Source organism: Streptomyces sp. NBC_00012, from assembly GCF_045040875.1.
Lineage (GTDB): Bacteria > Actinomycetota > Actinomycetes > Streptomycetales > Streptomycetaceae > Streptomyces.
This window is the reverse complement of sequence record NZ_CP108309.1, coordinates 5,146,654-5,201,819: the sequence shown is the minus strand read 5'-3', so window position 1 is coordinate 5,201,819 and position 55,166 is coordinate 5,146,654. Positions and strand designations below refer to the sequence as shown.

Sequence of the window (55,166 nt, the reverse complement as noted above, 5' to 3'; positions counted from 1 at the left end):
CCTGTCGGCTCGACGGGACCTGACCAACCGCGCCGCGACGGCCCCGATGGGCGGTGCGGCATGACCACGAAGTCTTCCTCCCCTCGAAGCGCCCTGGCTCTCGTGTTCGCAGGAATCGCGCTGGCCGTTACCGGGTCCGTTCTGGCATTCCTCACTGACGAGCCGTCGTGGCGTCACCTGCTCACCGGTGGCGTTCTCATCCAGGTCATCGGCTGGGTTCGCTACATCTGTGACGGGCGAGGTGGTGCGTCATGAGGGCATCGTTGAAGACCGTTCTGCCGGCGGTCGCGATGACGGCGGTGTCCATGGCGCTGACTCTGGCCGTGGTGATGCTGTGGCTGGGCCCGGTGATGCCGTGGCTGGTCGCGCTGGTCGTCGGTCTCGGGATCGACGGCGGGTGGCTGGCCACCCTCGCCTACGAACGCCGACTCGCCGCGCAGGGCGACCACAGCGACCTGGTGACCAGGGTCGGCTGGGCTTTCGGCCTGGTCGCCACCGGCGTCCTGATCGCACACGCGCTGACCGCCGAGGAGTCCACCGGCGCCTGGCTGGCCGTGGCCTGGTTCCCGATCGCGGCCAAGGCGTTGTGGCTGGTCCATTCCATGTGGGAGCGGACCGCGCTCACCGCCGGTGCCCTGACTCAGATCCGGGGCATCCAGCAGTCGGCCCGCGACGAAGCGGCCGTGGCCCGTGCCCGGCTGAGGGCTCAGGCGGGCACCGAGGAGACGCGGCTGACGGCCGTGACGGAGGCCGGGGCACGCGTCGCACAGGTGCAGGCCGAGACCGCCCGGACCCTCTCCGAGGCATGGTCGACGCTGGAACAGGCGAGGGGCGGCAAGGGCACGAACAGGGCCCTGACCAGCGTGACCATGGCCGTCACACCCGATGACACCCCGGGCGTCACGCCCCGGTGGGAACTCCCGGTGTGGGGCCCCACGGAGCCGGTCCCGGTCCCCGCTCTGGAGTCCGGGCCCGCCCTCACCGATGACGCCTTGGACGTCCTGGTCGACGAGATCCGTCACAGCGAATCCCCCGCCCTGTCCTACCGCGACATGGCCGCCCGCTTCCGTGCCGCCGGCCACTCCGCATCCGAGACCCGCCTCCGGGCCGCGTGGAAGCGGGTGGCGTGATGGCGACGCTGCCGGTGTTCCGGTGGCGCCTGGCCCCGGACGGATACGCCACCCGCCGGCAGCTCCGCGCCCTCGGGCTCCGGCCCGGCGGGCAGGACGTCGCCGCCCAGCTCGAACGCCCGAGGCGGCGCAGGGAACCGCTGGTCGCCTACCTCTACCGCATCGACCACGCCGTGCCGGTCCGTCCCATGACACCGGCCCGGCGGGCGGCACTGGCCAAGGCCATGCTCGCCCGCCGTACCTGCCCCAACTGCCGCCGCGACGCCGGGTACTGCATCCCGCGCTCGCTCGGCATGTGCGTGACCTGCACCGACACCACCCACCACTGACCAGGAAGCAGGCAACCCAGTGAAGATCCGCATCGGCAACGTGACCATCAACACCACCGACAACGACCAGTCCGGCGACGACATCCGCGACGCGATCGAGAGCAACGGCGGCGCCATCAACGGCGGCCACTTCGGCGGCGAGAACCACGGCATCACCGGCGGCACCTTCCACGGCGCCATCCACATCAGCAGCGACACCGGCCAGTAGACAGCCCCACCGCGCCGCCCCTTCTGCCGCTCCCGCTCACCCCACACCCGCACCGCTCCGAGGAGACCCGCATGCCCAGCACCGACTGGAACGCAGCCGCCGCCCGCCTCGAAAGGGCCGCCGCCAAGTACGACCGCGAGGCCGCCAGGTCCACCGGCGTGTGGCGCGAGATCGCCGAGAACCAGGCCGACGACCACCGCGCCTGGGCCGCCCACTACCGGGCCAAGGCCAAGCGCCAGCACTGACCCCCACCGCCCCGGACCCGCCGTGATGGTGCCGGATCGGATCCGGCCCGGGGCACTCCCCCGCACCACTCACAAGCCGACATGCCGTCGGCAGTTCACCGCTGCCCCGACCCGAGAGGACCCAGCCATGCCGGACACCACCACCAAGCCGACCCCTAAGCCCGCGCCCGAGGACAGCACCTGGAGTCACCAGCTCGCCGGAGGTATGCCCAACCAGGGCAAGAGTGCCGCTGACGCAGCGATTCGTAAGTAGCCGCTCGTTCCCGCATCACTCTGCCCGTGGAAGGAACCGCATGGACCAGAACCTGCCCGCCCCCCGGGCGGTCACCGTCGTCCAGCTCCCGGACGGTACCTACACCTACGCCGACGCTGCCCACCTGCCCGTGCCGCAGGCGGCGCCGCAGCAGATCGTGCAGCACATCCACCAGGCCCCGCCCGACCGGACCGTCCAGCGGATCGCGCTCGGCTCCGGTGTCGGCGCCGGAGCGGTCGCGGCCGGCGTCTACTTCGGCCCCCTCCTCGTCGGCGTCCTCACCGCCATCGCCGCGAACCTCGCCATCCTCGCGTTCCTCGTGGTGGTGCTGGCCTGGGGTGTCGTGACCGTCGTGAAGTCGGTCGGCGGCACGGACGGCCAGGCCGCCTCCAAGTCGCTCGCCAAGTCCCGTCGTCGCTGACCCGAAGGAGCCCGTCATGTCGTTCAAGGCAGGTACCAAGGTGCTGATCGTCTCGTGTGAGGACGACCCGCGTGCGGTCGGCAAAACCGGCCGCATCGTCGATGAAGTACCTCCCGGCCCGCTGACCGAGGGCCGGTGGACCGTGCACAGGATCAGCATCTTCATCGCTCCCGTGCTGTGCCACACCCACGAACTGCGGCCCGCCTGACAGCTGCCTGTCCACTCGGCCTCGTGCCGGGCGGGCGGGGAGCCGGACAGTCCGGCCCACATCTGGGAGGCACCGTCATGGAGAGCTACACCCCCGCCGAGAAGCGTGAGCGTGCCCGCCTGTTCCGCAAGGGCTTCCGCCAGGCCCTCGCCGACTGCGTCGACCCGAAGGTCGAGAAGGCGATCGAGCGAATCGACCAGCGGGCCGCCGAGCGCGGCGCGCAGGAGCTGCGGGCCCTGCACCAGGTGCAGGCCGACGCCCGCCAGACCCTCGCCAACGCCAAGGCCACCGAGCGCACCGCCGCCCGCACCGACCGGGCCAGCGCCCGCCAGGCACGCAAGCAGGCCGAGGACGCCGTGCGCCGCGCCGAACGCGCCGTGGCCCGCGCCGAGCGCTGAAGAAACCACCCCCGCCCCCATTCCAGGCAGGAGCACAGTCATGACCGAACTCGCTGTTGAGGGGGCCGACATGGGCACCCTGCACCACCTCGACGACCACCGACCCACCCCCACGGGTGAGAGCACGGTCGACCTGACCAAACCCGCCGCCCCCGATGAAGCCCCCGTGGCCGCCGAGACCCCGGCGTCGCGATGGGTGCGCTCCGGCCGCGCGATCCGGCGGGCGGCCACCCACGAGCGGACCCGTACCGCCGGGCGCCTGACCGTGCGGCACGGCATGTACGTCGTGGGCGGGGGACGGATCGTGGCCCGCCGCACCTGGGAGGGCCGCACCGCCGCCCGCTACGAACGGATGCTGCGGGCCGCCGAAGCCGCGGGGAACCTGGACCTGGCCACCGAGTGGGAGGAGCGCGGGGCAAAGTTCCGTGCCGCGCGTCACCAGCGGCGCATGGACCTGCTCACCGCCCCGGTGAAGTTCGCCAAGGGCGCGGCGGCCGGGGCCGCTGTCACGGCCGGCGGGCTGCTCCTGCTCGGGATCTTCCTCGCCATTGCGAACAAGGACTTCACCGACCTCGCCACGCCGACCATGGCGTTGATCGAACTGGTGCAATGGGTCGTCCTGATCATCTCCGTGGTCTGGGGGCCGCTGGTCACCCTGGGCCCGTGGGCGGCCGTGCTGGGTCTGTGGGCGGTCGGCCGTCACCAGAAGGCCGCCCCGCAGTGGGCCCTGCCCGCCAGGGACCGCAGCGGTGCGGGGGAGCCCATCACCCCGTCGATCGTCGTGAAGGCTCTGCGCGACCTGGGGATCTCCACGCTGCGTGCCGCCGTCAAGGAGATGGGGGATGCCGGGGCGTCGATGCTCGGCCCGATCACCATCGCCGGATGCGGCGTCGAGGTCGACGTCACCCTGCCGTCCGGGGTCTCCACGAACGAGGTGCAGGGCAGGCGCCGCAAGCTCGCCGAGAACCTCGCCCGGCACGAACACGAGGTGTTCATCACGATCCCTCAGGCCGCCCGCACCGTGCGGCTGTGGATCGCCGACTCCGGCGCACTGGACGAGCCGATCGGCCCGTCCCCGCTGGTCACTGACGACACCCTGACCGCCGACTACGCCAAGGGCTGCGCCCCCTGGGGTCAGAACCTGCGCGGCGACGCAGCGGCGCTGAGCCTGTACCAGCGGCACCTGCTCATCACCGGCCTGTCCAACCAGGGCAAGACCGCAGCCTTGCGGGCCCTGGCCCTGTGGGCGGCGCTCGATCCACGGGTGGAGTTCCGGATCTCCGACCTCAAGGGCGTCGGCGACTGGGCCATGTTCGAGGGCCTGGCCACCTTCCTCAACCAGGGCCCGGCCGACGAGAACGTGATCGCGGCGACCGAGATGGTCGAGGGCTTGGTCACGGAGATGAACCGGCGGATCGAGGTCCGCCGCAACGACCCGAAGGCCGTGTTCGCGCCGCTGATCGGGATCGTGGACGAGGCCCAGGTCGCGTTCATGTGCCCGGTCAAGGACAAGAACAACATCCCCTACGGCGGGTCCAAGGCCACCAGCCGGTACTTCATGGCCGTCCGCAAGGTCCACAACCAGGGCCGCGCCGTCGACGTGCTCCTGTACGAAGGCACCCAGGACCCCACCGACCAGAACCTTCCCAAGCTGGTCCGCGAGGGGGCCCACACCCGCGCATCCCTCGTCCTGGGCACCGAGTCGCAGGCCCGCATGGCACTGGGCGACAAGGCCGTGGACGGCGGCGCCGCCCCGCACCAGCTGCGGCAGGGCCTGGACAAGGGAACCCTGGTCGTCGCGTCCGACGGCATCGACGTCCCCGCCGGCCAGGCATCCATCACCGTGCGCACGCACTACATCGACGACGACCAGGCCAAGGCCATCACCGACCGCGCCAAGGCCCTGCGCAACGGCGTCACCACCCTCCACGTCATCGAACGGGACGAGGAGCGTGACCCGCTCGCCGACATCGCCACCGTGCTCGGCAGCGACGCCCGCGTCCGCACCCAGGAAGTCATCACACGGCTCGCCGCCCTGGACGAGAACACCTACGGCGGCTGGTCGTTCATCGACCTCAAGCGCGTCCTGGACGACGCCGGCGCCGAGCCGTACAAGTCCGACGGCCGCATGGTCGTCGCCCGCGACCGCGTCGCATCCGCCCTCGCCAACCGCGACGGCGACGGTTCCGCTTCCGCCTCGGAGTAGAGGGAGGCGAACCCGCACGGGTCAGGGAGGCAGGGAGAACTCCCTAACCGCCTCCCTGGCCCGCCTCCCTGGGCCTGACCAGCACAAACGATCAGACAGGGAGGCAGGGAGGCGCGCACGTCAGCACCCCTGAAACCCCCTCCACGCGCACCCCGGCAGGGGGTGCCCCAGCCTCCCTGACCGACCCGTTGGGGGAATTCCGCATCCTGCTCGACCAGTACGGCTACTCACCGTCTCAGCGACACGATCGCCCATCAGGAGGCCCCTCGATGATCCGCCCCGCGAAGAAGTACGAGCCCGCCGCCTCCGGCCCGGGACGCCGCTACCCGGTCGGAGGCACACGCCCCAACACCGGCCCGCGAAGCGACGAGTACCCCGACCTCCACCGCAAGCCCCAGGACCCCAAGGGCTCCTGACAAGCCGAGGGCGGCCCCCATCCCACCAAGAACCGGGGCCGCCCTCATCCAGCACAACTCAAGAGAACTGGAGACACCCAGCATGACCCAACCCACCCCCATCCGGCGAGACCATCTCCGGTCCGCCCTCGACTTGGCGGCAGCGGGCGTGCCCGTCCTGCCCCTCCGGGCGGGCAAGCGCCCGGTCGGCAACTGCCCCGCCTGTACGGGAAACGCGTGCGGAGGGCGCCCGAACATGAAGGTGCCAGGCCCCTGCCAGTGCCCACACCCCTGCCACGGATGGGCCGCCGCCACCACCGACCCCGCCGTACTCCAGTCCCCCGCATGGGCATCGGCATGGCAGCAGGCGCAGGCCGTCGCCTACCACCCTGGCGGCGCCGGTCTGACGGTCGTCGACCTCGACAACGCCGACGCCATCGCCTGGGCCCGCGAGTCCCTGCCCGCCACCCGGACCGTGCCCACGACTCGCGGGGAGCACTGGCTCTACCGGGGCGCCATGCGCTCGGTGAACGGTGTCCGTGAGGGTGTCGACCTCAAGTCCACGATGGCCTACGCCCGGTGGCTCGGCCCCGGCACCGGCACCATGACCGACCTGCCCGAAGCTGTGCGCGCGCTGGCCGTGAAGAGGCCGTCCACGGTCCGTCCCGCACGGCTCGCCTTCACGGCGGCCACGCCGGTCGGAGGCGGGGAGTGCCGCCATCGCATGCCCGCCTATCTGGAGCGTGGCATCGCCATGGCAGAGCAGCGCATCACCGAGGCCCGCAGCACGGTCCACGCGACCGTCTACCAGACCTTCCTTGCTGTGCTGTCCGCCCACGGCCGGTGCGGCTGCCTCACCGACACCCACATCGAGCGGCTGTTCACCGCCGCCCAGACCAAGGGTGAAACCGCCCGGCACTGCACCGACGCGTGGACCAACGCCCTCACCCGGTTGGGAATCTGACCATGTCCGAGGACGAGAAGAACCCCGCCCGCGAGATCATCACCGACTACGCCCAGGAGCACTTCCGGTACTTCCGCACCGCCGACGGCACCGTGTACGCGCAGAAGAACGGCCACCCCGTAGCCCGCCCGATCCGCTCCCAGGGCACGACCGGCAGCCACCGGCAGGAACTCATGGTGGGCCTGTTCAAGGACGGGCGCGGCGTGTTCAACGGGACCGCGCTCAAGGAAGCGCTGGACCTGATCGAGGCTCTGGCGCTGACCGAGGCCACCCAGCCCGTGCAGATCCGCGTGGCCCCCGGATTCGACGGGGCGACATGGCTGGACCTGGGCCGCAACGACGGGCAGTCCGTACGCATCCACCCCACCGGATGGGACGTCACCGTGCCCGACCCGCGGGAGGTGTGCTGGCGGCGCACCCAGCTCACCGGGGAACTCCCGTTGCCGGCCAAGGACACCGACGGCAAAGGCATCGACCTTCTGTTCAGGCTGACGAACTTCACCAACGCGGAGACCGAGTGCCTGGCCATGGCGTGGCTGATCGGCTGTCTGGGTCCGTCGGTGCCCGTCCCCGCCCCGTTCCTCACCGGGCCGCAGGGCGCGGGAAAGTCCACGGCCGGCCGGATGCTCGTCCGGATCATCGAGGGCATGAGCGGCGACCTGCGCCGGGCGCCGAAGGACGAGGAGAACCTGATCGCGGCCGTGGCCGCGGGGTGGGTCACCGCTCTGGACAACCTGTCCCACATGACGCCGGACCTGTCCGATGCCATGTGCTGCATCGTCACCGGGGCTGAGAGCGTCAAAAGGGCCCTGTTCACCGACGGGGACGTGCACCGGGCCCGCTACCGCCGCCCCCTGCTCCTGACCGGAATCGACGTGGGAGTCATCCGGCCCGACCTCGCGGAACGGCTCCTGCCCCTGCGACTGGAGCGCCCCAGCGTGAGGCGCACCGAGGCCGAGCTGTGGGCGGAGTTCGAGGACGCTTTGCCTGTCATCCTCGGCTCGCTCCTGGACCTCACGGTCAAGGTCCGCGCCGCTGAGGCTGAGACCCCCACCGATCTGCGCATGGCCGACTTCGCTCACCTGTGCGCTCAGTTCGACGCGGCGACCAGCCTTGGAGCGCTCAACGCCTACCGGGCCAGTCTGGACGACCTGAATGACGACGTGATCGAAGGTGACCTGCTCGCGCAGACCGTCCTCGCGCACGCCGACAGCATCGAACCGGGCGGCGAGCAGCGGATGACGTCCACCGAGTGGCTGCACTGCCTCAGCCGCGTCTACAGCAGCGACGAGCTGCGGCCCCTGCCCAAGGGGTGGCCGACGACAGGCAAAGTCCTCTCCGACCGCCTCAAGCGGCTCCAGCCCACTTTGGCCGCCCGTGGGGTCCTCATCGACTCGGGCCGCACCCGGGAAGGCCGCTACCTCGAAATGACCCGCCGCTCCACCACCTCGCCCCCAGACGAGCAGACGGAAGTGTTCTGACCCGCGACCACGTTCGCCCGGACAAGCAAGAAGAGCACCAGCCGCCCGTGCCGCGTGCTCTTCTTGCTGTTCGGCGGAACGCCGCCCGATGGTCGTGCCGCGCAGTGGCCCCTCATTCACGCTCTGAGAGGCCACCGGACTACTACAGACACCCCTTCTTTTTCCTAAGTAGGGAAGCTCTGCGTCACAGCGTCACGCGGACGGGGAAAACGGCCCCTGGCCTGCGGCTACAGGCGTGACGCAGACGGCCAGGCTCTGCGTCATCCTGCGTCACCTGCGTCACGCGGTGACGCAGCCCGTGACGCACCGATGACGCAGCCCCACACCGCCGCGTCACGCAAAACCACAGGTCAGAAGCCCGCGTGACGCTGGTGACGCTGTGACGCAGAAATCCGCACCTAGGACAGGCACAGCCGTCGCCCTCCCCGAGGAGTCGCACCGTGACCCCAAAACGTGCTCCCGAGACCGACCCTCAGACGACTCTGCGCGCCGGCCTCCCCGACCGCTACCTCACCCCGGAAGACCTCATCGAGATGTTCAGCCTGCCGAGCATCGAGACGCTCTACACCTGGCGCAAGACCGGAGTCGGCCCGCCCGCCATCCGCATCGGAAAGTACCTGCGCTACGACCCCACCGCCGTCCGCGCCTGGGTCGAGAGCAACACCAAATCCGCCGCCGCCTGACACCCCACCACCCAGCAGGGGCACGACCCACCCGGTCATGCCCCTGCCGCATGCCCACAGGAGCATCCTTTGGCCGGCCACATCCAAGACCGCTGGTTCAAGACCGAGACCACAACCGACGGCAAGACCATCCGAGTGAAGACCGACCGCCACGGGCTCGGGCTCCGCTACCGCGCCCGCTACATCGGCCCCGACGGCACCGAGAAGTCGAAGTCTTTCCCGGACCGACAGAAGCGGCTCGCTGAAAACTGGCTCGCCAACATCGCCTCTGACATGTCGCGGGGCCAGTACATCGACCCCCGCGCCGGCCGAATCACCTTCCGTCAGTTCGCGGAGAAGTGGGTCGCCACCCACACCACAGAGGTGAACAGCCGTGAGGCCGCCGAGCGACGGCTGAGGCTGCACACCTACCCGTACATCGGTACCCGACCGCTCCCGTCCTTCCAGCCGGGACACATCCGCACGTGGCTGGGCGAGTTGGAGACCGCCGTGCCTGCCGCCTCGCATCGCCGGATCGTGTTCGGCACGGTCTCGGCCGCGTTCAGTGCGGCCGTGGACGACGGGCTGATCAGCAAGAACCCCTGCAAGGCGAAGTCGGTTCAGGTGCCCAAGCCGAGCCACACCCGAGTCATTCCATGGACGGCACACCAGGTCTTCGGTGTGCGCGCCGCCCTGCCCGAGTATCTGCGGGCGACCGTAGACGTGGCGAGCGGGTGCGGTCTCCGACAGGGCGAGGTATTCGGGCTCTCCGAAGACGAACTGGACTACGAGGGCGGCTGGCTCGCAGTCGGGCACCAGCTCAAGCGCATTCGCGGGAAGTTCGTCTTCGCGCTCCCGAAGGGCGGCAAGGTTCGCGACGTTCCGTTGCCCGCGGCCGTGGCTGACGCCCTCAGGGCGCACTCGAAAGAGCATCCGCCTGTCAGGGTCACCCTGCCCTGGCGGACACCCGACGGGCCCCTCGTGACGAAGTCGCTCCTCTTCACCGGCTCTGCCGGCAGTCACGCCAGGGTGAGCTACTTCAACGACTTCATGTGGAAGCCCGCCCTCGCGGCTGTGGGCATCATCCCCGAGCCCGAGGAAGGCGAACGGTACGCGTCCGCCCCCGAGCACGGGATGCATGCACTGCGGCACTTCTACGCGTCCGTTCTGCTGGACGCGGGGGAGAACATCCGAGCCCTGAGTCAGTACCTCGGTCACGCCGATCCCGGCTTCACTCTGCGCACGTACACGCACCTGATGCCGAGCAGCGAGGGACGGACCCGTAATGCCGTGGAAGCCATCTACGCGGCCTCCCAGGACCATGATCACGGCCCAGGGACGGCCCAGTAGGCCCTACGCGGCCCCGTCCGGCAGGGAAACCGCTGGTCGGGGCCGCCTGCCCTGCCGTGCGCGAGGCTTCATCTACTTCTGGCCGATCTACACGGGCACACCGATCCCCGACGGGTCGTGGCGCGACCGGATGTGGCTGGACACCTGGATCTAGTGCCGTTACGACACGCCGGGCGTATTGTCCATATATGTGCGATGTTCGGCTGGTGCGACACGCCATCGGGTCGGCGGATCGTGACCGACGTTGCTGGAGGCACGACAGGCGGTGCGGCTCGTCGGTCAGCCGGGCCGACGGGGCTGCTCGTGCGCGGAGAGGCGTCGGCCGACGGGTGGGCCGGGCGCGGTTCGGCGCGGGCTCGGCATCAGTGCGGACGCCGCCCGGAATCGCTACGGGTGCATGAGGGGATCGCGGGGCGGTTTCATCGAGGGAGGGTGAGAACGTGCAGGAGACGGCGTCCACCCCCGCAGCCGGCTCAGGCCTGGATTTGCTGGATCCCGCGCTGGTCCGGGTCATGCAGGAGACCGGTGCGTCCGTGGGCGCGGTGTACCTGCTGCCGTCGGGCGAGACGGTACTGCGGATGGCGTTGCTGGCGGGGATTCCGCCGCAGATCGTCGCCCCATGGGTGCTGGTGCCGCTGTCGGCCCCGATCCCGGTGGCCGACGCCGTATGCGAGCGGCGCGTGGTGTGGGTCGCTGGCCGAGAAGAGATGGCACGCCGCTACCCGAGGCCCGCGCTCGTGGTGCCCTACCAATTCGCGGCAGCCGCAGCCCCGATCACCACGGGCGACACCGATCGGGGCAGCCTGCTGCTGCTCTGGCCCGGCTCGCATCCGCCGCAGCTGTCCCGGCAGGAGCGTGATGCGATCGACGTCTTCTGCCGCCACACCGGCCTGCTCCTGCAGCGGGCCGCCGACAGCGGCCGCCCGGTGCTGGCCGGAGCCGAGCCGCGGGTGCTGCCGCCGTGCCGCTCCCACAATCCCCGTCCGGGCGAGGCACTGGCCGCGGTCGACTTCGCCGAGCGCCTTCCCGAGGGCTGCTGCGCGCTGGACCTGGAAGGCCGGATCTCCTTCATCACCACTGCCGCTGCACAACTGGTCGGAGCAGACATCACCGACCTGCTGGGCGCGCTCCCCTCGGAGGCGCTGCCGTGGCTGGACGACCCGGTCTTCGAAGAGTGTTACCGATCCGCGGTGGTCAGCCGCCAGCCCACGTCCTTCACCGCCAGGCGTCCGCCGGACCGGTGGCTGTCCTTCCAGCTCCACTCGAACGCCTCCGGCACCAGCGTCCGTATCACTCCTGCCCCCACAGCTTCTGCCGAGGACACTGCGGAGACGCAGTACACCGCGTCGCCGACCACGCCCAGCCGAGCAAGGGAGCTCTACCACCTGCTGCACCTGGCCGCCACGCTCACCGAAGCCGTCGGGGTGCAGGACGTGGTCGACCGGGTCCCCCGCCAGATCATGCCCGCCTTCGGTATCCAGGCCCTCGCCGTGATGACCGCGGAGGAGGGCCGCCTGCGGATCATCGGCCACCTCGGCTACACGACCGAACTCATGGACCGCTTCGACGCCGCCCCCCTGACCTCCAATACTCCCGCGGTACACGTCCTGGCCACCGGCATTCCTGCCTTCTTCGCCACCTTCGCCGATCTGCAACGCGCCTATCCCCCCGCCACCCTCCAGGACAACATGGCCGCCTGGGCATTCCTGCCGCTGACTGCCTCCGGCCGCACCGTCGGTTCGATGGTGCTCGCCTACGACCGGCCCCACCCCTTCGCCACGGAAGAACGCGCCATCCTCACGTCGATCGCCGGGCTGGTCGCCCAAGCCCTGGAACGCGCCCGCCTCTACGACGCCCAATACCAACTCGCCCACAGCCTGCAGGCCGCTCTGCTGCCCCACGCCCTGCCCCCTGTCCCCGGCCTGGACCTGGCCGCCCGCTACCTCCCGACCACCCACGGCGTGGACATCGGAGGCGACTTCTACGACCTCATCCGCCTCGACGAGACGAACGCGGCCGCCGCCATCGGCGACGTCCAGGGCCACAACGTCAATGCCGCCGCCCTCATGGGCCAGGTCCGTACCGCCGTCCACGCCACCGCCGGCGCATCCCCCGGCGAAGTCCTCGCCCGCACCAACCGCCTGCTCACCGACCTCGACCCGGGCCTGTTCACCAGCTGCCTCTACATCCACCTCGACCTGGCACACCACCGTGCCCGCCTGGCCACCGCCGGCCACCCCCCGCCGCTCCTGCGCCACCCCGACGGACACACCGAAGTCCTCGACGTGCCGCCCGGACTCGTGCTCGGCATCGATCCGACCGCCGACTACACGACCACCGAGATCCCCTTGCCGCCCGGCGCCGTGCTCGCTCTCTATACCGACGGGCTCGTCGAAACCCCCGGCGTGGACATCGAGGACGCCATCGGCCGCCTCGCCGAGCATCTCGCACGAGCCCCGGGCAGGACGGCGGAGAGCCTTGCCGACAACCTCGTCCACCACGCCACGCAGTGTGCACCCCGCAACGACGACATCGCCCTGCTCGTCATCAACGTGCCACGGGCCGGCGGATGACACGAAACAGCCCACTGCCGCATCCCGTCCGACCGGCGCGCCGTGCGCCGTGCGCCGCGCGGCGGGTGCCGGCCGCTGCCGGCCGCGCGTATCGCGTTCCGATAACGACCGTCCCCGCTGTCACCACCGTCCCGTAGGGTGCCCAGCAGCATCCCCTTGAACACGTTCAAGGGGAACTCCTGGGGAGGGGACTGCGGAATGCGCAGTGGAGCGAAGGTTGCGATAGTCGGCGGAGTGTTCGCGGTCGTGGTCGGCGGGGTCGGCTACGGGGCGTACAACGTCCTGGACGGGCTGGGCGGCGGGGGCGGCGACGGTACGGACAGCAAGTCCACCTCCGCCGAGGTGAAGACGGGCCCGGTCACCAAGGCGGAGATCGATGACGCGTCGAAGAAGTTCCTCAAGGCGTGGGCGGACGGCGACGCGGACACCGCGGCCCAGCTCACCGACAACGCGGCCGAGGCCGGACCGGCCCTCACCGGCTACCGCGAGAGCGCCCATGTCACAAAGGCGGTGATCACCCCCGGCCCGGCGGTCGGCGCGAAGGTGCCGTACACGGTGAAGGCGACCGTCTCCTTCGAGGGCAGCTCCAAGCCCTGGTCGTACTCCTCCGAGCTGACCGTGGTGCGCGGACTGACCACCGGCAGGCCGCTGGTGGACTGGGCACCCGACGTGATCCACCCGGACCTGACGGACGGCGCGTCGCTCAAGACGGGTGAGGCGGCGGCCCCGTCGATCGAGGCCGTCGATCACAACGGCAGGGCGCTCACCAAGGAGAAGTACCCCTCCTTGGGATCGATCCTGGACGCGCTGCGCGCGAAGTACGGCGAGAAGGCCGGCGGCACCGCGGGCATCGAGACCGTGATCGAGAACGCGGACACGGACGGCCCCGACAAGACCCTGCTGACCCTCACCAAGGGCAGGCCGGGCAAGCTGCGGACCACCCTGGACGCCGACGCCCAGGCCGCGGCCGAGACGGCCGTCAAGAAGTTCAGCCAGGCCTCCGTCGTCGCGGTCCAGCCCTCCACGGGCGCGATCCGCGCGGTAGCCAACAACCCGGCCACCGGGTTCAACGCGGCGATGCAGGGCAAGCAGGCGCCCGGCTCGACGATGAAGATCGTGACCGCCGCGATGCTCATCGAGAAGGGCCTCGCATCGGCCGGCCAGAAGATCGAGTGCCCGCCGACCGCGACGTACTACAGCCGCACCTTCAAGAACCTTGACGACTTCTCCATTCCCGACGGCACCCTGACGACCAGCTTCGCCCGGTCCTGCAACACGGCCTTCATCAAGCTGATCGACGACACGAAGGACGACGCGGCGCTCCCCAAGGAGGCCCGCGACGTCTTCGGGATCGGCCTGGACTGGCAGACCGGCGTCGTGTCCTTCGACGGCAGCGTGCCCGAGGAGACCCAGGGCGAGGCGGCCGCCCAGTACATCGGTCAGGGCACGGTCCAGATGAACGCCCTCAACATGGCCTCCATCACCGCCACCGCGAGGACCGGAACCTTCCGCCAGCCGGTCATCGTGGACCGCGAACTCGACGGCCGTCCGATCGCCACCGCATCCCGTTCGCTGCCCACGTACGTTTCCCAGCAGCTCACCAACATGATGCGCCAGACGGCGAGTTGGGGCACCGGCAAGGCCGCGATGGCCTCGGTCGGCGGAGACAAGGGCGCCAAGACGGGCTCGGCGGAGGTGGACGGCCAGGCCACGTCCAACAGCTGGTTCGCCGGCTTCAGCAACGACCTGGCCGCCGCCGCGGTCGTCCAGTCCGGCGGCCACGGCGGCGACGCGGCGGGCCCGGTGGTGGCGGCGGTGCTGCGGGCGGGGTCGTGAGCCGCGTTCCGTGTGGAACCACGTCGCGTGCCCCGTACTGCGTTCGCTAGCGTGCGGGGCATGAGCGCTCCTGACGCCACCACCCCCGAAGCCCACCCCCGATTCGCCGAGGCCCTGCGGGAACTGGGCCTCGATGTCGAGGTCCGCCGGTTCCCGGAGGCCACCCGTACCGCCGCCGAGGCGGCCGCCGCGATCGGCTGCGAGCTCAGCGAGATCGTCAAGTCGCTGATCTTCGAGGCCGACGGCGTCCCGGTGCTGGTCCTGATGGACGGCTCCTCGCGCGTCGATCTGGAGCTCGTACGCGCGGAACTGGGCGCCGCGAAGGTCAAGCGGGCCGGGGCCGAACTGGTCCGGGAGACGACCGGTTACGCGATCGGCGGCGTGCCGCCCTTCGGGCACCGCACGAGGACCCGGGTGCTGGCCGACCGCGGGCTGCTGGACCACGACGTGGTGTGGGCGGCGGCGGGCACCCCGCACACCGTCTTCCCGCTCGACCCCAAGTCGCTGATCGCACACGCCGGCGGCAGCGTGGTGGATGTGCGCGAGCAGTCGAAGTGACACCGCTGGTCGCCTGTGCCGTCCTGATCGCAGCGGTCACGCACGCCAGTTGGAACGCGATCGCGCACGCGATCAAGGACCAGCTCGTCTCCTTCACCCTGATCTCCGGGGGCGGGCTGCTGATCGGCGCGGCCGCCGCCTGCCTCGTCCCGTTCCCGGCTGCCGGGGCCTGGCCGTATCTCTTCGTGTCGGCCGCGCTCCATGTGGCGTACATGCTGCTGCTGATGCGTTCGTTCACGCTGGGCGACTTCGGGCAGATGTATCCGATCGCCCGGGGCACGGCCCCGCTGGTGGTGACGGTCCTCGCCGCGGTCTTCGTCGGCGAGCACCCGGACGGCTGGGCCACGGCCGGGGTCGCGGTGGCCTCGGCGGGGCTCGTCGGGCTCGCCCTCTGGGGCATCCGGGGTACCGGCAGGCGCCCGGACTGGGCGGCGCTGCTGGCCGCCCTGGCGACCGGTCTGGCCATCGCCGGGTACACCACGGTGGACGGCGTCGGAGTGCGCGCCTCCGGCACCCCGCTCGGCTACATCGCCTGGCTGATGATCCTGGAGGGCCTGGCCATCCCGGCCTACGCGCTGTACCGGCGCCGGGGCGAACTCGTGGAGCAGCTGGGGCCGTTCGCCGTACGCGGGCTGCTGGGCGCGGCCCTGTCGGTGACGGCGTACGGCCTCGTCCTGTGGGCCCAGACGCGGGCCGCCCTGGCCCCGATCGCGGCGCTGCGGGAGTCGTCGATCATCGTCGGAGCGGCCATCGGAACGCTGTTCTTCAAGGAACGGTTCGGCGCACCGCGCATCGCGGCGGCGGGGCTGATGGTCGTCGGCATCGGGCTGATGCTGCACACGAGTTGAGCCCGACGGCCCCGGGGCCGGGTTCAGGGGCGGTGCGGATCGGAGTCCGAGCCTGCTGGAAGTTCTCGCTCGCGCCTCTCCCCGCCATGGGCGTTGCGTGGTGCGGGTAGGTGCCGCTGAGAACGGAGCCGCGCCTGGGCACGTTCAACGGGGCCGCTGGGCCGACGGATCGAAGGGCCTGAGCCGGCGGGACGCGTCCCCGGGCCGCCCCGGGGGCGCCGCGCTCAGCTCGCCGGGACCGACGCGAGGCGGGCCGGCTGCTCCTCGGTTGCCGGGGTCGCCGGGGCCGCCGGGGCCGCCGGCTTGGCGGCCGGGCGCAGGAGCACGGCGCAGGCGAGGGCGGCCAGCAGGGCGAGCGAGGCCGAGACGGTCAGGCACAGCCGCATGCCGTCGAGGAAGGAGTCGCCCAGGGCGGTCAGGGCCGGTCCGGTGGCGGCGTCCAGGTCGAGCCCGGCCACGGCGCCGAGTCCCTGCTCGCGGGCGGTGTCGAGGACGCGGTCGCCGGCCTCGGCGGGCACACCCGCGTCGGCGAGGCGGCCGGGCAGCGCGTCGAGGGCCCGGGTGGTCAGCAGGGCGCCGAGCACGGCGGGGCCGAGGGCTCCACCGACCTGGCGGAAGGCGTTGTTCCCGGCGGCGGCCATCCCGGCCAGGTGGTACGGGACGGAGGACACCGCGGAGGCGGTCATCGGGGTGAGTACGGCGCCCATGCCGAGGCCCAGCAGGGCCAGCCGCCAGACGATCGAGCCGTAGGAGGTGTGGGCGTCCACGCCGGTCAGCGAGAGCATCGCGCCCGCCGCGACGACCAGGCCCGTGGTGATCAGGACCCGGGCGGAGACCCGGTGCATCAGGCGCCCGATGGGCGCGCCGACGACGAGGGACACCCCGGACACCATCACCATCCGCAGCGCCGCCTCGATCGTGGTCAGGTGCTGGACCATGCCGAAGTAGAGACTCAGCACGAAGAAGAAGCCGATCAGCCCCAGGAAACTGATCATGGCGACCAGGGCGGTGGCGGTGAAGGCCGGGCTGCGGAACAGCGCCAGGTCGAGCATCGGGCTCGCGCTGCGGCGCTCCACGACGACGAACACCACCGCGGCGACCGCGCCGAGCACCAGAGCCGTCACCACGGCGGGCTCGCCGAAGCCGTCCGCGCCGCCCTCGATGACGCCGTAGACGACCGCGGTGACCGCGACGGCCGCGCTGATCTGTCCGGGCCAGTCGAGCCGGCGGCCGTGCGGGGCGCGCGAGTCGGGCAGCAGGAACGCCGCGACGACCAGCACGATCAGGGAGACCGGTACGGGCAGGAGGAAGATCCAGCGCCACGCGACGTGCTCCAGCAGCACACCCGCTATCAGCGGGCCCACGGCGAGCGAGGCCATCAGCGACATCGCCCACAGGCCGATGAGCCTGCCCCGCTCCCGGTGGTCGGGGACCGCGTGGCTGATCAGGGCCAGCGTCGTCGGCAGCAGCGCCGCCGCCCCCAGCCCGGAGGCGGCCTGCCCGGCCCACAGGGCCTGCACCGAGTCCGAGGACAGCGAGATCGCCGCGCCCAGCGCACAGAGGGCCATGCCCGCCTGGAAGACCCGCTTACGGCCGTGGACGTCGCCCCACACCCCGGTGGTCAGGATCAGCGCGGCCATCGGCAGCACGAAGGCGTCCGAGACCCAGGACAGCTGGGACGTGGAGGCGCCCAGAGCCCGCTGGACGGCCGGCAGGCTCACCGACACGGTGGTCACGGGGAGGTAGGCGACGAAGACGCCCAGGCAGGCCATGACGAGTGTGACGCCCCGCCCTGATCTGTCCTGTGTCGTTGCGGAGTTCACGAAGAGGTTCCTTCTGCTGGGGGTGGGTGCCGCGCGGGCACCGGCTGCGATGTGGGCACCGCCGTCCGGCGCGCGCCCGCTCCCGGGCGCACCGGCGTACCACCGCGTCCCGCGCGGTCCACCGGTCGCCCGCAGAGCCGCCGACCAGCTTCGCCCCGACCGTCGCCCCATCCCCAAGGGATCCCGGCAAACGTCGCAGAACCTCCGAATGGAGTGGTGCTCATGTGACCATTCATCCATGCCTGACGATCTGGACCGCAAAATCATCCATGGATTGAACTGCTCGCCGCGGGTCTCCTTCCGCCGCCTCAGCGAGGTCGTCGGGGTGTCCGAGCAGACCGTGGCGCGCCGCTACAACGCCCTGTGCCGCAGTGGCGTGGTCCGCGTCGTCGGGCTGAGCAGCCCCGCCGCCCACGGCCGGTCCGAGTGGATCGCGCGGCTGCGCTGCCGCCCGGACGCCGTGGAGCCCCTCGCGGATTCCCTGGCCCGCAGGCCGGAAGTCGCGTACACGAGCATCGCGTCCGGGGGTTCGGAGATCATCTGCATCATCCGTTCGCCCGCCAGGACGGCCCACGACGACGTGCTGCTGCGGCAGCTCCCCCGGGCGGCCTCGGTCCTCGACCTGAACGTCGACCTCCTCGTCCATGCCTTCGGCTCCCCGGACACGGCCGGCTGGACCGGCCGGGAGGGCTCGCTCACCGACGAGCAGGTGCGGCTGCTGACCGCGGAGCGCCCCACCCCCACCGGACCCCCGCTCGCCCCGACCGAGGAGGACCGCCCGCTCCTCGAAGCGCTGGCGGAGGACGGCCGCGCCTCCCACACCCGGCTCGCGGAGGCCACCGGCTGGTCCAAGCCGCGCGTGGCCCGCCGGCTGGAGGCCCTCGAAGCGACCGGCTCGCTGGTCTACGACATCGACACCGTGCCCGAACGCCTCGGCTACGAGCTCAACGCCACCCTCTGGCTCCAGGTCGACCTGCCCCGGCTCCAGGAGATCGGCGAGGAGCTCAGCAGGCACGACGAGTGCGCCTTCGCCGCGGCCATCAGCGGCAAGCACAACATCATGGCCGTGGTCATCTGCAAGGACACCCCGGACTTCTACCGCTACCTCAGCGGCCGCTTCGCCCGTACCGAGGGCATCAGGGGTTACGAGATCAGTGTGCGCGTGCGCCGTCTCAAGCTGGCCGCATCCCGCATCCTCCACGGGCGGCTCATCCACCCCGCGCTCGCCTGACGCGGGCGCGGGGCGGACCGGGCCCGCATCGGTCAGATGTCCGAAACCGCCTGCTGGAAACCGTAGTTCGTCGCCGTCAGGCCACCGTCCACGCGCAGCGTCGTCCCGGTGATCCAGGCCGCGTCGCGCGAGGCGAGGAAGGCGACGGCGGAGGCGATGTCCTCCGGCTCGCCGACCCGGCCGAGCGGGTAGAGGCCGCTCGCCCGGGACAGTTCCGCGTCGCGGCCCGCCCAGGCGTCCGTACGGATGGTGCCGGGGGCGACCAGGTTGACGCGCACGCCGCGCGGTCCGGCGTGGCCCGCGAGGGTGCGGGTGAGGCTGGCCAGGCCCGCCTTGGCCGCGCTGTAGCCGTGGTTGCCGAATGCCTGCTCGCCGTTGACCGAACCGATGTTGACGATCGCGCCCCGGCCGGAGGCCACCAGGTGCGGGAGGGCGGCGCGGGCGCAGCGGTAGGGGCCGGTGAGGCTGACGTCCAGGTCGCGCTGCCACGCCTCGTCCGGCTCGTCCTCGAAGAGCGGGACGTCCTTGGTGCAGGCGTACGCGTTGTTCACCAGCACGTCCAGGGAGCCGAAGGCGGCCACCGCGTGGGCCACCGCCGCCTCGACGGCCGCCCGGTCGGCCACGTCGCAGGGCAGCGCCTCGGCGGCGCCGCCCGTCTCGCGTATCGCGGCGGCGGTGCGCTCCGCGCGGTCGCCGTCCAGGTCGGTGACCAGGACGCGGGCGCCCTCCGAGGCCAGCCGGCGGGCCGTGGCCGCGCCGATGCCCCGGCCCGCACCGGTGATGAGTACGCCGTATCCGTCGAACCGTGAACCAGCGGAGCGATGAGGAGTCATAGCGCCGACCGTACTGCCCTGACCAGGGCCTGGGCACGGGGATCGGCGGTTACTCCCTTCTGCAGACCGTTCGTCACATAGCCGAGGGCGATGCCGGATTCGGGGTCGGCGAAGCCGAGTGAGCCGCCCCGGCCGGGGTGCCCGAACGAGCCGGGGGCGAGCAGCGGGGCCGCCGGGCCGTGCAGCATGTAGCCCAGCCCGAACCGGGTGTTGACGACCAGGACCCGGTCCGGGCCCGCCGACTCCTCGGTGCGGGCCAGGGTGAGGGTGGCCGGGGCGAAGAGGCGGTGGCCGTCGACCGGGCCGATCATCGCGGCGTAGCAGCGGGCCAGCGCGCGGGCGGTGGCGATGCCGTTGGAGGCGGGGAGTTCGGCCGCCCGGTAGCCGGGGTCGTTCTCGTCGGGGAGCGGGTCGATGGCGCCGAAGGCGCGGCGGGTGAGGGACTGCGGGTCGCGGTACGCCTCGGTGACGGACCGCTTGGGCCGCACCCGCAGGGTGCCGCCGTCGCCCGGGACCACGGGCGGTTCGACGGGCCCGATGCGGCCGACCCGGTGCGCCTCGTCCGCCGGGAGGCCGAACCAGAAGTCCAGGCCGAGCGGGCGGGCGATCTCCTCGGCGATCCAGCGGCCGACGGTGCGGCCGGTGACCCGGCGCACCAGTTCGCCGATGAGCCAGCTGTAGGTCTGGGCGTGGTAGCCGTGGTCGGTGCCGGGCTCCCACTGGGGGCGCTGGGCGGCGACGGCCTGCGGTCCGCTGATCCCGTCGGCCGCCTCGGAGGGGGTCAGCGGGCAGTCGAGCGCGGGGATGCCGGCCCGGTGGGCGAGGAGATGGCGCACGAGCACGCGTTCCTTGCCTGCCGTCTTGAACTCCGGCCAGTACGTGCCGACCGGGGCGTCCAGGTCGAGCTGGCCGCGCTGGTGCAGCAGCAGCGGTACGGCGGAGGCGACGCCCTTGCCCGCCGAGCGGACGACCTGCACGGTGTCGACGGCCCAGGGTTCCACGCCGTCGACGTCCCTCGTACCGGCCCAGAGGTCGACGACCTTGTGCCCGTCCCGGTAGACCACGACGGCCGCGCCGCGTTCGCCGCGCTGCTCGAAGTTACGGATGAAAGCATCCCGGACCGGTTCGAATCCGGCCGCCACCGTGCCTCGTACGTCCACGCCTGCTCCTGCGCTCCCGCTCATCCCCCCATGGTGCATCCCGTCGCAGGTCGGGGGTATGGCGGGTCACCTCCTGTTCACAGTCGCGGAACATGTCGAGCGCGTCCGCGAACATGTCCGCAGTCACGGAGCGCTCAGCGTCACCGAGCGCGGGTCGAAGCCGAAGGGCAGCTCCAAGCGGTGCTCGCGCATCAGCTTCTCGTCGCAGAGCAGGTCCTGCGTGCGGTCGTCGGCGGCGATGACGCCCTCGCTGAGGATCACCGCGCGCGGGCAGAGCTCCAGGGCGTACGGCAGGTCGTGCGTGACCATGAGCACGGTGACATCCAGGGACCGCAGGATGTCGGCGAGTTCGCGCCGCGAGGCCGGGTCCAGGTTGGAGGACGGCTCGTCCAGGACGAGGATCTCCGGCCGCATGGCGAGGACCGTGGCGACGGCGACGCGGCGGCGCTGGCCGAAGGAGAGGTGGTGCGGCGGCCGGTTCGCGTACTCCGCCATGCCGACCTGCTTCAGCGCCTCGGTGACGCGTTCCTCCAGTTCGGCGCCGCGCAGCCCGGAGGCGGCCGGGCCGAAGGCGACGTCCTCGCGGACAGTGGGCATGAAGAGCTGGTCGTCGGGGTCCTGGAAGACGATGCCGACCCGGCGGCGGATCTCGGCGAGGTTGCGCTTCTCCACGGGGAGGCCCGCGACCCGGACGGTGCCCGCTCCGGCGTCGAGGATGCCGTTGAGGTGGAGCACGAGGGTGGTCTTGCCGGCGCCGTTGGGGCCGAGCAGGGCGACCCGCTCGCCCCGGCCGACCGTGAGGTCCACCCCGAAGAGCGCCTGGTGACCGTCGGGGTAGGCGTAGGCGAGGCCGCTGACTTCCAGGGACGGGGACGGCGCGGGGGCGGTGGGCTGACTCATAGGGTCCATCCCAGCAGACAGATCGCGAGGGCGAGCACGGGGAGTGCGGCGGCGTGGGCCCACTGGGCGCGGGAGGCCGTCACCTCGTCGATGACCGGCATGGAACCGGCGTAGCCGCGGCTGACCATGGCGAGGTGGACGCGTTCGCCGCGCTCGTACGACCGGATGAAGAGCGCGCCCGCCGACTTGGCCAGGACACCCCACTGGCGTAGGCCGCGCGCCTCGAAGCCCCGGGAGCGGCGGGCGATCGACATCCGGCGCATCTCGTCGGTGATCACATCGCCGTACCGGATCATGAAGGAGGCGATCTGGACGAGCAGCGGCGGCAGCTTGAGCCGCTGGAGGCCGAGCAGCAGCGAGCGCAGTTCGGTGGTGGAGGCGAGGAGTACGGACGCGGCGACGCCGAGGGTGCCCTTGGCCAGCACGTTCCAGGCGCCCCAGAGGCCGGGGACGCTGACGGAGAGGCCGAGGACCTGGGTCTGCTCGCCGGGCACCACGAACGGCATGAGCAGCGCGAACGCGACGAACGGCACCTCGATGAGCAGCCGCTTGAGCAGGAAGCCCGCCGGGATGCGGGCGAGCGCGGTGACCGCGCCGAGCAGCACCGCGTACAGCGCGAACGCCCACATCGACTCGCGCGGCGTCGAGACGACGACCACGACGAAGCAGAAGGCGGCGGCGATCTTGCAGTGCGGCGGCAGGTCGTGGATCGGCGAGTGACCGTGCCGGTAGAGCTTGTGTGCGTGACCCGCGCCCATGTCAGACGGATTCCTTGTCGCGCGTGGTGTCCGCGGCGGCGTCCGGCGTGCGACGGCGGACCACGTAGAAGATTCCGCTGCCGACCACGACGGTGGCGCCGACACCGATCACCCCGGCGAGGCCGCCGGAGATCCGGGCGTCGGACACGTCCTTGACGCCGTAGTCGGCGAGCGGGGAGTCCTTGGCCGCGTGCTCCTCGGTCTTCTTGTCGATGCCCTGGTCGGCGGCGACCTTCTCCAGGCCGTCCGGATTCGCGGACGCGTAGTAGGAGACGAAGCCCGCCAGGACGAGGGCGGTGACCAGGCCGGTGGCCCAGATCCCGCGGTGGGAGCGGGCGGCGGCCGGGGCGGCCGGCTGCCGGGCGGGGGCGTCGACGAGCTCGCCGTCGACCCGGAGCTTGAGCGAGGTGGTGAGTCCGCGGGCGCCGTGCACCAGGTCGGGGCGTACGGCGATGACGGCGCCGACGGTCAGCGCGGTGATCACGGCCTCGCCGATGCCGATCAGCACATGGACCCCGACCATCGCGGTGAAGACCTTGCCGATCGGGATGTCGGTGGTGCCGCCGATCCAGTAGATCAGCGTGAAGGCGCAGGCCGCGGCGGGTACGGAGACCAGGGCGGCGACGAAGGACGCGACGGTCACGGAGCGGCGGGTCTTCGGCAGCACCCCGAGCAGCCCGCGGAAGAGGGCGTACGCGACGACGGTGGTCACGATGCCCATGTCGAGCACGTTCACGCCGAGCGCGGTGAGGCCGCCGTCGGCGAAGAGGATGCCCTGCATGAGCAGGACGACGGTCACGCAGAGCACGCCGGTGTACGGCCCGACCAGGATCGCGGCCAGCGCCCCGCCCAGCAGATGTCCGCTGGTGCCGGCCGCGACCGGGAAGTTCAGCATCTGCACGGCGAAGATGAACGCGGCGACGAGCCCGGCGAGCGGCGCGGTGCGCTCTCCCCCACTCTCGACTGTGCTCGAGCGGGAGGTGCCCCCCTGCTCACGCCGGGCGCCCCGCAGGCTGACGGCGACCGCACCCGCGGCGACGACTCCGGCGGCGGCGGAGACGGGCGCGTTGATGAATCCGTCGGGTACATGCATGGAGGGGCTCCGCTTCCTGCGGTCCTGGCGTCGCTGCGGACGATGGCAGATGACGATGTCGTGAACCGCTCAATGATAGGACCTTGTTGCGAACCCTTCGCAAGAGCGGCTCCGTCACAACTGCCCGTCGTCACAGCCCGTCACCACAGCCGTCACGACGGCCCGTCACGGCTGCCCACCGCGCCCCTCGCCGGAAATATGGGACATTGGATGACGAAGCAGTACACACAGGAGGAGTCGTCCCATGCCCCCCGTGATCCATGAGCAGGCAGAAGCCTGGCTCGTCAACGACACCGACGACCTCCCGGCCGTCCCGGTCGACCTGCTGTACGACGGCGACCAGGACCCGCGCACCGTCCACGTCTCCTTCCCCGGCGGCGATGACTGGTCGTTCGGCCGCGATCTGCTGGAGGGCGGGCTGCGGGCCCCCACCGAACGCGGCGGCATCCGGGTCTGGCCCTGCGGACGGACGCAGCTGGTCGTGGAGAAGCACTCGGCGGACGGCGTCGAGGTGGTGCAGTTCGACAGCGCGCCGCTGATCCGCTTCCTGGACCGTACGCACACCAAGGGCACCAAGCCCCCCGCGCACGCCTGACGGAAACCCGCACGGCGAAAGCCCCCGTGCCACTGACTCGCACGGGGGCTTCCGTCATCGCCCCGGTCCCCCGTCCCCACAGGTAACCGGTGCTTCCGGGGCCGCGCTCCGCTCGGACGCGGACCCCGGAGGCGCTCGTGGCCGCGGCCGCACGGCTCGGGTCGGACCCGGGTCAGGGCCGCGGCCGCACGGCTCGGCTCAGACCCGGGTCAGCTCGCGCTCACCGCCGGCGTCACCACCGGTGTCACCGCCGGTGTCACCACCGGGCGTCTCGTCGAGCTGCTCGCGCAGACCCTCGCCCTCCACGTCCACGTTCGGCAGGATCCGGTCCAGCCAGCGCGGCAGCGACCAGGCGCGGTGGCCGAGCAGGGCGAGGACCGCGGGCACGATCGCCATCCGGACCACGAACGCGTCGAAGAAGACGGCGATGGCCAGCGAGAAGCCGATCATCTTGACCATCTGCTCGCTGGAGCCGATGAAGCCGGAGAAGACCGCCATCATGATCACGGCCGCGGCCGTGACGACCCGGGCGCCGTGCCGGAAGCCGGTGACGATCGCCTGGCCGGGCTTCTCGCCGTGGACGTACGCCTCGCGCATCCGGGTCACCAGGAAGACCTCGTAGTCCATCGCGAGGCCGAAGACCACGCCCACCATGAAGATCGGCATCATCGACATGATCGGACCGGTCTGCTCCACGCCGAAGAGCGAGCCGAGCCAGCCCCACTGGAAGACCGCGACGACCGCGCCCAGGGCCGCGACGACCGAGAGCAGGAAGCCGAGGGCCGCCTTCAGCGGCACCAGCACCGAGCGGAAGACCACCATCAGGAGCAGGAAGGCCAGTCCGACGACGAGCGCCAGGTACGGCAGCAGCGCGTCGTTCATCTTCTGCGAGAAGTCGATGTTCATCGCGGTGGAACCGGTGACCAGCACCTCGGCCCCGGTGTCGGACTTGATGTCCTTGCCCGCGTCCCGGATCGCGTGGACCACGTTCTCCGTGTCCACGGAGCTCGGCCGGTCCTTCGGGACGACGGTGATCATCGCGGCGTCGCCGGCCTTGTTGAACTGGGCCGGGGTGACGGCGACGACGCCGTTGATGCCGGAGATCTCGTCGGTGACCTGCTTGGCGGCGGTCTTGCCGTCGGAGCTGCCCGCGGTGTCGACGACGACCATCAGCGGCCCGTTGAAGCCGGGGCCGAAGCCCTCGGAGAGCAGGTCGTAGGCGCGCCGCTGGGTGGTGCTGGTGGGCTGGGAGCCATCGTCGGGCAGGCCCATCTCCAGGGAGGCGGCCGGTACGGCGATCGTGCCGAGGCCGATGACGCCGACCAGCAGCACCCACACCGGCTTGCGGAGCACGAACCGCGCCCAGCGGGTGCCCATGTTCGGCTTGTCCTCGGCCCCGCCCGGCGCCTCGGCGGCCTTGCGCGCCTTGCGTCCCAGGACCCGCTTGCCCGCGAAGCCCAGCAGCGCCGGGACGAGGGTGAGGGCGATGAGTACGGCGAGGGCGACGGTGCCGGCCGCGGCGAAGCCCATCTTCGACAGCATCGGGATGTTCACGACGGCCAGGCCGACCAGCGCGATGACGACGGTGAGACCGGCGAAGACGACCGCGGAACCGGCCGTGCCGACGGCCCGTCCGGCCGCTTCCTCGCGCTCCCGGCCCTCGGCCAGCTCGGCGCGGTAGCGGGAGACGATGAACAGCGCGTAGTCGATGCCGACCGCGAGGCCGATCATCATCGCGAGGGTGGCGGTGGTGGAGCCCAGGTCCAGTACGTTCGCCAGCGCGGTGATCGTCGAGACACCGATGCCGACCCCGATCAGGGCGGTGAGCAGCGGCAGCCCGGCGGCGATCAGCGAGCCGAAGGTGATGACCAGCACCACCGCGGCGATGGCGACACCGATGATCTCGGTGGCGCCGGTCTCCGGGATCACCATGAGCGCGTCACCGCCGATCTCCACGCTCATCCCGCTCTTCTGCGCCGCGTGGCCCGCGTCCTCCAGGGCGTCCCGGGTCGCGTCGGTCAGCTCCATCGAGTTGACCTTGTAGGAGACCGAGACGTACGCCGTGGAGCCGTTCTTGCTGACGGCACCGGCGGTGTACGGGTCGGTGACCGAGGCGATCTGGTCCGAGCCCGACTTCAGCTCGCCGATGACCTTGCCGACCTCGGCCTTGTTCGCCGGGTCGGTCATCTTCTCGTTGTCGGGAGCCTTGAAGACGACCCGGGCGGTCGCACCGTCGGCACTGGCCCCGGGGAAGCGCTGTTCCAGCAGGTCGAAGGCGCGCTGGGCCTCCGTGCCCGGGATCGAGAAGGAGCTGGAGGTGGCGGTGGACGCGGAGGCCGCGCCGAATCCGGCGAGTGCCAGCAGTGCCACCCAGATCAGGGCGACAGAGCGGCGGCGCCGGAAGGCGAGCCGTCCGAGCTTGTAGAGGAATGTGGCCACGGAGTGGTACTCCCGGTCGGGTCGTGAGTGGAAAAGGGCGTGCGGAACCGGCCCGACGACGAAAGCGGCGTGTCAGGTGGGGCTCGGGGAGGAGCCGTACGGAGGGGGCCGTACGAAGGGGGCCGGCCGCGCGGGGCGGCCCGGGGAGTCAGACTCCGAGGGCGGGGAAGACCACGGATTCGACGTAATCGTTGAGGAACGCCTGGTCGACCGAGCGGTCCTCGACCAGCTGCCGGGCGGCGAAGGCGCCGATCAGCATGTGCGGCACGTACTTCAGCGCCGGATTGTCCGGACGCACCTCACCCCGGTCCACGGCTCGACGCAGCAGCTGGTCGAGACCGGTCATCTCCGGCTCGATCAGCAGGTCGCGCAGGGCCTGGTACAGATCGGGATTCTCGTGGACGGCATGGCTCAGGCCCCGCATCAGCGCGGAGTCCTTCTCCATCTGACAGTCGTCGCTGCGGTTCAGCACGGCGAGGAAGTCGCCGCGCAACGTCCCGGTGTCGATCTCTTCGAGGGACACCGGCTTGTTGTGCCGCAGAGCCTTGACGACCAGCTCGGCCTTGCTCCCCCACTGGCGGTAGAGGGTGGCCTTGCTGGAACGGGTGCGAGCGGCGACGGCGTCCATGGTCAGGGCGTCGTAACCGACCTCGCGGAGCAGGTCGAGCACGGCGGCGTACAGCTCGCTCTCACGCTCGGGCGTGAGCCGGGTGCGCGCCATGTCTCGACCTCCTGTTCGGATGCTCGCACTTCTGGTGCGCGTACGCCGGCATCTGCTGCTCGTACGTGAGCCTCTGCTGCTCGCACACCAGTCAATCGAACGAAACTGTTTCGTACACATCGACGGTACCCCGCCCTCCCAGCGAAACGAAATCGTTTCGCTTGTGTTCCGCGCCACAACTCGTCCCGCACCACGAGTTGCCGGGGCCCTCCCACACGGAAAGCATTGGAGGGTGAGTGACGACGTCGCGTATCTCCGTTTCCCGCACCTCCACGACGATCTGCTCTGCTTCGCGGCCGAGGACGACCTGTGGGTCGCCCCCCTCGCGCCCGAGGGGGAGCGGCCCGGCCGCGCCTGGCGGCTGACCATCGACCGGACCCGTGTCAGCCATCCGCGCTTCTCACCCGACGGGAGCCGCATCGCGTACACGACCTGGCGCAGCCTCGATCCCGAGATCCATCTCGCGCCGGTGGACGGCGGCCCGGCCCGCCGGCTCACCTACTGGGGTTCGACGGACACCCGGGTCTGCGGCTGGACCCCCGACCCTCCGGACGCCGCCCACATCCTCGCCGTGTCCTCGCACAACCAGCCGTTCTCGCATATCTCCTGGGCCTACAGCGTCCCCACCGACGGCAGCCCCGGCGGCAAGCTGCCCTGGGGCCCGGTCGCCGACATCGCGGTCGCCGACATCGACGGCGAGCGGCGCACCCTGCTCCTGACCGGCACCCCGCCGCACGAACCGGCCGCCTGGAAGCGGTACCGGGGCGGTGCGACCGGCCGGCTCTGGCTGCACGGCAAGCGGCTGCTGCCGGGCATCGGCGGTCATCTCGCCTCACCGATGTTCGTCGGCGGCCGGATCGCGTTCCTCTCCGACCACGAGGGCGTCGGCAATCTCTACTCCTGCCGTCCCGACGGCGGCGACCTGCGCCGCCACACGGACCACGACGCCTTCTACGCCCGGCACGCCTCCAGCGACGGGCACCGGGTCGTCTACCAGTGCGCGGGCGATCTGTGGCTGGTGGACGACCTGGCCTCGCCGGACGCGGTGCCGCGCAAGCTGGAGGTCCGGCTCGGCGGGCCGCGCACCGGACGGCGTGTCCACCAGGTCCCGGCCGCCAGCAACGTCGACTCGCTCTCCGTGGACGAGACGGGCCGGGCCAGCGCGGTCACCGTACGCGGCAGCCTGTACTGGCTCACCCACCGCGACGGCCCCGCCCGCACCATCGCCGACACCCCCGGCGTCCGGGTCCGGCTGCCCGAGATGCTCGGCAGCGGCGGCCAGGTCGCCTACGTCACCGACGCCGACGGCGAGGACGCGATCGAGATCGCCTACCTGCCGCGCGCCAGCGGCGACCGTGAGCCGCGCCGGCTGGCCTCCGGGCAGCTCGGCAGGGTGCAGGAGCTGATCGCCGACCCGGACGGCGAACGCCTCGCCATCGCGACGAACGACGGGCGGCTGCTGCTCCTGGACACGGACGAGGAGATCCCCACCACCGCACCCACCGAGCTGATCCGCTCGATCAACGGCCCGGTCCGCGATCTGGCGTTCTCCCCGGACGGCGCCTGGCTGACCTGGTCGCACCCCGGGATCGGCCGCTCGCTGCGCCAGATCAAGCTGGCCCGCATCCTGGGCACCGGAGCGCCCGTGATCGTCGATGTCACCAACGGCCGCTTCGAGGACGAGAACCCCGTCTTCACCGGCGACGGCCGCTATCTCGCCTTCCTCTCCTGGCGCGGCTTCGACCCTGTGTACGACGTCCACACCGGCGATCTCTCCTTCCCGCTGGGCTGCCGCCCGTACCTGGTGCCGCTCTCCTCCGCCACCCCCTCCCCCTTCGCCCTCTCCCCCGAGGGCCGCCCGGCGGCGGGCGGTCTCGACCCGGCCGACGACACCGCCGACCTCGGCACGGGCGAGGGCCCGTCGACGGTCACCGTGGAGTTCGAAGGCCTGGAGAGCCGGGTGACACCCTTCCCGGTCTCCGCGTCCAAGTACTCGGCCCTGCACCCGGTGAGCGGCGGCGGGCTGGTCTGGCTGCGCTGGCCGATCTCCGGCGCGCTCGGCGAGACCTTCGCCAACCCGGCGGACATGTCGGGCCGCCCCACCCTCGAACACTTCAACATCACCAAGGCCCGGAAGACCGAACTGGTCGCCCATCTCGACTGGTTCGCGGTCAGCGGCGACGCGACCCGGCTGGTCGTCATGGACGAGGGCGAGCTGCGCGCCGTACCCGCCACCGAGACCGGCGACAGCGACACCACCGTCTACCTGGACCTGCGCCGCATTCTGCACGAGGTCGACCCGGCGGCGGAGTGGCGGCAGGCGTACGAGGAGGGCGGCCGCATCATCCGCTCCTACTTCTGGGAGCCGGACATGTGCGGCATCGACTGGACGGCGGTGCTCGACCAGTACCGCCCGCTGGTCGAACGGGTCGCCTCCCCCGACGAGTTCGCCGATCTGATGCGCGAGGTCCTGGGCGAACTGGGCACCTCGCACGCGTACGTGACCCCGGCCCGCCGCAACGAGGGCCCGCCGCACTACCAGCGGGCGATCGGCCTGCTCGGCGCGAACCTGGTGTGCCGGGACGGCGAGTGGATGGTCCGGCGCATCCTGCCGGGCGACTCCTCCGACTCCAAGGCCCGTTCCCCGCTGGCCGGTACGGGCGTCCGGGAGGGCGCGGTACTCACCCATGTCGACGGCCGCCCGGTCGATCCGGTGACCGGCCCCTACCCGCTCCTCACGGCGGCGGGCGGCACCACCGTCGAGCTGACCTTCCGCCCGGCCGGGGACGAGGGCCGCCCCCGCCGCGTCGCCGTCGTACCGCTGGTCGACGAACGGCCGCTGCGCTACCAGGACTGGGTGGCCAAACGCCGGGAAGTCGTACGGGAGTTGAGCGGCGGCAAGTGCGGCTATCTGCACATCCCCGACATGGGCGGATCGGGCTGGGCCCAGTTCAACCGGGACCTGCGCCTAGAGGTGTCCCGGCCGGCTCTCATCGTCGACGTGCGCGGCAACGCGGGCGGTCACATCAGCGAGCTGGTGGTCGAGAAGCTGACCCGCACGATCCTCGGCTGGGACCTGACCCGCAACGCCCAGCCGGTCAGTTACGCCTCCAACGCGCCCCGGGGGCCGGTGGTCGCCCTGGCCGACGAGGCGACATCCTCCGACGGCGACATGATCACCGCCGCGTTCCGCCTGCTGAAGCTCGGCCCGGTGGTGGGCCAGCGGACCTGGGGCGGCGTGGTCGGCATGACCGGCCGGACCCGGCTGGGCGACGGCACGGTCATCACGGTGCCGATGAACGCGGCGTGGTTCGACACCTACGGCTGGTCGGTCGAGAACCACGGCGTCGAACCGGACCTGGAGGCACTGCGCACCCCCCTCGACTGGGCGGAGGGACGGTACGCGGTACTCGATGACGCGGTACGGGTGGCCCTGGACCTGCTGGCCGCCCAGCCGGCGGCCACCCCACCGACGTACGACGACGTCCCGGACCGGCGACGGCCGCCGTTGCCGCCGCGGTAGCGGACCGTCCGCGGCGGGCGCCCGGGTCGGCGGACTCCTCGGAGTGCGGGGCCGGCGCGCACGAGTGCTCGCCCATGGACCACATCCGGCACACGACCGTTTTCACGTCAACCACCCTGCGACAGCCAATACTTGGCGGTTTCGGGCCAAACACCGATTCTCTTCGCTGCCACCCGGCGCACAAGGTCAGGATGATGCGCGCCCGCCGGTACAACCGGCACCAACAGATGGGTGAAACAGTGAGAAAGTCCGTGATCCCCCTTGTCGCACTCGCCATGCTGGCGCTGCCCCTGGCAGGCCAAGCGACAGCCTCGCCGACGGGGATCCAGGGGGCCGAATCGCAGCCCTGCCCCCAAGAAGTGTGGGTAGGGGGAGACCTTTCATGCACTATCAGCTACACGGGGTCCAAGTGGTACAGCGGCGACTGGGTTGCGCTCCACGCCACTGCTGACAACCTCTGGGTCAACGGGTACACCCCCAACAACGTCGACTTCAAGGTTCGTGTGGTCAACGCGGTCGGCTACCACGACTCGCCGTGGGCGCGAGGCGGCACGGGCAACGGGCTCTCCCTGGGCGGGATCTTCCCGACGGACGTCCGTGGTGGACATCTGATCTACGCAAACGGACAGGACCTGTCTGTTTGGTGATTTAGCCACGTGCTGACCCGGTTGCAGCGGATCCCGGACCGGCGGCGTCCGCCCCTGTCACCGAGTCGGGCGTGATCTGGCTCACGCCCTGTCACAGCTCCTCTCCGTCCGGTGTCTTGATGCCGAAAGCAGGCAACGGAACGGACGGAGACACACCATGAACAAGAACACCGGCGTGGTCGTGATCGGCGGAGGTTACGCGGGCGTCACCGCCGCCAACCGGCTGGCCCAGCAGGCCGACGTGACCGTGACGCTGATCAACCCGCGCCCCGACTTCGTCGAGCGCATCCGCCTCCACCAGCTGGTCGGCGGCAGCAATGACGCCGTCGTCGACTACGGGGAGGTCCTGGCCGGGAACATCCGGCTGGTGGTCGACAGCGTGGCGACGATCGACGCGGCCGGGCGCGGTGTGGAACTGACGGGCGGCTCCACGGTCGGCTACGACTACCTGATCTACGCGGTGGGCAGCGGCAGCGCCGAACCGGACGTGCCCGGCGCGGCGGAGTTCGCCCACCCGATCGCCACCCTGGAGGAGGCGCGGAGGCTGCGCCCGCTGGTCGACGCGGCACCCGCGACGGCCCCGGTGACCGTGGTCGGATCGGGCCCGACCGGCATCGAGACCGCCGCCGAACTGGCGGAGGAGGGACGGGCGGTGACCCTGGTCTGCGGCGAGGTGCTCGGCCCGTATCTGCACCCCCGGGGCCGCCGCTCGGTCGCCCGGACCCTCGCCGCACTCGGTGTGACCGTGATCGAGGGCCCCGGCGCGCGGGTGGCCGCCGTGACCCGTGATGCCGTACGGCTCGACGACGGCCGCGAACTCCCCAGCCGGGTCACCGTCTGGGCCGCCGGATTCAGCGTGCCGGACCTGGCCGCCCGCAGCGGGCTGAGCACCGACGCCGTGGGCCGCCTGCGCACCGACGAGACCCTGACGAGCGTGGACGACCCGCGCATCGTCGCGGCCGGGGACGCGGCGGCACCGGCCGACGCACCGTTCCGGATGAGCTGCCAGGCCGCGGGCCAGCTGGGCTCGCGCGCCGCCCGCACGGTGCTCAGCCGGATCGCGGGCGAGCAACCCGCGCCCCTCAAGGTGCGGTTCGCCGGCCAGTGCATGAGCCTGGGCCGCGGCACCGGGTTCTTCCAGTTCGCCTCGATGGACGACCGCGCGAACCCGCTGTACCTCGGTGGCCGCCCCGGTGCGAAGCTCAAGGAGATCGTCTGCAGGGCCACCGTCAAGCAGCTGGTGAACGAGGCACGCAGGAGCGGCCCGCGCCCCGAACCGGGCAAGGCACCGGCCACCGCCGGGCGAACGGCCTGAAGACCGGGAGCCGAAGAGAGGCATGAAGTGAACGACGACCACGCCACCACCGACCCGGCGACCGAGTCCTTCGTCGCCCATCGCAACCTGCTCTTCACCGTCGCCTACGAAATGCTCGGATCGGCGGCCGACGCGGAGGACGTCCTCCAGGAGACCTGGCTGCGATGGGTCGGGGTCGACCAGGAAAAGGTGCAGGACCAGCGCGCCTACCTGGTCCGGATCACCACCCGGCAGTCGCTCAACCGGCTGCGCACGCTGTCGCGCCGCAAGGAGGCGTACGTCGGCCCCTGGCTTCCCGAACCGGTGCTCACCGCGCCGGACGTGGCCGAGGACGTCGAACTCGCCGAGAGCGTGTCGATGGCCTTGATGCTCGTCCTGGAAACCCTGTCGCCGACGGAGCGCGCCGTCTTCGTGCTGCGCGAGGTCTTCGCCGTCGACTACGACGAGATCGCCGCCGCCGTCGAGAAGACCCCCGCGGCCGTCCGCCAGATCGCGCACCGTGCCCGCCGCCACGTCGACGCCCGCCGCCCCCGTGCGGCGGTCTCGGCGAGCGTGTCCCGGGCGGCGGTGGATTCGTTCCGGCGCGCCCTGGAGACCGGGGACCTCCAGGGCCTCCTCGACGTGCTCGCCCCCGACGTGGTCCTCCTCGGCGACGGCGGCGGCATCAAGCAGGCCGCGCGGCGGCCGATCATCGGCGCCGACAAGGTGGCCCGCTACCTCGTCGGAGGAACCGGCAAGAACACCGCCACGATCACCATCAGCCCCACCCTGGCCAACGGCAACCCGGCGTTCCTGCTGCGCCTGGACGGCGAGATCGACGGCGTCGTGGCGTTCCGGATCGAGGATGCCCACATCACCGGCCTCTACTACGTACGCAACCCGGAGAAGCTGACCCGCGTCGACTCCGAGACCCCGCTCACCCTGCGCTGACCCCCTTCACCGGTCCGCCCCTCGGCGAGGAGCGGGCCGGGGGCCCGCAGCTCGCACCAGACCGTCTTCCCGTACGGCCGCTGCTCGATCCCCCACCGCAGCGCCAACGCGTCAACGAGCACCAGCCCCCGCCCCGACTCGTCACCGCCGGACGCGGTACGCAGCGCGGGCCAGGCACACGGCTCGGGATCGCTCAGCTCGACCCTGACCCTGCCGGTACGCGTACCGCTGACCCGGAGCGTGACCGGCGTCCCCTCCCCGAGATGCACGATCACATTGGTCAGCAACTCGCTGACGCAGAGCAGCAGATCGGGCGAGTCCACACCCCCGCACCGCTCCCGCAGGGTGCGCCGCATCTCCGGTACGGCCTTCGGCACGGCGAGCAGGTCCACCGCGATCGGCAACGGGCTCATCCCCCGGCCGCCGAACGCAACACCTCGGCCATCCGGCGCGCGGTCGCCACATTGCAGTTCCCGAGCGAGACCAGCGGCGGCCGGGTCGACCTCGCGGCGAGGGTCAGCGGATCGACACCGAGCGAGGGCAGGGTGATGCCGTGCGCGGCGAGCACGGCACGGAGCTCGTCGATGTCCGGACCGATGTCGTGGCCGGTGAAGCCGTAGATGTCGTCCATGGGGGGAAGTCCACCTTTCGTTGCCGACTGTGACGAACCCCTCACACGCTGCCGCACCGGCCTCTACCGTGAAAGGACTTCCCGCTCCACAACGCACAGCGCGAAAGGCGGTCAACAGTGGCCACACGCAAGGAGATCGACGGCTCGGCGGGCGTCCCCCAGTTCTACGGCAAGGAACTCCGCTTCAAGCGGGAGGAGGCGGGCCTGACCCTGGAGAAGCTGGTGGACGGCAGCTTCTACGGCATCACGTACCTGAGCGAGATCGAGCACGGCCACCGCCGGATGCCCGAAGATCTGGCCCAGCACGTGGACCGGGTGCTGGGGACGGACGGGTTCTTCGGCCGGCGGTGCGGGGACGTGCGGAAGGCCAAGCAGGGCGCCCACTCCTCGTACTTCGCTGGGGTCGTGGAGGCGGAGACGCGGGCCCGGGCCATCGCCGAGTGGTCCGGCACGCTGATCCCGGGGCTACTTCAGACCAGGTCGTACGCCGACGCCGTCATCCGCTCCGCGCACACTTTGGACACGCCGGAGGAGGTCGAAGCCAAGATCGACGCTCGACTGCAACGAGCCCGGCTCTTCGACAACCCCAAGAAGCCCGAGTATTGGGTGATCCTGCACGAGGCCCTGATCCGCCATTCCATCATCCCGCCTGTGGAGATGGCCGAGCAGTTGGAACACATCACCACCCTGGTACGGCGCCGCCGCGTCGTTGCACAAATCCTTCCGTGGAACGGCCCGACCCGGGCGCTTACAGAGCTGCCGCTCTTTCTCATGGACTTCGACAACGAGCCACCGCTGCTCTACACCGAGGGCTCGTACCACGGACAGACCATCGACGATCCGTCCATCGTCATGCGCTACCGCAAGGCATACGATCGGCTCAGGGCCGCCGCCTTGCCGCCAGAGGCGTCCCTCGAACTGATCGAGAAGGTGGCTGAGGAGTACCGGAATGGCCAGCATCGTTCTTGATCTCAGCGCTGCCACCTGGCGCAAGAGCAGCCACAGCAATGGCGATGGTGGCAACTGCCTCGAAGTCGCCCAGGAGTTCGCCCGCTGGCGCAAGAGCAGCCACAGCAACACCTCGGGCGGCAACTGCGTCGAAGTCGCGGACGGCCATCAAGACCTCGTCCCCGTCCGCGACTCCAAGCGCCCCGAAGGACCCGTGCTCGTCATCCCCGCGTCCGCGTGGACGCCGTTCGTCGAGGCCGTCAAGGCGTCCTGACCCCGGGAAGCCCGTGCCCCACGGGCTTCCGCGTTCCCTGGTCGAAAGGCCGGGGAACAGGACACTATCGGCCATGTGCCTGACAACCTGACCAAGCCCGAGAGCGCGGAACCCGACTACGACGTCGTCATCAGCGGATCCGGCCTCGCCGGCAGCACCGCCGCGATCCTGCTCGCTCGACGCGGCGTCCGCGTCGCACTGCTGGAGCGCCGCTCGGACCCCGAGGCGTACAAGGTGCTCTGCACCCACTCCATCACGGCCAACGCCTACCCGGTGCTGGACGAGCTCGGCCTCGTCCCGGCTCTTGAAGAGGCGGGGGCCGTCCGCAACGACGCCCGCTGGCATACCCGTTGGGGATGGATCGAGCCGAATGCCCCATCGGACGGCCCCGACCTGCCGCACGGGTACAACGTCCGGCGCAGCACTCTCGACCCGTTGATCAGGGCCCGTGCGGTGGAGACCCCCGGTGTCGATCTGCTCCTCGGTCACCGCGTGACCGGGCTGGTCCGGGAGGCCGGGCGAACCGTGGGGGTGCGGGCGTCGACGCCGGAGGGCGAGCGCGAGATCCGGGCCCGCCTCGTGGTCGGCGCCGATGGCAAGGACTCGGCGGTGGCGAAGTTCGCCGAGATGCCCACCAAGCAGTACGAGAACGGGCGGTTCGGCTATCTCGCGCACTTCCGCGGCCTTCCACTGCCCGGCGGGATCGGCCAGGCCTGGTTCCTCGAACCCGACATGGCGTACGCGTTCCCGAACGACGACGGGGTGACGGTCCTCGCGGTGCTCCCGGACAAGAAGCGGCTGCCGGCCTTCAAGGAGGATCTGGAGGGCAGCTTCCTCGAATTCGTCCGCGCTCTGCCCGAGGCACCGCCCATCGACTCCGCCGAACGAGTGTCGAAGATCATCGGCACGGTCGACTACCCGCTCCACACCCGCAGGCCGACCGCACCGGGCGTCGCGCTCATCGGCGACGCGGCCCTGACCAGTGACCCGCTGTGGGGCGTGGGATGCGGGTGGGCCCTGCAGACCGCGCAATGGCTGACCGAGGCGGTCGCCCCGGCCGCGACCGGGCTGCGGGAAGACCTCGACGCATCCCTCACCGCGTACGCGCGCACGCACCGGCGCAGGCTGACCGGCCACCAGCAGCTGGCCGCCGACTACGCCAAGTCCCGCCCGTTCAAAGCCATGGAACGGCTGATGTTCGCGGCGGCGGCGCGCGACACATCGATGGCGCGGCACATGTACCTGTTCGCAGCCCGTCTGATCGGTCCGCTGGGATTTCTGAAGCCGACGGCCGTCGCCAGGGCTCTGGTCGTCAACATCAAGCACCGCTGACGGCGGGCGCGCGGGAAGGCAGGCTCAGGATTCCCTTGATCGGTCACGCATGGTTCCTGCCGGTCTCACGACTGCGGAGACGAGTGCTCCGCACCTCAGATTCCGCTCAACTCTCCGCAGTCACACGGGATTCGGTGGGAGCGTGTGCGCGACCGCGTGCAGATGGTCAGGGAAGTGTTCCTCCTGGAAGGGTTCGATTCGATATGAAATCCATGCGCCGATGCCTGACGACGGGCCTGTCCCTGCTGTTCCTGGGGGCGGGGATCGGATTCGCGCCCGCTGCGGTCGCGGACGTCAATACGGCAGCGACCTGCACTCATCCCAGCTGGTCCAACAAGGACGCGGGGGTGGATCACGTGCGCTACGAGCTGCTTGAAGGGGCTCCCGTCAGGACCGGCCCCAACGAAGGCTGTGGCGTGGTGGGCAGGCCCGACTGGAACTTCGATGTCTACCTGCACTGCTACACCGTCAACAGCGCGGGGAACACCTGGAGTCACGTCCGGGCGTACAACCGCTTCGACGGCCGGGAGTACAGCGGCTGGATCTATGACAGGAACCTCGACGAATTCGGCTCCACCAAGCCCTGCTGAGGATATCTGGCGCCCCCCGACGGCCGCCGGTGACAGCGCGGCGAGCGCCGTCGGGCAGGGCCGGACCCACTTCCGAGCCGGCCGCTGCATAAGCTGACTGATTCAGCGACCACGGGAGTGAGACGACATGGGCGACCGGGACACGGACCTGTTCGGCAACGACCTCACGTACGACGACATCAAGGCCGCCACCGAGCGGACCGCCGGGCGCATCCGCCCGGTCACCGTCGCGCCCGTGGCGCCGGGAGCGATCCGCGAGGGGCGCCCCCTCGGCGGCCGGGGCGAGCAGCCCTACGAGGTCTGGTTCGCCCTGGAGTTCATGCAGTACACCGGCTCCTTCAAGGCGCGCGGCGCGCAGAACTTCATCCAGGCCCACCGCGAGGCAGGCACCCTGCCGGACGCGGGGGTCACCATCGCCTCCGGTGGCAACGCCGGGCTGGCCTGCGCGTGGGCCGCCCAGCAGCAGGGCGTACGCGCCACGGTGTTCCTGCCGAGCGTCGCCCCGGCGGTGAAGATCGCCAAGCTGCGCGGCTACGGGGCGGACGTGCGGATCGTCGGCGCGGAGTACGCCGAAGCCCTCGAAGCGTGCGAGGAGTTCGCCGTATCGTCCGGCGCGCTCGCCGCGCACGCCTACGACCACCCGTTGATCGCCGCCGGGGCCGGCACCCTGCTGGAGGAGATCCACGCCCGTATCCCTGGCCTGGACACCGTGGTGGTCTCGGTCGGCGGCGGCGGCCTGTTCGCCGGTGTCGCCACCGCCGCCCGGCACCACAAGGTCCGCACGGTCGCCGTCGAACCGGAGAACTGCCGGGCGCTGAACGCCGCGCTGGAAGCCGGCCGGCCGGTCGACGTCCCCGTCGACTCGATCGCCATCGACGCCCTCGGCGCCCGACGGGCCACCACCCTGGCCCTGCACGCCGCCCGCGAGAACGACGTCCGCTCCGTCCTGGTGCCGGACGGCGAGATCGCCCGCGCCCGCCAGGCGTTGTGGGACCACCGCCGCGTCGCCGTCGAGCACGCGGCCGCCACCGCGCTGGCCGCGCTCACCGCACCGGACCTTCCGGACGGGCCGGCGGAGCCGGGCGGCGGCTACCGGCCGCGCGACGGCGAGCGGATCGCCGTGGTGCTGTGCGGGGCGAACACCGACCCGGGCGATCTGGTGCGTCCGGCTCCCGAGAACTGAGACCGGCACCACCGAAGGCCCCGGCCCGCGCCGCGCGAAAGGGGCGCACCCGGAGATCCGGGCGCGCCCCTCACAGACAATGCGCGGTGTCGCGATCGCCGGTCAGCGCTCGCGGCGCTCGCGGAGCTCGTCCGCAGCGCCCCGGGCCTTGTCACGGCCCTGCTGCGACGTCTTCGAGGCCCGCTCGGACACGTTCTGCATCCGCTCCCGGCCTTCGGTGCGCGTCCGCTCCTGGCCTTCGGTGCGCGTCCGCTCCTGGCCTTCCGTGCGGCCCTCGCCGGCCTTCTTCGCCTGGTCGGCGAGGGCCTGCGCCTTGTCCTTGAACTGGTCTGCGATACCCATGCTGTTCACTCCTAGTGGATGCTTGGGGGCGGTCCGTGAGGACCTCGTTCAGCGTCGCAGGAGCCGGCACCCACCGCATGTCGATCACTTACGCTGCGTAGCCGCCGCCCTCGCGTCCTGGTCAGCGGCGCCCCCGGCGCCCACGAGCCCCTTGCTCACGCTGTCCAGCCGCGAGCCGAACCTGCGGACCTCCCGCTGGCCGACGACACCGATCAGCGAGGGCAGGTAGCCCCGCACCGACTGCATCCCGCGCAGCCACCACTGGGCGTACACGTGTGGGGACCGGCGCTCGACACCGGCGACGATCCGGTCGACGGCGGGGCCCAGCGGGTACGTGCGGTTGGCCGGCCAGGGCAGCCGCTGGCGCAGTTCCCGCATCACGTCGTCCTGGTCGGCGCCCCGCACCATGTCGGTGTCGGTCCAGGACAGGTAGCCGACCCCGACCTTCACGCCCCGGTGGGCGACCTCGGCCCGCAGGCTGTGCGCGAACGCCTCCACGCCCGACTTGGACGCGCAGTACGCGGTCATCATCGGCGCCGGCGTCATGGCCGCGAGCGAGGCGATCTGGAGGAAGTAGCCGCGGCTCTCCATCAGCACCGGCAGGAACGCCCGCCCGGTCACCGCGCCGCCTATCAGGTTGACCTCGATGACCCGACGCCACGCCTCCGGGTCCGAGTCGACGAACGGTCCGCCCGCCGCGACCCCGGCGTTGGCGACGACGACGTCGATCTTCCCGAACCGCGCCTTGACCTCCTGGGCGACCCGCGCCATCGCCTCGTGGTCGGTGACGTCCGCGAACCAGTGGTCGCTCTCCGAGTGCAGCCGCTCGGAGACCTTCTTCAGCTCGTCCGGCTCCAGGCCGACCAGCGCGAGCTTCGCGCCGCGCGCCGAGAGCTTGCGGGCCAGCAGTTCACCCACGCCGCGCGCCGCGCCCGTGACGACGACGACCTGTCCTTCGAGACTCCGCCTGCCGCTCATGCGACCTCCTCCTTCTCGGCCGTACCCGTGCCGTCCGTACCCGTACCCGTACCCGTACCCGCGCTCGCGCCTACCGGGAGGTACGCGGTGACCAGCTCCCGGATCTTCGCCGTGACCGCCTCCGGCGCCTCCACCGGTGTCATGTGGCCCTGGCCCGTCAGTTCGGTGAGCCCCAGGCCCTCGGGCAGCGCGGCCGCTATGGACCGGGCGTGCCCGATCGGGGTGAGCCGGTCCGCCGTGCCCGCGACCACCGCCGTGGGCACCCGCAACTCCCGTACGCCAGCGTCGAGATCGAGGTCCGCGAGAACCCGTCCCCAGGCGGCCCTGGCCTTCCTCGGGCAGGCGTGCACGATCCGGGCACAGGTCTCGACCCGCTCCGGAGCCGACCCCGCTCCCATCGTGGCGTACTTGAGCACCCGCCGGGTAATCGGCGTGACCGGTCCCAGCGGGGCCGACGCCACGAGGACCGCCCGGGTCATCCGGGTCCGCACCGACCCGGCCCGCGTCGGTACCACCACCGACTCGGCGGGCAGCCGCGAACTCCCGGTGCTGCACAGCAGTACGGCGGCCGCGTGCTCGCGCAGCCCGGCCCGCCGGGCTGCAGCCATGATCGTCATGCCGCCCATGGAGTGCCCGCCGAGCACGGCCTTCTCACCCGGTTCCAGGGTGGCGGCCAGCACCGCTTCCAGGTCGTCGGCGAGGGCGTCGGTGCTGTATCCGCCGGGGGCGACCGCGGGCGAACCGCCGTGGCCCCGCTGGTCGTAGACGACGACCCGGTGGTCCACCGCGAGGTCCCTGATCTGCGCGTCCCAGAAGCGGGTGCTGCACGTCCAGCCGTGCGCGAGGACCACGGCGGGAGCGCCGTCCCGCCCGTGCACCTCGACGTGGATGCGGGCGCCGTCGGCGGAGCGCACCGTGAGTTCGCGCGCGGGGACCGGCGGGGCGCCGTCGCGCCGCAGCAGCCAGCTCATCCCACGACCTCCTCTGCGACGGCCTTCCCGGCCGCCGGTTCCTTCGCGGCGGTGGCCTGCTTCGGTATCCGCACGACCTCGTACTCCGAGAGGTCGACGGCCCGTGTCGCCCTGCGGAAATCGGCGGTGGTGCCCGGCCAGACCGTGGTGTTGCGCCCGTTGGCGTCCAGGTACCAGCTGTTGCAGCCGCCGGTGTTCCACACGGTGCGCTTCATCCGCTCCTGGACGCGGCGGTTCCAGGACCCGACCGCCGAGGTGCGCGCGTCGAGCGCGACGCGGCCGCCCAGCACGTTCAGCTGGCGCAGGTAGTCGGCCATGTAGTTCAGCTGGGACTCGATCATCAGGATCATCGAGGAGTTCCCGAGCCCGGTGTTGGGGCCGATGACCGTCATGAAGTTGGGGAAGCCGGCGGCGCTGGCGCCGCGCAGCGCCTGCATGCCGTCCTTCCAGGACTCGGCGAGCGTGATGCCGTCCGCGCCCACCACGCGCTCGGCGATCGGCATGTCGGTGACGTGGAAACCGGTGCCGAAGATGATCGCGTCGACCTCGGTCTCCGTACCGTCGGAGGCGACGAGCGTGGAGCCGCGCACCTCGGCCAGACCGGAGGCGACCACGTCCACGTTGGGCTTCGCGAGCGCCGGGTAGTAGGCGCTGGAGAGCAGGATGCGCTTGCAGCCGATGCGGTACGAGGGGGTCAGCTTGGCCCGCAGCTCCGGGTCCTTGATCGCCCGCGCCATGTTGGCCTTGGCTATCTTCTCGACCAGGCCCAGCTCGCCGGGGTGCTTGGTGAAGGCGCTGACCTGCAACTCCCGTATGCCCCAGAGCAGTCCGCGGCGGGCCGTGCCGGTGACCGGCAGGGCGCGGTGCAGCCAGCGCTCGGCGCCGCTGATCTTCCGGTCCATGCGCGGCATGACCCAGGGCGGGGTGCGCTGGAAGAGCGTCAGGCTGCCGACCTCCGGCTGGATGGCGGGCACGATCTGGATGGCGGAGGCGCCGGTGCCGATCACGGCGACGCGCTTGCCGGCCAGATCGGCGTCGTGGTCCCAGCGGGCCGAGTGGAAGACCTTGCCGGGGAAGTCGGCGAGACCGGGGATGTCCGGCGTCTTCGGGTCGGAGAGCGGGCCGCTCGCGGAGACCACGACATCGGCGGTGAAACCGGCCCCGTTCGCCGTCTCGATGACCCAGTGCAGCTCCTCGCGGTCCCAGCGCGTGATCGTCACTTCATGGCCGAGGCGCAGGTGCGGGCGCAGCCCGAAGGTGTCCGCGACATGCTCCAGGTAGGCGCGGATGTGCTGCTGCCCGGAGAAGGTGCGCGGCCACTCGGGGTTGGGCGCGAACGAGAACGAGTAGAGGTGGGACGGTACGTCGCAGGCGCAGCCCGGATAGCTGTTGTCGCGCCAGGTGCCGCCGACGGAATCGGCCCGCTCCAGGACGACGAAGTCCGTGATGCCTTCGCGGCGCAGCCGGACCGCGGCCCCGAGGCCCCCGAATCCGGATCCGATCACCGCCACTCGTACGTGCTCGTGCTGGGCCATGTTGCCGCCTCCCGCGGTACGTCACACGACTCTGCCAGCAATCACTGGCATTGTTGGGAGAGTAGAGCAGCTCCGTACCGATGGGTAGGGGTACGGAGAGGGAAAGTTACCGGCGGTACAACTACCGGCCTCCCCCACGGAGGAGGCCGGTAGGGTGCGGGTGTGGCTGAAGGACGCGAGCACCGCGAATACCGCATGGAGGAGCTGGCCAAGGAGGCCGGCATCCCGGTGCGGACCGTGCGCTTCTACCGGGAGCGCGGACTGATCTCGCCGCCCCGCCGCGAGGGGCGCATCGCCTGGTACGACGACCACCACCTGGCCCGGCTGCGCACCATCACGGGCCTGCTGGAACGCGGCCACACCCTCACCGGCATCGCCGATCTCGCCCGCACCTTCGAGAGCGGCCGCGATGTCGCCGAGGTGCTGGGCCTGGGCGAGCCGACCGAGGAGACGCCGGTGCGCCTCACCCCCGAGCAGCTCGCGGACTACTTCGAGGGCGAGACCACCCCGGAGAACCTGGCCGCCGCTCTCGAACTGGGCTATCTCGCCACCGACGGCGACGAGATCGTCCACATCAGCCGCCGCCTGCTGGAGGTGTCCTCCGAGCTGGTGCGCGAAGGGGTGCCGCTCGCCACGGTGCTGGCGGCCGGCCACCGCGTTCGCGAGCACGCCGACGCGCTCGCCGAACTCTTCGTGGGCGTCCTGGAGAACCAGGGCGGCCACGGCGACGAGGCCGAACCGCCCCAGCTCCGGCCGCTGGCCCGCGCGGTGATGGACGCCGAGCTGTCCATGGCGCTGGACCGGCGACTGCGCCGCGAGAGCACCGGCGAACCGCCGCGGGACCCCACCCCCTGACGGGCGGTCACGCGACGGCGGCCGCCGGTCCGGCATTCCCGTTCGCACGCCGGAATGCTTCCCGGACCGGGCCGCCCCGCACTCTCTCCGTTCGCACGCTCTACTGTTCGAAGACCACCGTCACCGGCGCGTGGTCGCTCCAGCGCTCGGCGTGCGTCGCGGCCCGCTCGACCCAGCCCTTCACCGCGCGCCCGGCCAGTCCGGGCGTCGCCACCTGGTAGTCGATGCGCCAGCCGGTGTCGTTGTCGAAGGCCCGCCCGCGGTAGGACCACCACGAGTACGGCCCCTCCTCGTCGGGGTGCAGCGCCCGTACGACATCGACGTACTCGGCCTCGCCGAAGACCCGGGTCAGCCACTCCCGCTCCTCGGGGAGGAAGCCGGAGTTCTTCTTGTTGCCCTTCCAGTTCTTGAGGTCCGCCTCCTGGTGGGCGATGTTCCAGTCACCGCAGACCACCACCTCGCGGCCACTGTCCGCGGCCCGCTTCCGCAGCCCCTTCAGATACGGGAGGAACGCGGCCATGAACCGCTCCTTCTCGTCCTGCTTCTCGGTGCCGACCTCACCGGAGGGCAGATACAGGCTCGCGACCGTGACGCCCGGCAGATCGATCTCGGCATAGCGCCCGCTCGCGTCGAACTCCTCGCTCCCGGCGTCCCCGAACCCGCCGAACCCGATCTGCACGCGCTCCGGCGCACGCCGCGTGTAGAGGGAGACACCGGCCCGCCCCTTGGCGGCGGCCGGTGCGTGCACGGTGTGCCAGCCGGCCGGCTCACGCACCTCCTCGGGCAGTTGCTGCGGCTCGGCCCGCACCTCCTGGAGGCAGATCACATCGGCTTCAGTCCGGGCCAGCCACTCGACGAAGCCCTTCTTGGCGGCGGCACGGAGCCCGTTGACATTGACGGAGGTGACAGTCAGCATCCAGGCACGATACCGACATTCATCTCACGCATACATGTACGCTAATCCGCATGAATATCCACCCTCGGTCCTTCGACCACCCCGACGCCGTCAAACTCAACGACCAGGTGCAGCTCGAATACGCCGAGCGGTACGGGGACGAGGGCGATGTCACACCGCTGGACCCCTCGATGTTCGAGCCGCCCCACGGTCTGTATCTGCTCGCCTACGACGAGCGGGACCGCCCCGTCGCCACCGGCGGCTGGCGCACCCAGGACCGTAACGACGAGGGCTACTCGGACGGCGACGCCGAGCTCAAGCGGATGTTCGTGATACCCGAGGGCCGGGGCACGGGGCTGGCCCGCCGCATCCTGGCCGCCCTGGAGGAGGACGCGCGGGCGGCGGGCCGTATCCGCATGGTGCTGGAGACCGGGGACCGGCAGCCCGAGGCGATCGCGCTCTACGCCTCCAGTGGCTACGCCCCGTGCGAGAAGTTCGGCCACTACCGCATGTACGAGAGCAGCCGCTGCTTCGCGAAGCCGCTGCGGTAGCGGCCGTGCCGCCGACAACGGCCGTACCGCCCGGCCGTCAGGCGCCGGCGGCGTACCGCCAGAACTCCCGCATCAGCGGGGGCGGAGTCGGTCCGGCCATCTCCAGCTGGGTCAGCAGAATGGAGACGGCGCCGGTGGCGGGCGTGAGGTGTCCCGCCGTTCCCGTGCCGCCCACCCAGCCGTAGCGCCCCGGAACGTTCCAGGGGTCGATGGCCTCGACGTCCACCGACCCTCCGTAGCCCCAGCCCTGGCCCTCCAGGAACAGCCTGCCGCTGTCGCGCTGCGCCTGCGTCAGATGGTCGGTGGTCATCAGCCGCACCGATTCCTCCGACAGCACCCGGCGCCCGTCCCCGCTACCCCCGTCTCCCCCGGCGAGCAGCATCCGGGCGAAGGCGTACCAGTCGTCGGCGGTCGAGACCAGCCCGCCGGCGCCGGACGGAAACGCGGGCACGCGGGCCCACTGCCCGTCCGGGGCATCGACCAACAGGAGCCCGCCACCCTCCGGATCGGCCCGGTAGTAACCGGCGAACCGGTCGGCCTTCGCCGCCGGAACGGCGAATCCGGTGTCGGTCATGCCCAGCGGCTCGAACAGCCGCTCCGCCAGGAACTCGGGCAGCGACCGGTCCGAGACCCGGGCGATCAGCACCCCGAGAATGTCGGAGCAGGTGTTGTACAGCCATTCCTCGCCCGGCTGGTGGAGCAGCGGGATACGGGACAGCGCGTCCATCCACGCGTCCGGCGCCGGGACGAGCTGCGGTTGCGGCGGCCCCTGCTTCAGCTCGCTGAACAGCAGCCGGACCGCGGGCAGCGAGAAGTCGGACGGGAAGCCGTACCCGGCCCGGAAGGTGAGCAGGTCCTCCACCGTGATGACCCGGTCGGCGGGAACCACGTCGTCGGCCGGGGAGGCCGGCGTACGGACCACCATCGGTGCCGCCAGCTCCGGCAGCCACTGCCGGACCGGCTCGTTCAGTGCGATCCGGCCGTCCTCGACCAGCATCATGACGGCGGCGGCGGTGACGGGCTTGGTCATCGACGCGATGCGGAAGATCGAGTCCCGGCCCATCGGGACCGCCCCCTCCACGTCGGCCGACCCGACGGCCACCACCTCGGCCCGGTCCCCCCGGGCCACCAGCCCCACGGCCCCGGGCGCCGCCCCGTCACCGACATGCTTCTTCAGGACATCGTTCAGATCGGTCATCGGTCCACCTTCCCGCTCATCCACCTGGAAAGCAGGACCGCCGCACCGCCGAGAACTCATCGGCCCGGGTTCAGCGCACCCGGCCGACACCCACGTAGAAGCCGCTGCGCTCCTGCACCGGCACGGGCTCCTCGCGGTACCACTGAGTGGCGAAGACCAGTCCGGGCTCGACGAGCTCCAGCCCCTCGAAGAAGGGCTCGACCTCGCTCCGGGTACGCATCCGCAGCGGAATCGCCCCCTTCTTGTACGTGGCCTCGGTCTCGTCCTTCAGCTCCGGGTGCTGGTCGGCCGTGCCGTGCGAGAGCACCAGGAAACTGCCCGGCGGCAGGGCGTCGACCAGGGCACGGGTGATGCCGTACGGGTCCTCGTCGTCCGGCAGGAAGTGCAGCAGCGCGATCAGGGACAGCGCGATCGGCCGGTCGAAGTCCAGCAGCCTGCGGGCGTGCTCGACGATCGCCTCCGGCTTGCGCACATCCGCGTGGATGTAGTCGGTGGCCCCCTCCGGCCTGCTGATCAGCAGCGCCTCCGCGTGCCGCAGCACGATCGGGTCGTAGTCCGCGTAGACGATCCGGGCGGACGGTGTGATGCCCTGGACCACCTGATGCAGATTGGGCTCGGTGGGGATGCCGGTGCCGATGTCGAGGAACTGGTCGACGCCGTTGCGGGCCAGCCAGGCGGAGGCCCGGTGCATGAAGGCCCGGTTCCGCCCCGCGTTGCCCCGCGCCTCCGCGGGCAGCTGCTCCCCCACCTGCTGATCGACCGGATAGTTGTCCTTGCCGCCCAGGAGCCAGTCGTAGACGCGCGCGGGGTGGGGCCTGCTGGTGTCGATCCGGAGCCCGGGCTTGTCGACCGTCACGGGGCGCTCCTCTGGGTGCGGAGAATTCGGAAGAATCCGAGAGCGGGTAAGCGCGTTCAGCGTAGGTGATGCCCACGACGGAACGACGGCCGGAACCTCCTTGCGTTGAAGTGCACTTCAACCTCCACACTCCTTCTCACGGCCACCGAACGACGGCGGCCGTGACCGGAGGGGACACTCATGAAGTACCGCACCATCGGCACCGACCCCACGACCCGCCGCGAGGTGAGCGTCCTGGCGCTCGGCGCGATGCTCTTCGGGTCGGTCACCGACGAGAAGACCTCGTTCGCCGTCCTGGACCACTTCGTCGAGGCCGGCGGCACCTTCATCGACACCTCCGACAACTACGCCTACTGGGTCGACGGCGGCCTCGGCGGCCAGAGCGAGCGGCTGCTCGGGAAGTGGCGGCGCAGCCGCGGCATCGGCGACGAGATAGTCATCGCCACCAAGCTCGGCGCCGAACCGCTCGCGCCCGGCACCGGGTTCGTCGACAACCCGGAGGGCCTGTCGGCGAAGGCGGTCCGCGAGGCCGCCGAGCGCAGCCGGGAACGGCTCGGCGTGGAGAGGCTCGACCTGCTCTACGCGCACATCGAGGACCGGACCGTCCCCCTCGGTGAGACCGTCGAGGCGTTCGGGGAGCTGGTGGCCGAGGGAACGGTCGGGCTGCTGGGCGCCAGCAACCACGCCGTCTGGCGGGTGGAACGCGCCCGCGCGCTCGCGGCCGCCGCCGGACTGCCGGGCTACGAGGTCCTGCAGTACCAGCACAGCCACCTGCGCCCCCGGTTCGACATCCCCAGCCCGCTCTTCGAGGACGGCAGCCTCGGCCACGCCGGCCCCGAGATGCTCAGCTACCTGCGCGCCGAGCCCGCACTGACCCTGGTCGCGTACTCCCCGCTGCTCGCCGGCGCGTACACCCGCACGGACAAGCCGCTCCCCGCGGGCTACGACCACCCCGGCACCCCCGCACGGCTCGCGGTCCTGCGCGAGATCGCCGCCGAGACCGGAGCCGGCATCAACCAGGTCGTCCTGGCCTGGCAGATCGGCGGCCACCTGCCCGTGATCCCGCTGGCCGGCGCGTCGTCGGTGGCCCAGCTGAAGGAGAACCTGGCGGCGGTCGACCTGGACCTGACGGACGACCAGCGGGCCCGCCTGGACGCCGTGCACTGATCCTGGAGGCGAGGGGTGATCAGGTGCGCGACCTGCGGATTCCCCGCCTTGGGCAGACTCCGGCCGAACTCACCCCTGCCGACCCGCGCTCCCCATGGATCCCGTCCGTTCCGGCACGGGAGCGGAAGATCCAGCCCCTGCCCCGTCGCTTACTTGGGAGCCGCTTCGGCGCGAGTGATCGCGGCCCCCGGATCGCCGGCAGATCCTTCGGCACAGCGAGATCGCCGTGACCACGAAGGTCCACACGCACGTTCCCTCCGGGACGACGCGGAAGGCGCTGCGGAAGCTCGGCAAGCACCTGGGTCGGCAAGATCCGAAGCAGTTGCTGCACTTCGCTGCTGTACAACAACTCAAAGCCCCTACCGAGTGAACCCGGTAGGGGCTTTGGCGTGCGGTGGACCTGTGGGGATTTGAACCCCAGACCCCCTCGATGCGAACGAGGTGCGCTACCAGACTGCGCCACAGGCCCTTGCAACGAGTGAAACTCTAGCACCCCGAACGGGGTGCTCGGAAATCCGGTCCGCGCTGGTCAGCCGAGGCGGCGGCGCGGCGGGCCCGGAGGGGCTCACTCGTTGGCGGCCCGGGGGCGCTCGCCGTCCTCGTACTGGTCGAAGAGCGGGGTCCGGCCCCGGTCGCGGGTGCGACGGGGCTGGTTGGTGCGCTGGCGCGGCGCCGGGTCGACCGGGGGTGCCGCAGGGTGCGAGGTGCCCGTCTGGGTGGGCTCGGCGGCGCTGGAGCGGGCCGCGCTCCAGGTCTCCGGGTTGCCGACCTCGACGCCGCCGGTGGCGCGCGGGGCGACCGGGGCGGTGACGTAGGTCGGCAGCGGGACCGGGACCGGCTCCCAGCTGTCGCCCTGGGCCCGGCCGCGTTCGCGCTGCTGGTCGACCCACTCCGCGTGGTCCGTCTGCTCGACCAGGGCCCGGCGGCCCGCCTCCTGCGGGGAGACCGCGGGCGCGGGCTCCGGCTCGGGGCGGCGCACCTCGGGGCGGCGTGCCTCGGGCTCCTCTTCGGGCTCGGCGGGTGCCGCCGTGTCCGGCTGGTGCCTGCGGGGGCGGTTCTCGCGCAGGTGCTGCGCCGCCACCTCGGCCCGGCGCCGGTCCATGGTGAAGGCGAACCTGCGCCGCTCCTGGGCCCGCAGATGCACGATGTACGTACTCAGCAGCACGGCCGGAACCGCGGGCGCCCAGAGGAAGTGCAGGCCGCCGACGGCCGCGACGACCGCGCCGAGGGTGAAGGCCAGGAAGAGGACGACGGTGGTGCGCCGACGGCGCGCGAGGACCTGGAGGCGCTGGGCGCGCCGGACGCGCTCGGCGTCCGTTCCGCCCTGGCGCGAACGTGCGCGCCGGGCGGGTGCCGGTGCGGGTCGCTCCCCGGCGGCGCGCTCGGGCGCGCGCACCGGGTCGTGCGCCCGGGCCTCGGCGCGCGCCTCGGGCGCGGCGAAGGCCCGGACGTCCACGGAGACCATTCGGTCCGTGGCGACGTCCGGGTCGGCGTCGGGCTCCGCCTCCTCGGCGGTGCGCTCCCGCAGCTCCTTGGCATACCGGCGCTCCATCGCCGCCCGTCCGGACAGCAGCCGGATGGCGGTGCTGAAGCGTTCCGTCGGACGGGCTTCGTTGAGCTCGTCCTGCCTGCGGAGCCACATCGGCACCAAGTAGGCGGCCCAGGCCCCGACGATGACTGCGTAGATGAGGCCGCTGCTGCTCACGTCTCACACCGTAGAGGGGTTTGCGCGGAGGCATCCGCCAATTGGCCCGGTGTGTCGCACGATCCGGCTGATATCACGGACTTTTTTTGCGATTGTCCGGATCAACCGTGAGTGATTGTGCGTTCGCCATTGGTCAACTGCCGATCGATATCGAACACTTATTTTATTTCCCGTGGCGTCCCAGGTCGGGTCCGGTGCCAGCGCCGAAGCAGCCCGTCGGGCACTTCCTCGGCGGTGAGCGCATAGATCAGGTGGTCCCGCCAGGCGCCGTCGATGTGGAGATAGCGCGGGCGAAGGCCCTCTTCGCGGAATCCCAGTTTCTCCACGACTCTTCTGCTGGGTGCGTTCTCCGGCCGAATGCACACCTCGATGCGGTGCAGTCCGACCGCGCGGAAACAGTGGTCGACGGCGAGGGCGACCGCGGTCGGCATCACCCCGCGGCCGGCCACCTCCTGGTCGACCCAGTAGCCGACGTGCCCCGAGCACATCGAGCCCCAGGTGATCCCGGCGACCGTCAGCTGGCCGACCAGCCGGCCCTCGTACTCGATGGCGAAGGGCAGCATCCGGCCCGCGTTGGCCTCGGCGCGCAGGTGGCGGATCATCTGACGGTACGTGGGCCGCTGGGCCATCGGCCCGCCCGGGGCGGGCGGCGGCACGGTCGCCTCCCAAGGGCGCAGCCATTCGCGGTTGCGCCGGTTGACCTCGCGCCACATGCGCTGGTCGCGCAGCTTGATCGGACGGAGCACGATCTCGCCGTCGCTGAGGACCACCGGCCAGGTCGAGACGTTCAGCTCGGGCTCCCTGGTCGGGGGTGATCGCCGCCGCGCAACTGGTCGACGGCGTGCACCAGGAGACGGGCGAGGACAGCGAGTCCGTCACGCACCCCGCCGGTGGAGCCCGGCAGGTTCACGATGAGGGTGCGGCCCGCGACGCCCGCGAGGCCCCGGGAGAGCGCGGCGGTGGGGACCTTGTCGCGGCCCTCGGCGCGGATCGCCTCGGGGATGCCAGGGATCTCGTGGTCGAGGACGCGGCGGGTGGCCTCGGGCGTGCGGTCGGTGGGCGAGATGCCCGTACCGCCGGTCGTGACGATGACGTCGTACCCGGCCGCCGCCCCGGCGCGCAGGGCCTGTTCGACCGGGTCGCCGTCGGGCACGACCTGCGGGCCGTCGACGGCGAAGCCGAGCTGCGTGAGCGCCTCGGAGATCAGGGGGCCGCCCTTGTCGGCGTAGACGCCGGCCGAGGCGCGGTTGGAGGCGGTGACGACGAGGGCCCGGTAGGGGGACGGGGCCGGTGGCGTCCCGGGCGCCGTCACGCGTCCGCTCCGTCCGCCTCGGTGCGCTGGTGGTCCTCGGTGCGCCGGTAGTCGCCGGACTTGCCGCCGGACTTCGACTCGACCCGTACGTCCGTGATGACCGCCGACTTGTCGACCGCCTTGATCATGTCGATCACGGTGAGCGCCGCGACGGAGACGGCGGTCAGGGCCTCCATCTCGACGCCGGTGCGGTCCGTGGTCTTCACGGTGGCCAGGATCTCCACCGCGTCGTTGGCGACGCTCAGGTCGACCTCGACGCCGGAGACGGCCAGCGGGTGGCAGAGCGGGATCAGGTCGGGGGTGCGCTTGGCTCCCATGATCCCGGCGATCCGGGCGGTGGCGAGGGCGTCGCCCTTGGGGACCCCTTCGCCACGGAGCAGCTCGACCACGCGCGGCGAGACGAGGACCCGGCCGCTCGCGCGGGCCACCCGCGCCGTGACGTCCTTCTCCGAGACGTCCACCATGCGGGCCGCGCCCGCCTCATCGATGTGCGTCAGCCTGTTCTGCGTACTCAACTAACTCCGCCTCGCGGTAGGGCGCCGGACAGCCCTGGGCGCGCACCGGGGTGCGGGCCGGGGGCCCGGGGGTGTCCCCGGGAAGGCACAGCGCCAGACACCGTACCGCCACCGCCCCGGGATCAGCGGAGCAGGATCACCTCGGTGTCCGTGCCGGGCTCGGCGGAGGTGACGTCCTCGGGCAGCACGATGAGTGCGTCGGACTGGGCGAGTGCGGCGATCAGATGCGATCCGGAACCGCCGACGGGGGTGACCGTGCCGGCCTCCGCGTCGTACGTGCCGCGCAGGAACTGGCGCCTGCCGGACGGCGAGGAGAGTGCCTTGTCGGTGTTCAGCACGGCCCGGACGGTGGGGCGGTTCACGTCCGGCAGGCCCATCAGGGCACGGATCGCGGGCCGTACGAACAGCTCGAAGGAGATGTACGACGAGACGGGGTTGCCCGGCAGCGCCAGCAGCGGGGTGTGGTCGGGGCCGATCGAGCCGAAGCCCTGCGGCTTGCCCGGCTGCATGGCGAGCTTGCGGAAGTCGATGCCGCTGCCCGGTTCGTCCTCGTCGCCCACCGAGGACAGGGCCTCCTTGACGACGTCGTACGCGCCGACGCTGACGCCTCCGGTGGTGACGACGATGTCGGCCCGGATCAGCTGGTCCTCGATGGTGGCGCGGAGCGTATCGGCGTCGTCGGTGACGGCGCCGACCCGGTAGGCGATCGCGCCGGCGTCCTTGGCCGCGGCCGTGAGCGCGAAGCTGTTCGAGTCGTAGATCCGGCCGCCGGTCAGTTCCTCGCCGGGCTGGACCAGTTCGCTGCCGGTGGAGATGACGACGACGCGCGGCCGGGGCCGCACCTTCACCGTCGAGCGGCCGATCGCCGCGAGCAGGCCGATCTGAGGCGGGCCGATCACCGATCCGGCGCTCAACGCCAGATCGCCCGGCTTCACGTCGCTGCCGCGGGCCCTGACATGGGCGCGGGCCTCCACTGAGCGGTGCACCCGGACCTCACCGCCCGCTCCCTCCGGGGCCTCGCGCAGGGAGCGCATGGTGTCGGCGGGGCCGCCGCCCGTACCGCCGTCGGTCCACTCGACCGGGACCACGGCCTCGGCACCGGCCGGCAGCGGGGCGCCGGTCATGATCCGGGCGGCCTCGCCGGGGCCGAGGCTCCGGTCGCCGGGCAGGCCGTCGCTGCCCGCCGCGACGTCACCGATGACCGTGAGCACCGCGGGGAACTCCTCGTCGGCACCCTCGACATCGGCGACGCGGACGGCGTACCCGTCCATCGAGCTGTTGTCGAAGGGCGGCAGGGCGATCTCCACCATGACGTCCTCGACGAGAACGCAGCCCTGGGCGTCGTGCAGTTGCAGCTCGATGGGTTCGAGCGGTCGCACCGCGCCGAGAATGTCGTCCAGGTGCTCGTCCACCGACCAGATCGCGCTGCTCAAGGTGCTACATCTCCTCAGTGACGTAACTGCGGAGCCAGGTCTTGAAGTCCGGGCCCAGGTCTTCACGTTCGCACGCGAGTCTGACAATGGCACGGAGGTAATCGCTGCGGTCGCCGGTGTCATAGCGGCGGCCCTTGAAGACGACACCGTGCACCGGGCCGCCCACCTTCTCGTCCTCCGCGAGGAGCTGGAGGGCGTCGGTGAGCTGGATCTCGCCGCCGCGGCCCGGCTCGGTCCTGCGCAGTATGCCGAAGACGGCGGGGTCCAGGACGTAGCGGCCGATGATGGCGAGGTTGCTGGGCGCCTCGGCCGACTCGGGCTTCTCGACGAGGCCGGTGATGCGCACCACATCGCCCTCGGCGGTGGGCTCGACGGCCGCGCAGCCGTACTGGTGGATCTGCTCCGGCGCGACCTCCATCAGCGCGATGACGCTGCCGCCCTCGCGCTCCTGGATCTCGACCATGCGGGCCAGCAGCGGGTCGCGCGGGTCGATCAGGTCGTCGCCCAGGAGGACCGCGAACGGCTGGTCCCCCACGTGCGGTGCGGCGCACAGCACGGCGTGTCCGAGGCCGCGCGGGTCGCCCTGGCGGACGTAATGCATGGTGGCCAGGTCGCTCGACTCCTGGACCCTCTTGAGCCGTTCCGCGTCTCCCTTGCGGGTGAGCGCCGACTCCAGCTCGTAGTTGCGGTCGAAGTGGTCCTCGAGCGGGCGCTTGTTGCGGCCGGTGATCATCAGCACGTCGGAGAGACCGGCGGTCACCGCTTCCTCGACGACGTACTGGATCGCGGGCTTGTCGACCACAGGCAGCATCTCCTTGGGAGTGGCTTTGGTGGCCGGCAGGAAGCGGGTACCGAGTCCCGCGGCCGGAATGACAGCCTTGCTGATCCTGGGGTGCGACTGAGTCATGCGCAGAACCATATCCGGTGCGTATGTGAGGAAGATGAGGCTCCGGTTAACTTTGTACGCCTATACGCGCATGTGAGAGATCAGGGGTGCCCGTTGAGCACAGAGATGTCCCGAAAGGTGCTTCTGCGACGTGAACTGCTGGCCGCGCGACGCCTTCTGACCGGGGAAGACGTGGAAAACGCCGATGTGGTTCTGTCCCGGAACGCATTGTCTCTTCCGGAGCTGTCCGGGGCCCGTACCGTCGCCGCGTACGTCTCGGTGGGCACCGAGCCCGGTACCCGCACGCTGCTGGACGCGTTGCACGCCCGGGGGGTGCGGGTGCTGCTGCCGGTGCTCCTCGCGGACGACGATCTGGACTGGGCTCCGTACGAAGGCCCCGGGCGTCTCGTACGGGCCGGCCGCGGGCTGCTGGAGCCGGGCGGGGAGCCGCTGGGCCGCGACGCCGTCCTGGAGGCCGACGCGGTCCTGCTGCCGGGGCTCGCGGTGGACGGCCGCGGGATGCGGCTCGGCCGCGGCGGCGGCAGCTACGACCGGGTGCTGGCGCGGCTCGCGGCGGCGGGCACCCACCCGGCGCTGATCGTCCTGCTCTACGACGACGAGGTGGTCGCACGGGTCCCGGAGGAACCGCACGACCACCCCGTGGACGTGGTGGTGACACCGGCGACGACCCGCCGGACGGGCCGCCAGGGCCGCTAGGGCCACCGGGGCCCTGTCCGGCGAGGTCAGGACCGGACGGGCCGCTAGGGCTTGAGGGTCAGGGTGTCGGTCGTCGATTTGCCGACGGCGTTGGTGCCGAAGGACCAGTCGAGAAGTTCACCGTTGACCCACTTGTCGGTCTGGTCGGTGTAGTGCGCGCTGAACGCGTGCCCGGAGGCGCCGGTGAGGTTGATCCAGCGGGACTTGTCCCAGTCCCCCACGTTGACCACCATCCGCATCGACGGGACCCAGATGACCT

General features: G+C 71.4%; 57 protein-coding genes and 1 tRNA gene (2 of these 58 only partly in view). 33 read left to right on the top strand and 25 right to left on the bottom strand.

Annotated elements, in window-relative coordinates; translation table 11 throughout:
* The 18 genes from OHA19_RS24005 to OHA19_RS23920 all read left to right on the top strand — a co-directional run.
* A protein-coding gene (locus OHA19_RS24005) for a DUF6284 family protein (protein ID WP_405751522.1) crosses the window boundary here: on the top strand, positions 1-64 show its 3' portion. Its footprint begins 203 nt before the window's first position; 64 of the gene's 267 nt are visible here — the last part of the coding sequence; the start codon falls outside the window, past its left edge; it ends in the stop codon at positions 62-64.
* A gap of 187 nt (positions 65-251) precedes the next feature.
* Entirely contained in the window at positions 252-1,130 is an 879-nt protein-coding gene (locus tag OHA19_RS24000; RefSeq protein WP_405751519.1) for a protein spdB, read from the top strand.
* Positions 1,130-1,459 carry an RRQRL motif-containing zinc-binding protein gene (locus OHA19_RS23995; protein WP_405751516.1) on the top strand — a complete coding sequence of 110 codons (330 nt, stop codon included), beginning with the start codon at positions 1,130-1,132 and terminating at the stop codon, positions 1,457-1,459. Before OHA19_RS24000 ends, OHA19_RS23995 begins: the two co-directional genes overlap by 1 nt.
* A gap of 19 nt (positions 1,460-1,478) precedes the next feature.
* The gene (locus OHA19_RS23990; protein ID WP_405751514.1) at positions 1,479-1,667 is read left to right on the top strand and encodes a hypothetical protein; all 189 of its coding nucleotides are present in this window, start codon (positions 1,479-1,481) and stop codon (positions 1,665-1,667) included.
* A gap of 71 nt (positions 1,668-1,738) precedes the next feature.
* Positions 1,739-1,912, top strand: a complete 174-nt coding sequence (locus tag OHA19_RS23985; RefSeq protein WP_405751513.1) for a hypothetical protein — start codon at positions 1,739-1,741, stop codon at positions 1,910-1,912.
* Positions 1,913-2,205: 293 nt separating this feature from the next.
* Positions 2,206-2,586 carry a DUF6251 family protein gene (locus OHA19_RS23980; protein WP_405751510.1) on the top strand — a complete coding sequence of 127 codons (381 nt, stop codon included), beginning with the start codon at positions 2,206-2,208 and terminating at the stop codon, positions 2,584-2,586.
* A gap of 16 nt (positions 2,587-2,602) precedes the next feature.
* On the top strand, positions 2,603-2,794 hold the full coding sequence (locus OHA19_RS23975; RefSeq protein WP_405751507.1) for a hypothetical protein: 192 nt from the start codon (positions 2,603-2,605) through the stop codon (positions 2,792-2,794).
* 77 nt (positions 2,795-2,871) lie between these two features.
* Positions 2,872-3,192, top strand: coding sequence for a hypothetical protein (locus OHA19_RS23970; RefSeq protein ID WP_405751505.1), 321 nt, complete (start codon positions 2,872-2,874; stop codon positions 3,190-3,192).
* A 40-nt stretch (positions 3,193-3,232) separates the two neighbouring features.
* On the top strand, positions 3,233-5,398 hold the full coding sequence (locus OHA19_RS23965) for an FtsK/SpoIIIE domain-containing protein (RefSeq protein WP_405751502.1): 2,166 nt from the start codon (positions 3,233-3,235) through the stop codon (positions 5,396-5,398).
* Between the two features lie 269 nt (positions 5,399-5,667).
* Positions 5,668-5,814, top strand: a complete 147-nt coding sequence (locus tag OHA19_RS23960; protein WP_405751499.1) for a hypothetical protein — start codon at positions 5,668-5,670, stop codon at positions 5,812-5,814.
* Between the two features lie 82 nt (positions 5,815-5,896).
* Positions 5,897-6,757, top strand: coding sequence for a bifunctional DNA primase/polymerase (locus OHA19_RS23955; protein WP_405751496.1), 861 nt, complete (start codon positions 5,897-5,899; stop codon positions 6,755-6,757).
* Between the two features lie 2 nt (positions 6,758-6,759).
* On the top strand, positions 6,760-8,238 hold the full coding sequence (locus tag OHA19_RS23950) for an ATP-binding protein (protein ID WP_405751493.1): 1,479 nt from the start codon (positions 6,760-6,762) through the stop codon (positions 8,236-8,238).
* Between the two features lie 440 nt (positions 8,239-8,678).
* A complete protein-coding gene (locus OHA19_RS23945; protein WP_405751490.1) occupies positions 8,679-8,921 on the top strand; it encodes a helix-turn-helix transcriptional regulator in 243 nt (80 codons plus the stop codon).
* A gap of 69 nt (positions 8,922-8,990) precedes the next feature.
* On the top strand, positions 8,991-10,250 hold the full coding sequence (locus OHA19_RS23940) for a tyrosine-type recombinase/integrase (RefSeq protein WP_405751487.1): 1,260 nt from the start codon (positions 8,991-8,993) through the stop codon (positions 10,248-10,250).
* Positions 10,251-10,690: 440 nt separating this feature from the next.
* Positions 10,691-12,823 carry a SpoIIE family protein phosphatase gene (locus OHA19_RS23935; protein WP_405751484.1) on the top strand — a complete coding sequence of 711 codons (2,133 nt, stop codon included), beginning with the start codon at positions 10,691-10,693 and terminating at the stop codon, positions 12,821-12,823.
* Between the two features lie 198 nt (positions 12,824-13,021).
* The gene (locus OHA19_RS23930; protein WP_405713478.1) at positions 13,022-14,659 is read left to right on the top strand and encodes a penicillin-binding transpeptidase domain-containing protein; all 1,638 of its coding nucleotides are present in this window, start codon (positions 13,022-13,024) and stop codon (positions 14,657-14,659) included.
* Positions 14,660-14,719: 60 nt separating this feature from the next.
* Complete coding sequence (locus OHA19_RS23925; protein ID WP_405751481.1) at positions 14,720-15,217, top strand: YbaK/EbsC family protein; 498 nt, start codon at positions 14,720-14,722, stop codon at positions 15,215-15,217.
* The gene (locus OHA19_RS23920; RefSeq protein WP_405713481.1) at positions 15,214-16,065 is read left to right on the top strand and encodes an EamA family transporter; all 852 of its coding nucleotides are present in this window, start codon (positions 15,214-15,216) and stop codon (positions 16,063-16,065) included. The genes OHA19_RS23925 and OHA19_RS23920 overlap by 4 nt, the downstream gene beginning before the upstream one ends.
* Positions 16,066-16,289: 224 nt before the next feature.
* On the opposite strand, the gene OHA19_RS23915 is transcribed toward OHA19_RS23920, so the two are convergent.
* Positions 16,290-17,837: an MFS transporter gene (locus tag OHA19_RS23915; RefSeq protein WP_405721552.1), complete on the bottom strand. Its 1,548-nt coding sequence runs from the start codon at positions 17,835-17,837 to the stop codon at positions 16,290-16,292.
* 289 nt (positions 17,838-18,126) lie between these two features.
* Here OHA19_RS23915 and OHA19_RS23910 point away from each other — a divergent pair, with 289 nt between their 5' ends.
* Positions 18,127-19,119: an Lrp/AsnC family transcriptional regulator gene (locus tag OHA19_RS23910; protein WP_405713483.1), complete on the top strand. Its 993-nt coding sequence runs from the start codon at positions 18,127-18,129 to the stop codon at positions 19,117-19,119.
* Positions 19,120-19,151: 32 nt separating this feature from the next.
* On the opposite strand, the gene OHA19_RS23905 is transcribed toward OHA19_RS23910, so the two are convergent.
* The 5 genes from OHA19_RS23905 to OHA19_RS23885 form a co-directional block, all read right to left on the bottom strand.
* Positions 19,152-19,952, bottom strand: coding sequence for an SDR family NAD(P)-dependent oxidoreductase (locus tag OHA19_RS23905; RefSeq protein ID WP_405713485.1), 801 nt, complete (start codon positions 19,950-19,952; stop codon positions 19,152-19,154).
* Positions 19,949-21,112, bottom strand: a complete 1,164-nt coding sequence (locus OHA19_RS23900; RefSeq protein WP_405721555.1) for a serine hydrolase domain-containing protein — start codon at positions 21,110-21,112, stop codon at positions 19,949-19,951. The genes OHA19_RS23905 and OHA19_RS23900 overlap by 4 nt, the downstream gene beginning before the upstream one ends.
* A 123-nt stretch (positions 21,113-21,235) precedes the next feature.
* On the bottom strand, positions 21,236-22,012 hold the full coding sequence (locus tag OHA19_RS23895) for an energy-coupling factor ABC transporter ATP-binding protein (RefSeq protein ID WP_405713487.1): 777 nt from the start codon (positions 22,010-22,012) through the stop codon (positions 21,236-21,238).
* The gene (cbiQ, locus tag OHA19_RS23890) at positions 22,009-22,770 is read right to left on the bottom strand and encodes a cobalt ECF transporter T component CbiQ (protein WP_405713489.1); all 762 of its coding nucleotides are present in this window, start codon (positions 22,768-22,770) and stop codon (positions 22,009-22,011) included. The genes OHA19_RS23895 and cbiQ overlap by 4 nt, the downstream gene beginning before the upstream one ends.
* Position 22,771: 1 nt before the next feature.
* Complete coding sequence (locus tag OHA19_RS23885) at positions 22,772-23,863, bottom strand: energy-coupling factor ABC transporter permease (protein ID WP_405751478.1); 1,092 nt, start codon at positions 23,861-23,863, stop codon at positions 22,772-22,774.
* Between the two features lie 244 nt (positions 23,864-24,107).
* Between OHA19_RS23885 and OHA19_RS23880 the strand changes: the two genes are divergently transcribed.
* The gene (locus OHA19_RS23880; protein ID WP_405713493.1) at positions 24,108-24,458 is read left to right on the top strand and encodes an SsgA family sporulation/cell division regulator; all 351 of its coding nucleotides are present in this window, start codon (positions 24,108-24,110) and stop codon (positions 24,456-24,458) included.
* A gap of 198 nt (positions 24,459-24,656) precedes the next feature.
* Here OHA19_RS23880 and OHA19_RS23875 read toward each other — a convergent pair whose 3' ends face one another.
* The gene (locus OHA19_RS23875; protein WP_405751475.1) at positions 24,657-26,897 is read right to left on the bottom strand and encodes an MMPL family transporter; all 2,241 of its coding nucleotides are present in this window, start codon (positions 26,895-26,897) and stop codon (positions 24,657-24,659) included.
* A 148-nt stretch (positions 26,898-27,045) separates the two neighbouring features.
* Positions 27,046-27,618 (bottom strand): TetR/AcrR family transcriptional regulator, encoded by a 573-nt coding sequence (locus OHA19_RS23870; RefSeq protein WP_405713497.1) that lies wholly within the window; start codon positions 27,616-27,618, stop codon positions 27,046-27,048.
* Positions 27,619-27,850: 232 nt separating this feature from the next.
* Here OHA19_RS23870 and OHA19_RS23865 point away from each other — a divergent pair, with 232 nt between their 5' ends.
* The 4 genes from OHA19_RS23865 to OHA19_RS23850 all read left to right on the top strand — a co-directional run bounded on the left by OHA19_RS23865 (position 27,851) and on the right by OHA19_RS23850 (position 34,033).
* Positions 27,851-31,141 (top strand): S41 family peptidase, encoded by a 3,291-nt coding sequence (locus tag OHA19_RS23865; RefSeq protein ID WP_405751472.1) that lies wholly within the window; start codon positions 27,851-27,853, stop codon positions 31,139-31,141.
* A gap of 74 nt (positions 31,142-31,215) precedes the next feature.
* Positions 31,216-31,788, top strand: coding sequence for a hypothetical protein (locus OHA19_RS23860; RefSeq protein WP_405751470.1), 573 nt, complete (start codon positions 31,216-31,218; stop codon positions 31,786-31,788).
* A 157-nt stretch (positions 31,789-31,945) separates the two neighbouring features.
* Entirely contained in the window at positions 31,946-33,103 is a 1,158-nt protein-coding gene (locus OHA19_RS23855; RefSeq protein ID WP_405751467.1) for an NAD(P)/FAD-dependent oxidoreductase, read from the top strand.
* A 27-nt stretch (positions 33,104-33,130) separates the two neighbouring features.
* Complete coding sequence (locus OHA19_RS23850) at positions 33,131-34,033, top strand: RNA polymerase sigma-70 factor (protein WP_405751464.1); 903 nt, start codon at positions 33,131-33,133, stop codon at positions 34,031-34,033.
* On the opposite strand, the gene OHA19_RS23845 is transcribed toward OHA19_RS23850, so the two are convergent.
* Positions 33,970-34,446 carry an ATP-binding protein gene (locus OHA19_RS23845; protein WP_405751462.1) on the bottom strand — a complete coding sequence of 159 codons (477 nt, stop codon included), beginning with the start codon at positions 34,444-34,446 and terminating at the stop codon, positions 33,970-33,972. The genes OHA19_RS23850 and OHA19_RS23845 overlap by 64 nt on opposite strands.
* On the bottom strand, positions 34,443-34,664 hold the full coding sequence (locus OHA19_RS23840; RefSeq protein WP_405713508.1) for a hypothetical protein: 222 nt from the start codon (positions 34,662-34,664) through the stop codon (positions 34,443-34,445). Before OHA19_RS23840 ends, OHA19_RS23845 begins: the two co-directional genes overlap by 4 nt.
* Before the next feature lie 117 nt (positions 34,665-34,781).
* On the opposite strand from OHA19_RS23840, the gene OHA19_RS23835 reads away from it, so the two are divergent.
* The 5 genes from OHA19_RS23835 to OHA19_RS23815 all read left to right on the top strand — a co-directional run bounded on the left by OHA19_RS23835 (position 34,782) and on the right by OHA19_RS23815 (position 38,991).
* A complete protein-coding gene (locus OHA19_RS23835) occupies positions 34,782-35,633 on the top strand; it encodes a helix-turn-helix domain-containing protein (RefSeq protein WP_405713509.1) in 852 nt (283 codons plus the stop codon).
* On the top strand, positions 35,614-35,886 hold the full coding sequence (locus tag OHA19_RS23830; protein ID WP_405713511.1) for a DUF397 domain-containing protein: 273 nt from the start codon (positions 35,614-35,616) through the stop codon (positions 35,884-35,886). Before OHA19_RS23835 ends, OHA19_RS23830 begins: the two co-directional genes overlap by 20 nt.
* Positions 35,887-35,961: 75 nt before the next feature.
* Positions 35,962-37,218 carry an NAD(P)/FAD-dependent oxidoreductase gene (locus OHA19_RS23825; protein WP_405751459.1) on the top strand — a complete coding sequence of 419 codons (1,257 nt, stop codon included), beginning with the start codon at positions 35,962-35,964 and terminating at the stop codon, positions 37,216-37,218.
* 203 nt (positions 37,219-37,421) lie between these two features.
* On the top strand, positions 37,422-37,808 hold the full coding sequence (locus OHA19_RS23820) for an SH3 domain-containing protein (RefSeq protein ID WP_405713515.1): 387 nt from the start codon (positions 37,422-37,424) through the stop codon (positions 37,806-37,808).
* Positions 37,809-37,935: 127 nt separating this feature from the next.
* A complete protein-coding gene (locus OHA19_RS23815) occupies positions 37,936-38,991 on the top strand; it encodes a threonine/serine dehydratase (RefSeq protein ID WP_405713517.1) in 1,056 nt (351 codons plus the stop codon).
* 102 nt (positions 38,992-39,093) lie between these two features.
* Here OHA19_RS23815 and OHA19_RS23810 read toward each other — a convergent pair whose 3' ends face one another.
* From OHA19_RS23810 to OHA19_RS23795, 4 genes are all read right to left on the bottom strand, one after another.
* Positions 39,094-39,333 (bottom strand): hypothetical protein, encoded by a 240-nt coding sequence (locus OHA19_RS23810; RefSeq protein ID WP_405713519.1) that lies wholly within the window; start codon positions 39,331-39,333, stop codon positions 39,094-39,096.
* An 84-nt stretch (positions 39,334-39,417) separates the two neighbouring features.
* Complete coding sequence (locus tag OHA19_RS23805) at positions 39,418-40,311, bottom strand: SDR family oxidoreductase (protein WP_405713520.1); 894 nt, start codon at positions 40,309-40,311, stop codon at positions 39,418-39,420.
* A complete protein-coding gene (locus OHA19_RS23800) occupies positions 40,308-41,282 on the bottom strand; it encodes an alpha/beta fold hydrolase (protein WP_405751456.1) in 975 nt (324 codons plus the stop codon). Before OHA19_RS23800 ends, OHA19_RS23805 begins: the two co-directional genes overlap by 4 nt.
* A complete protein-coding gene (locus OHA19_RS23795) occupies positions 41,279-42,817 on the bottom strand; it encodes a flavin-containing monooxygenase (RefSeq protein ID WP_405713523.1) in 1,539 nt (512 codons plus the stop codon). The genes OHA19_RS23800 and OHA19_RS23795 overlap by 4 nt, the downstream gene beginning before the upstream one ends.
* Positions 42,818-43,012: 195 nt before the next feature.
* Here OHA19_RS23795 and OHA19_RS23790 point away from each other — a divergent pair, with 195 nt between their 5' ends.
* Positions 43,013-43,672 carry a MerR family transcriptional regulator gene (locus OHA19_RS23790; RefSeq protein ID WP_405721558.1) on the top strand — a complete coding sequence of 220 codons (660 nt, stop codon included), beginning with the start codon at positions 43,013-43,015 and terminating at the stop codon, positions 43,670-43,672.
* 100 nt (positions 43,673-43,772) lie between these two features.
* Here OHA19_RS23790 and OHA19_RS23785 read toward each other — a convergent pair whose 3' ends face one another.
* Positions 43,773-44,588 carry an exodeoxyribonuclease III gene (locus tag OHA19_RS23785; protein ID WP_405713525.1) on the bottom strand — a complete coding sequence of 272 codons (816 nt, stop codon included), beginning with the start codon at positions 44,586-44,588 and terminating at the stop codon, positions 43,773-43,775.
* 50 nt (positions 44,589-44,638) lie between these two features.
* Here OHA19_RS23785 and OHA19_RS23780 point away from each other — a divergent pair, with 50 nt between their 5' ends.
* Complete coding sequence (locus OHA19_RS23780; protein WP_405713527.1) at positions 44,639-45,118, top strand: GNAT family N-acetyltransferase; 480 nt, start codon at positions 44,639-44,641, stop codon at positions 45,116-45,118.
* A 37-nt stretch (positions 45,119-45,155) separates the two neighbouring features.
* Here OHA19_RS23780 and OHA19_RS23775 read toward each other — a convergent pair whose 3' ends face one another.
* Both OHA19_RS23775 and OHA19_RS23770 read right to left on the bottom strand, forming a co-directional pair.
* Entirely contained in the window at positions 45,156-46,316 is a 1,161-nt protein-coding gene (locus OHA19_RS23775) for a serine hydrolase domain-containing protein (protein ID WP_405751453.1), read from the bottom strand.
* A gap of 70 nt (positions 46,317-46,386) precedes the next feature.
* A complete protein-coding gene (locus OHA19_RS23770) occupies positions 46,387-47,172 on the bottom strand; it encodes an SAM-dependent methyltransferase (protein ID WP_405713531.1) in 786 nt (261 codons plus the stop codon).
* Between the two features lie 180 nt (positions 47,173-47,352).
* Here OHA19_RS23770 and OHA19_RS23765 point away from each other — a divergent pair, with 180 nt between their 5' ends.
* A complete protein-coding gene (locus tag OHA19_RS23765) occupies positions 47,353-48,339 on the top strand; it encodes an aldo/keto reductase (protein ID WP_405751450.1) in 987 nt (328 codons plus the stop codon).
* Between the two features lie 395 nt (positions 48,340-48,734).
* On the opposite strand, the gene OHA19_RS23760 is transcribed toward OHA19_RS23765, so the two are convergent.
* The 7 genes from OHA19_RS23760 to galU form a co-directional block, all read right to left on the bottom strand.
* Positions 48,735-48,808, bottom strand: a tRNA-Ala gene (locus OHA19_RS23760).
* Between the two features lie 96 nt (positions 48,809-48,904).
* Positions 48,905-50,044, bottom strand: a complete 1,140-nt coding sequence (gene glpR / locus OHA19_RS23755; RefSeq protein ID WP_405713535.1) for a gephyrin-like molybdotransferase receptor GlpR — start codon at positions 50,042-50,044, stop codon at positions 48,905-48,907.
* 158 nt (positions 50,045-50,202) lie between these two features.
* On the bottom strand, positions 50,203-50,814 hold the full coding sequence (locus tag OHA19_RS23750) for a GNAT family N-acetyltransferase (protein WP_405713537.1): 612 nt from the start codon (positions 50,812-50,814) through the stop codon (positions 50,203-50,205).
* A gap of 17 nt (positions 50,815-50,831) precedes the next feature.
* The gene (locus OHA19_RS23745) at positions 50,832-51,356 is read right to left on the bottom strand and encodes a molybdenum cofactor biosynthesis protein B (RefSeq protein WP_405713539.1); all 525 of its coding nucleotides are present in this window, start codon (positions 51,354-51,356) and stop codon (positions 50,832-50,834) included.
* The gene (gene moaC, locus OHA19_RS23740) at positions 51,353-51,871 is read right to left on the bottom strand and encodes a cyclic pyranopterin monophosphate synthase MoaC (RefSeq protein ID WP_405713541.1); all 519 of its coding nucleotides are present in this window, start codon (positions 51,869-51,871) and stop codon (positions 51,353-51,355) included. The genes OHA19_RS23745 and moaC overlap by 4 nt, the downstream gene beginning before the upstream one ends.
* 122 nt (positions 51,872-51,993) lie before the next feature.
* Positions 51,994-53,304 (bottom strand): gephyrin-like molybdotransferase Glp, encoded by a 1,311-nt coding sequence (gene glp / locus OHA19_RS23735; protein WP_405713543.1) that lies wholly within the window; start codon positions 53,302-53,304, stop codon positions 51,994-51,996.
* Positions 53,305-53,308: 4 nt separating this feature from the next.
* The gene (galU, locus tag OHA19_RS23730) at positions 53,309-54,211 is read right to left on the bottom strand and encodes a UTP--glucose-1-phosphate uridylyltransferase GalU (protein WP_405713545.1); all 903 of its coding nucleotides are present in this window, start codon (positions 54,209-54,211) and stop codon (positions 53,309-53,311) included.
* A 105-nt stretch (positions 54,212-54,316) separates the two neighbouring features.
* On the opposite strand from galU, the gene OHA19_RS23725 reads away from it, so the two are divergent.
* Positions 54,317-54,907, top strand: coding sequence for a 5-formyltetrahydrofolate cyclo-ligase (locus OHA19_RS23725; protein ID WP_405713547.1), 591 nt, complete (start codon positions 54,317-54,319; stop codon positions 54,905-54,907).
* 44 nt (positions 54,908-54,951) lie between these two features.
* On the opposite strand, the gene OHA19_RS23720 is transcribed toward OHA19_RS23725, so the two are convergent.
* Positions 54,952-55,166, bottom strand: partial view of a penicillin acylase family protein gene (locus OHA19_RS23720; protein ID WP_405713549.1) — the final stretch only. The gene runs 2,542 nt beyond the window's last position; the window shows 215 of its 2,757 coding nt (coding positions 2,543-2,757); its start codon lies off the right edge, out of view; it ends in the stop codon at positions 54,952-54,954.

What these genes read in the sequence shown, in the direction of transcription:
- OHA19_RS24000 (WP_405751519.1), top strand. Translation starts at nt 252, where the DNA reads ATGAGGGCATCGTTGAAGACCGTTCTGCCGGCGGTCGCGATGACGGCG.
- OHA19_RS23995 (WP_405751516.1), top strand. Translation starts at nt 1,130, where the DNA reads ATGGCGACGCTGCCGGTGTTCCGGTGGCGCCTGGCCCCGGACGGATAC.
- OHA19_RS23985 (WP_405751513.1), top strand. Translation starts at nt 1,739, where the DNA reads ATGCCCAGCACCGACTGGAACGCAGCCGCCGCCCGCCTCGAAAGGGCC.
- OHA19_RS23980 (WP_405751510.1), top strand. Translation starts at nt 2,206, where the DNA reads ATGGACCAGAACCTGCCCGCCCCCCGGGCGGTCACCGTCGTCCAGCTC.
- OHA19_RS23975 (WP_405751507.1), top strand. Translation starts at nt 2,603, where the DNA reads ATGTCGTTCAAGGCAGGTACCAAGGTGCTGATCGTCTCGTGTGAGGAC.
- OHA19_RS23970 (WP_405751505.1), top strand. Translation starts at nt 2,872, where the DNA reads ATGGAGAGCTACACCCCCGCCGAGAAGCGTGAGCGTGCCCGCCTGTTC.
- OHA19_RS23965 (WP_405751502.1), top strand. Translation starts at nt 3,233, where the DNA reads ATGACCGAACTCGCTGTTGAGGGGGCCGACATGGGCACCCTGCACCAC.
- OHA19_RS23960 (WP_405751499.1), top strand. Translation starts at nt 5,668, where the DNA reads ATGATCCGCCCCGCGAAGAAGTACGAGCCCGCCGCCTCCGGCCCGGGA.
- OHA19_RS23955 (WP_405751496.1), top strand. Translation starts at nt 5,897, where the DNA reads ATGACCCAACCCACCCCCATCCGGCGAGACCATCTCCGGTCCGCCCTC.
- OHA19_RS23950 (WP_405751493.1), top strand. Translation starts at nt 6,760, where the DNA reads ATGTCCGAGGACGAGAAGAACCCCGCCCGCGAGATCATCACCGACTAC.
- OHA19_RS23930 (WP_405713478.1), top strand. Translation starts at nt 13,022, where the DNA reads ATGCGCAGTGGAGCGAAGGTTGCGATAGTCGGCGGAGTGTTCGCGGTC.
- OHA19_RS23925 (WP_405751481.1), top strand. Translation starts at nt 14,720, where the DNA reads ATGAGCGCTCCTGACGCCACCACCCCCGAAGCCCACCCCCGATTCGCC.
- OHA19_RS23915 (WP_405721552.1), bottom strand. Translation starts at nt 17,837, where the DNA reads ATGGCCTGCCTGGGCGTCTTCGTCGCCTACCTCCCCGTGACCACCGTG.
- OHA19_RS23910 (WP_405713483.1), top strand. Translation starts at nt 18,127, where the DNA reads ATGCCTGACGATCTGGACCGCAAAATCATCCATGGATTGAACTGCTCG.
- OHA19_RS23905 (WP_405713485.1), bottom strand. Translation starts at nt 19,952, where the DNA reads ATGACTCCTCATCGCTCCGCTGGTTCACGGTTCGACGGATACGGCGTA.
- OHA19_RS23895 (WP_405713487.1), bottom strand. Translation starts at nt 22,012, where the DNA reads ATGAGTCAGCCCACCGCCCCCGCGCCGTCCCCGTCCCTGGAAGTCAGC.
- cbiQ (WP_405713489.1), bottom strand. Translation starts at nt 22,770, where the DNA reads ATGGGCGCGGGTCACGCACACAAGCTCTACCGGCACGGTCACTCGCCG.
- OHA19_RS23885 (WP_405751478.1), bottom strand. Translation starts at nt 23,863, where the DNA reads ATGCATGTACCCGACGGATTCATCAACGCGCCCGTCTCCGCCGCCGCC.
- OHA19_RS23880 (WP_405713493.1), top strand. Translation starts at nt 24,108, where the DNA reads ATGCCCCCCGTGATCCATGAGCAGGCAGAAGCCTGGCTCGTCAACGAC.
- OHA19_RS23870 (WP_405713497.1), bottom strand. Translation starts at nt 27,618, where the DNA reads ATGGCGCGCACCCGGCTCACGCCCGAGCGTGAGAGCGAGCTGTACGCC.
- OHA19_RS23860 (WP_405751470.1), top strand. Translation starts at nt 31,216, where the DNA reads ATGGACCACATCCGGCACACGACCGTTTTCACGTCAACCACCCTGCGA.
- OHA19_RS23855 (WP_405751467.1), top strand. Translation starts at nt 31,946, where the DNA reads ATGAACAAGAACACCGGCGTGGTCGTGATCGGCGGAGGTTACGCGGGC.
- OHA19_RS23845 (WP_405751462.1), bottom strand. Translation starts at nt 34,446, where the DNA reads ATGAGCCCGTTGCCGATCGCGGTGGACCTGCTCGCCGTGCCGAAGGCC.
- OHA19_RS23840 (WP_405713508.1), bottom strand. Translation starts at nt 34,664, where the DNA reads ATGGACGACATCTACGGCTTCACCGGCCACGACATCGGTCCGGACATC.
- OHA19_RS23830 (WP_405713511.1), top strand. Translation starts at nt 35,614, where the DNA reads ATGGCCAGCATCGTTCTTGATCTCAGCGCTGCCACCTGGCGCAAGAGC.
- OHA19_RS23820 (WP_405713515.1), top strand. Translation starts at nt 37,422, where the DNA reads ATGAAATCCATGCGCCGATGCCTGACGACGGGCCTGTCCCTGCTGTTC.
- OHA19_RS23815 (WP_405713517.1), top strand. Translation starts at nt 37,936, where the DNA reads ATGGGCGACCGGGACACGGACCTGTTCGGCAACGACCTCACGTACGAC.
- OHA19_RS23810 (WP_405713519.1), bottom strand. Translation starts at nt 39,333, where the DNA reads ATGGGTATCGCAGACCAGTTCAAGGACAAGGCGCAGGCCCTCGCCGAC.
- OHA19_RS23805 (WP_405713520.1), bottom strand. Translation starts at nt 40,311, where the DNA reads ATGAGCGGCAGGCGGAGTCTCGAAGGACAGGTCGTCGTCGTCACGGGC.
- OHA19_RS23800 (WP_405751456.1), bottom strand. Translation starts at nt 41,282, where the DNA reads ATGAGCTGGCTGCTGCGGCGCGACGGCGCCCCGCCGGTCCCCGCGCGC.
- OHA19_RS23795 (WP_405713523.1), bottom strand. Translation starts at nt 42,817, where the DNA reads ATGGCCCAGCACGAGCACGTACGAGTGGCGGTGATCGGATCCGGATTC.
- OHA19_RS23790 (WP_405721558.1), top strand. Translation starts at nt 43,013, where the DNA reads ATGGAGGAGCTGGCCAAGGAGGCCGGCATCCCGGTGCGGACCGTGCGC.
- OHA19_RS23785 (WP_405713525.1), bottom strand. Translation starts at nt 44,588, where the DNA reads ATGCTGACTGTCACCTCCGTCAATGTCAACGGGCTCCGTGCCGCCGCC.
- OHA19_RS23780 (WP_405713527.1), top strand. Translation starts at nt 44,639, where the DNA reads ATGAATATCCACCCTCGGTCCTTCGACCACCCCGACGCCGTCAAACTC.
- OHA19_RS23775 (WP_405751453.1), bottom strand. Translation starts at nt 46,316, where the DNA reads ATGACCGATCTGAACGATGTCCTGAAGAAGCATGTCGGTGACGGGGCG.
- OHA19_RS23765 (WP_405751450.1), top strand. Translation starts at nt 47,353, where the DNA reads ATGAAGTACCGCACCATCGGCACCGACCCCACGACCCGCCGCGAGGTG.
- galU (WP_405713545.1), bottom strand. Translation starts at nt 54,211, where the DNA reads ATGACTCAGTCGCACCCCAGGATCAGCAAGGCTGTCATTCCGGCCGCG.
- OHA19_RS23725 (WP_405713547.1), top strand. Translation starts at nt 54,317, where the DNA reads ATGTCCCGAAAGGTGCTTCTGCGACGTGAACTGCTGGCCGCGCGACGC.